Source organism: Enterobacter sp. GD03975 (assembly GCF_029838645.1).
GTDB classification, from domain to species: Bacteria; Pseudomonadota; Gammaproteobacteria; order Enterobacterales; family Enterobacteriaceae; genus Enterobacter; species Enterobacter quasihormaechei.
The window spans coordinates 57,672-113,832 of the sequence record NZ_JAOBZC010000013.1; the positions used below are offsets into that span (position 1 = coordinate 57,672).

Here is a 56,161-nt window from a genome sequence, read left to right on the forward strand (position 1 = left end):
CGGTGTAGTGAATAACCAGCACCTTTATACGCGGGTAGGCCGCCTGCGCCTGATGGCGCGTATCCAGCTCATAAGCACCCTTATCAACGATGCCTTTTTCCGCGGCGCATCCTGCCAGCAGCAGCGCCAGCAGGACGGCTGAGAGTGAACGCGTCATCAACGGATCTTCACCGCCGTGCCGCTTACGCTCACCATCAGCATGCTGGCATCTTTACCAACCGTTTCGTAGTCGATATCAATGCCCACCACCGCATCCGCGCCCAGCGCCTTGGCCTGCTCGCCCAGCTCCTTAAACGCAATCTCGCGCGCTTTACGCAGCTCTTTTTCATACGCGCCGGAGCGCCCGCCGACGATGTCGCGAATGCCGGCAAAAAAGTCGCGGAAGACGTTAGCGCCAAGGATCGCCTCGCCGGTGACCACGCCGCAGTACTCGGTGATCGGTTGCCCTTCCAGGGTTGGGGTCGTTGAAAACTGCATACTTTCTCTCCTTCTTTAGCGTTCAATGCGTTAGCAACTGCATTATCGGTTCGTTACGCTATGATTGAAAGGATAGTTAATAAATAAGGAAATCAACATGCGCTACTCTGCTTTAACGCTTTTAGTGCCCTGCGCGCTGGTGCTCAGCGCCTGCACTACGCCGGTCACGCCAGCCTTTAAGGATATCGGTTCCCGCAGCGGCCCCTGCATCGAGGGCGGCCCGGACGCCGTGGCGCAACAGTTCTATGATTATCGCATTCAGCATCGCGGTAATGACCTCACCGCCCTGCGCCCGTACCTGAGCGATAACCTGGCGAAACTGCTTAACGACGCCTCGCGCGATCCGCAGCATAACGCGCTGCTGTCTGCCGATCCGTTCTCCAGCCGCGCGACGCTGCCCGACAGCGCCGAGGTTGCCAGCGCGTCAACCATCCCGAACACCGACGCGCGCAATATTCCGCTGCGCGTGAAGCTGACGCAGGGCACCCAGACCTGGCAGGATGAAGTGCTGATGATCCGTGAAGGGCAGTGCTGGGCCATCGATGATGTTCGCTACATTGGCGGCAGCGTTCATGCCCCGGCTGGCACCCTGCGCCAGTCCGTTGAAAACCGCTAACGCAGCGGTGAAATAAACGTTAACCCCGTAAAATGTCCGGCATTTCAGGCGGAATGCCGACATTTATTCTCGCCCCCCTCCCCCTTCGCTATTTTGTGCTATGTTTAAGAAGAAACACGGGTTATATTTAACTTTTAACGCAGAAATATTGCATAACTATTCTGTCAACGGTACTATCTGCGGCCTCAATTGCTATAGATTGCCTGGATGAGTAAAGACTGCCCCGATGAGTATTAAACTAAACGGCATTAACTGCTTCTACGGCGCACACCAGGCGCTGTTCGACATTACGCTGAGCTGCCCGGAGGGCGAAACGCTGGTTTTGCTCGGCCCAAGCGGCGCGGGAAAAAGCTCCCTTCTTCGCGTTCTGAATCTGCTTGAAATGCCCCGCTCGGGCACGCTGGCCATTGCCGGTAACCATTTTGATTTTGCGAAACCCCCTTCTGATAAAGCGATTCGTGAACTGCGTCAAAACGTGGGCATGGTTTTTCAGCAATACAATCTCTGGCCGCACCTGACCGTGGTACAAAACCTGATTGAAGCCCCGTGCCGCGTGCTCGGCTTAAGCAAGGATCAGGCGATGGCGCGTGCCGACAAGCTGCTGGAACGTCTGCGCCTAAAGCCCTACAGCGACCGCTATCCGCTTCACCTCTCCGGTGGTCAGCAGCAGCGCGTGGCAATTGCCCGTGCGCTGATGATGGAGCCGGCGGTGCTGCTGTTTGACGAGCCGACCGCGGCGCTGGATCCGGAAATTACTGCTCAGATCGTGAGTATTATTCGCGAGCTGGCGGAAACCAACATTACCCAGGTCATCGTGACCCACGAGGTGGAAGTGGCGCGCAAAACCGCCAGCCGCGTGGTCTACATGGAAAACGGGTATATCGTTGAGCAAGGTGACGCGAGCTGCTTCACCAACCCGCAAACCGATGCCTTCAAAAATTACTTATCTCACTGACGTGTTAGGGAAATTATAATGAAAAAAGTATTGATTGCCGCGCTGCTCGCTAGCGTCAGCCTTTCCGCTACCGCAGCCCAGACCATCCGTTTCGCCACCGAAGCGTCTTATCCTCCGTTTGAATCCATCGATGCGAACAATAAAATTGTTGGCTTCGACGTGGACCTGGCCAACGCCCTGTGTAAAGAGATCGACGCGACCTGCACCTTCAGCAACCAGTCGTTCGACAGCCTGATCCCGAGCCTGAAGTTCCGCCGCATCGACGCGGTGATGGCCGGCATGGACATCACCCCGGAGCGTGAAAAGCAGGTTCTGTTCACTGCGCCTTACTATGACAACTCTGCCCTGTTCATCGGTCAGAAAGGCAAATACGCTTCTGTCGATCTGCTGAAAGGCAAAAAGGTGGGCGTTCAAAACGGCACCACGCACCAGAAATTCATCATGGATAAGCATCCGGAAATCACCACCGTGCCGTATGACAGCTACCAGAACGCGAAGCTGGACCTGCAAAACGGTCGTATCGATGCGGTCTTCGGGGACACGGCTGTTGTGACTGAATGGCTGAAAGCGAACGACAAGCTGGCCGCCGTGGGTGACAAGGTGACCGATAAAGACTACTTCGGTACAGGTCTGGGTATTGCCGTACGTCAGGGCAACACCGAGTTGCAGCAGAAATTCAACGCTGCGCTGGAAAAAGTGAAGAAAGACGGCACCTACGAAACCATCTACAAAAAATGGTTCCAGAAGTAATTCCTGATGAATGAAATTTTTCCTTTAGCAAGCGCCGCCGGGATGACCGTCGGCCTTGCCGTTTGTGCACTGATTATCGGCCTAGTACTGGCGATGTTCTTTGCGGTGTGGGAGTCCGTTAAGTGGCGCCCTGTCGCATGGCTCGGTTCAGCGCTGGTAACCGTGCTGCGCGGGCTGCCGGAAATTCTGGTGGTCCTGTTTATCTATTTCGGTTCCTCACAGCTGCTGCTCACGCTGTCGGACGGCTTTACCCTTAACCTCGGCGTTGCGCAGATCCCGGTGCAGATGCAGATCGAGAACTTTGACGTCAGCCCGTTCCTGTGCGGCGTGATTGCGCTCTCCCTGCTCTATTCGGCCTATGCGTCACAAACGCTGCGCGGCGCGCTGAAGGCGGTGCCGCAGGGTCAGTGGGAATCCGGCCAGGCGCTGGGCCTGTCGAAAGCGGCGATCTTCTTCCGCCTGGTCATGCCGCAGATGTGGCGTCATGCCCTGCCGGGGCTGGGTAATCAGTGGCTGGTCCTGTTGAAAGATACCGCGCTGGTGAGCCTGATCAGCGTGAACGATTTGATGCTGCAAACCAAAAGCATCGCCACCCGTACGCAGGAGCCTTTTACCTGGTACATTGTGGCGGCAGCGATCTACCTGGCGATCACGTTGCTGAGCCAGTACGTTCTTAAGCGTATTGATCTGCGTGCAACGCGTTTTGAACGGAGACCAGGCTGATGCTGGACTATTTACCCGAACTGATGAAAGGGCTGCACACCAGCCTGACGCTGACCGTCGCGTCCATCATCGTGGCGCTGATTCTGGCGCTGATCTTCACCATCGTCCTGACGCTGAAAACGCCGGTGCTGGTGTGGATTGTACGCGGTTACATTACGCTGTTTACCGGTACGCCGCTGCTGGTGCAGATTTTCCTGATTTACTACGGCCCGGGGCAGTTCCCGTCGTTGCAGGAATACCCGGTGCTCTGGCACCTGCTCTCTGAGCCGTGGCTATGCGCCCTGATTGCCCTCTCGCTGAACAGCGCCGCCTACACCACGCAGCTGTTTTACGGTGCGATCCGCGCGATCCCGGAAGGCCAGTGGCAGTCCTGCGGCGCGCTGGGCATGAGCAAGAAGGACACGCTGGCGATCCTGCTGCCGTACGCCTTTAAGCGCGCGCTCTCTTCCTATTCCAACGAAGTCGTTCTGGTGTTCAAGAGCACCTCTCTGGCCTACACCATCACCCTGATGGAAGTGATGGGCCACGGGCAGCTGCTGTATGGACGCACCTACGACGTGATGGTGTTCGGTGCGGCCGGGCTGGTGTATCTGGTGGTCAACGGCCTGCTGACGCTGATGATGCGCCTGATCGAGCGTAAGGCGCTGGCATTCGAGCGGAGATCGTAGGCCGGGCCCGCCCGGCAGGAAATGCATAAACGTGAATACACGTGACGGATAACCTTTTGGTTATCCGTTTTTTTTTACCCACCATCTAATATTTAATCATTTATATTGCATATAAATTCATTAAATGGCATTGTACGTTCATAAGACCTACAGACGGGAGCAACACAATGAAAAAGTTAGTTCTGGCCGCATTACTGGCAACCTTCGCCGCTGGCGCGTCAGCCGCAGATAAAATCAATTTCGGCGTTTCTGCCACCTATCCGCCGTTTGAATCGCTGGATGCCAGCAACCAGATCGTCGGCTTCGACATCGACCTGGCGAAAGCGCTGTGCAAGCAGATGCAGGCCGACTGCACCTTTACTAACCACGCGTTTGACAGCCTGATCCCGTCCCTCAAGTTCAAAAAATACGATGCGGTGATCTCCGGTATGGATATCACCCCAGAGCGCAGCAAGCAGGTCGCGTTCACCGACCCGTACTACGCCAACTCTGCGGTGGTGATTGCGAAGAAAGGCGCGTACACCTCCTTTGACCAGCTGAAAGGCAAGCGCATCGGCATGGAAAACGGCACCACGCATCAGAAATACCTCCAGGACAAGCATCCTGAAGTCAAAACCGTAGCCTATGACAGCTATCAGAACGCGATTATCGACCTGAAAAATGGCCGTATTGACGGCGTATTCGGCGATACCGCCGTGGTGAACGAATGGCTGAAAACCAACCCGCAGCTGGGGACGGCGACCGAGAAAGTGACCGATCCGCAATACTTCGGTACAGGCCTCGGCATCGCGGTACGCCCGGATAACAAAGCCCTGCTGGAGAAACTGAACGGCGCGCTGAAAGCGATCAAGGCTGACGGTACGTACCAGAAAATCAGCGAGCAGTGGTTCCCGCAGTAATCGCTTTTTGCCGGGTGGTCTGGCCTACGGGGGTGGTCTGTAGGCCGGGTAAGCGCAGCGCCACCCGGCAATTTCTCACAGCGGCACAAAGAACCTGAACCGCGCCCCGCTTACGGACTCCATCAACCGGATCCCCCCGCCGTGCAGCTCCAGCATTCTTTTCACGATCAATAGCCCTAATCCGCCCCGGTTGTCCCGCGACGCCTGAGGATTTAACGCTGAAGGCCGCTGGAACAGATCGTCCCGCAAGGCCGCATCGACGCCCGCGCCGTTATCTTCCACTTCAACCTGCAACCGGTCGTTCTCCTGCCACACCGCCAGACGAATGTCTCCGCCCGGTGGCGTATGGCGTATCGCGTTATCCAGCAGATTCGTCACCACCCGTTCAATCATGGAGACGTCGGCGTTCACCAGCGGCAGCGGACCCGGCACATCAATATGCAGATTTAACTCCCGCGTGCGGGCGGCCAGCTCAAACTTCTGCGCCACGTCGGAAATCAGCTCGGCCATGGCAAAACGCTCGCGCTGGGGCTTGATGCCGCCGTGCTCAAGACGCGCCAGCTCAAACAGCTGCTGCGACAGATGGCGCACCTTTTGCCCCTGACGCAGCGCGGTGGCGAGGTACTGCTGGTGCTCCTGCGGCGTCAGCGTCGCGGATTTCAGCGACAGCGTTTCCAGATACCCCAGCAGCGAGGTCAGCGGCGTACGCAAATCGTGTGAAATATTGGCGATAAATTCGCGGCGCTGACGGTCGCTGTCGGCCAGCCGATCCCACTGAGAGGTGATTTTGCGCGCCAGCTCAATAAAGGTATTGCGCAGGATCGCCACTTCATCCTGGCCGGCAGGCGCCAGCGGCTGGCCCGCCAGCTGCTTGATCGCGCTGATGCTGTCCTGCTCCAGCCCGGCCACGTCCATCGTGAGTTGTTTGACCGGACGCGTCACCCAGTACCAGATGAGCACCCCCGCCAGCAGGCCAAACAGCGCCACCAGCAGCATGGACCACAGCGCCGTACTCCAGAGCGCTTTGTGCCAGGCCGTCTCCGCCAGCGCGTTGAACTCCTCCCCCTGCAAAATAATGTACAGATAGCCTTTCAGCTCGCCGTCCTGACGCAGCGGCGTGGCGCTGAAGATCTTTTTATTCTGGCTGCGGGGGTCGTCGCCCAGCACCGGCATCACCGTCCCGCTCAGGAAATTTTGAATCGGCGCGAGGTCAATTTTTTGCCGCTGGATGTGGCCCGGCGGGGCGGCATCGGCCAGGATTTCGCCATCCGGGGAGACAACATACAGCTCGACGCTCGGATTAAAGGTCATCAGCCGGTCGAACAGGGGCTTTAAGGCACTGCGATCCACCCTGCCCTGCGCGTCCAGAATCGGTTCCCGCTGGACGATCTGCTGCGCCAGGCCGCCGGAGAGCCGCTGCACCATGGCGTTGCCGTACTGCATGCTGCTGTAGAGCTGCACCGCACAGGCAACGGTAGCGCAGAGCAGCAATAACGCCGTAAACAGCAGCGTCAGGCGCTGGCTCAGGCTAAAGCGACGCATCATGGTTACGCTCCGCAAACTTATAGCCTTTGCCCCAGACGGTGCGAATGATTTCCGGCTCGGCGGCATCTTTCTCAATTTTGATGCGCAGGCGGTTGATGTGGGTATTGACGGTGTGCTCGTAGCCTTCGTGCTGATAGCCCCACACCTGTTCCAGCAGCGCCAGCCGCGAGAAGACCTCGCCGGGATGGCGGGCAAAGAAATAGAGCAGCTCAAATTCGCGCGGGGTGAGATCGACGTGTTGGCCGTTGAGACGCACGCTGCGCGCCAGCGGATCGATAGTCAGGCCGTGCGCCTGGATAATGCCGTCCGTCTGCGCCTGCCCCATCGCCTGCTGACGGCGGAACAGCGCCTTAATGCGGGCAATCAGCTCCTGCACCGAGAACGGTTTTGCCAGATAATCATCCGCCCCGGTTTCCAGGCCGGTAATACGATCGGTTTCACTGCTGCGGGCGCTAATGATGATAATGGGCAGGTAGCGGGTCATCTGGCGGATACGGCGGCAAATTTCCAGGCCGTCGACGTTCGGCAGCATCAGATCGAGGATCACCGCGTCCCACGGCTGTTTTTCCAGAAGCGGTAACGCCTTCCCCCCGTCCGGCTCGTGGGTAATGGTGTAGCCTTCGTCTTCTAAGTTGAGGCGCAGGAGCGCCGCAATATCGTGGTCATCTTCCACCAGCAGGATCTGCTTCATCGCTAAGCCTTTATACAATTTTTATGACGTAAGCTTACCTGATTTCGCAGGGATGAAGAGTTCACATTTTGTTTAAGATTTCACGAGCAACGTCAGCACTTCGTAATGCGCGGTGTGCGGGAACATATCAAAGAGCTGAACGCGCTCAATGCGGTAACCCGGCAGATTAGCGATATCTTTCGCCATAGTCTGTGCGTTACAGCTGGAATAAACGATGTACTTAGGCGCCATCTGGCTCAGGTAGTCGCACAGTGCCTGGCCGATGCCCCGGCGCGGCGGGTTCACCAGCACCAGCTCCGGCACGTTGCCCTGCCCGGTCGCGAACTGCGTGGAGTCCAGCGCCTGGAAGTGCAGATTGGTTAACCCCAGTTCAGCGGCGGACTGCTTTGCGCAGGCAATCGCTTCGGCGGAGATTTCAATGCCGGTGAGCTGCATGTCCGGCGTGGCGCAGTGCAGGCCAAAGCCGCCGACGCCGCAGAACAGATCCCACATGTGATGAACCTGTAACGCGCGCACCCAGTCGCGCGCGGTGGCGTACAGCGCGCTGGCGACGGTGGGGTTAGTCTGGAAGAAACTTTGCGGACGGATCCACAGCGGCACGCCGTTAAAGTTCTCCGCCAGCGCATGCTGTTCGGTGAAGAAAATCTCTTTCTCCCCTTCCATAATCGCCATGTGCACCGGCTGAATGTTGGCCGTGATCACCCGCAACCGCGGAAGCTGGGTCTGCAATGCCGGCAGCGCTGCACGCAGCTGCTCCAGCTTGCTCTCTGAGCGCAGCACGAAGCGCAGCATCATGCCGCCGTCGATCTGGCTTTCGGTCAGCAGGAGGTATTTCAGCTCGCCGCGCCTGCGGGCAACGTTATAGGGCGTTAACCCCGCGCGGGCGATAAACGGCTTCAGTGCGGCAAACACCGGTTCAAACGAAGCGGGATACAGCGGGCAGGCGGTAAGATCTTCCGGCGTGCCATCACGGTGCAGCATGCCCAGCAGCGGCTTTTCGACGCTGCCGCTGACCACCATTTTGGCTTTATTACGAAAGCCCTGCTCCGGCCCGCTGACGGGTGCGCACCACTCGCCCACCGCGTGACCGGCAAGCAGCTGCTGTAAATCGGCCATTTTGGCGGTGAGTTGTTGAGAGACCGGCTGTTCTATCCACTGACAGGAGCGGCAGCGACCGGCGTCATAGAGTGCGCACTGCATATGAAAACCTCAAGGAAAACGAGGGCTGCGATTATACACATTATTGCAGGCGGAAGAACCGCCGACTGGAGGCGGGAACATAGAGCAGGCAGAGCACCAGCATGTCCGGCAATTTCTGCATCACTAAGGAATGGAAAATCTCGCGGCGGGAACCGCCGGGAATGCTGAACAGCTCCGGATAGCCGTAGCCCAGCGAGGCGGCCCACAGATAGCTGGCGGCGGTGATCTGCGTAAGAAAATAGACCCAGCGCGCCCAGTTGCGCCCCTTTACCAGCGAGAACGCGCAGTAGATCTCAATAAACACCAGCATCAGGCTACTGAGAAACACCAGCGTCAGATTCCACGTCTGCGCGCTGCGATGAATGAACTCCCCCATGCCCCGCGGGCCCAGCGTGTTCATAATCATCAGCACATCCAGGCAGCGGATCATAATAATGGCGAGCGCCGCCACCTGAACCAGCGCAGGGACGTTCGGACGGGCGTGCGAATGACGTGTTTTTTGCAAGAATCCCAATGTTTTTACTTCCCTGAAAAACAGTGCCGCGTCATACGCGGCACATCACTGGAAATAATAATTCCTTCAGCCGCGTCTTGCACGCTGGATATCGCGAACGCGCTGCTTTTCCGCGCGCGCCATCAAATACCAGGCGATAAATCCGACAATTCCGACCACGCCAAGGATGATAGACGCCAGGGCGTTAATCTCCGGATTCACCCCCATGCGCACGCTGGAGAAGACCAGCATCGGCAGCGTCGTCGCGCCCGGCCCCGAGACAAAGCTGGCGATAACCAGATCGTCGAGCGAGAGCGTGAACGCCAGCAGCCAGCCGGAGATGACCGCCGGCATAATCATCGGCAGCGTGATGATGAAGAAAACCTTCAGCGGCGTGGCGCCGAGATCCATCGCCGCCTCTTCAATGGAGCGGTCCAGCTCGCGCAGACGCGAGGAGATCACCACCGCCACGTACGCCGTACAGAAGGTCACGTGCGCCAGCCAGATGGTAAGCATCCCGCGATCCGCCGGCCAGCCGATAGCGTGCGCCAGCGCCACAAACAGCAGCAGCAGCGACAGGCCGGTGATCACGTCCGGCATCACCAGCGGCGCGGTGATCATAAACGCAAAGCCGTTGGCCCCGCGGAAGCGGCCAAAGCGCACCATCACCAGCGCGGCAATCGTGCCCAGCACGCAGGCCATCGTCGCCGCCAGCGCTGCAATGGTCAGGCTTAATCCGACCGCGCTCATCATCGCCTCGTCGTGGAACAGCGCGCTATACCAGCGCGTTGACCAGCCCGCCCAGACGGTCACCAGCTTTGAGCTGTTGAACGAGTAGATCACCAGCATCAGCATCGGCGCGTACAGGAAGGTGAAGCCAATCACCAGGATCAGAATGCGCCACGGAGAGCGTACTACCGGCAAGTTGTTCATCCGCGATCTCCCATCTGTTTCTGCTGATGCTTGTGGAACCACATGATCGGCACGATCAGCAGCAGCAACATGACGATCGCCACCGCCGAGGCCACCGGCCAGTCGCGGTTATTGAAGAACTCCTGCCACAGCACGCGGCCAATCATGATGCTGTCCGGTCCGCCAAGCAGTTCCGGGATCACAAACTCCCCGACCGCCGGGATAAACACCAGCATCGACCCGGCAATGATCCCGCCTTTGGTCAGCGGCACGATCACGCTGAAGAAGGTCTTCAGCGGCCGCGCGCCGAGATCCAGCGAGGCTTCCACCAGCGAGTAGTCAATGCGCGTCAGGGCGGTGTAAATCGGCAGCACCATAAACGGCAGGTAGGCGTAAACAATCCCGATATACACCGCGAGGTTGGTGTGCAGGATGGTCAACGGCTGATCGATGACGCCAAGCCACAGCAGAAAGTTATTCAGGATGCCGTTATTTTTCAGGATCCCCATCCAGGCGTATACGCGGATCAGGAACGACGTCCACGACGGTAAAATCACCAGCAGCAGCAAAATGTTTCGCGTTGACGGCTTGCTGTGCGCCACCGCCCACGCCAGCGGGTAGCCCATCAGCAGACAGCATATCGTCGAGACGGCGGCTACCTGCAACGACTGTAAATAGGCTTCGAAATAGAGCGGATCCTCGGTGAGCTGAAGGAAGTTGCCCAGATTCAGCGTCAGCGTCAGCTGCCCGTCGGCCCACTCCCACAGATCGGTGTACGGCGGGATCGCCCGCGCCATCTCCGCCAGGCTGATCTTAAAGACGATCAGGAACGGCAGCAGAAACAGCAGGATCAGCCAGATATACGGCATGGCGATGACCAGCTTGCGGCCATGCGCCATCTGCACGCGCGCCAGCCAGCGCGCGAAACCGCCCGGTGTTTTGACGCGGGCTGGAGGTTCAAGTGTACTCATGGCCGCTCCTTATACCGTCAGTACGACGCAGCTGTCCGCATCCCAGCACAGACTCACTTCGTCGCCCCAGGTTGGCTGTCCCTTGCGATACCGGTGCTCGTTCTGTAGCTGGGCGCTGAGCATCTGCCCGCTTTTCAGGCGGACGTGATAAATCGACAGGTCGCCGAGATAAGCAATGTGTACCACTTCGCCCACGGCAAAGTTATAGCCATCGGCGGGCGGCTCATCGCAGAGCATGATTTTTTCCGGGCGCAGGGCCACGTAGACCGGCACGTTGTCCACCACGGAGTTGTCAGAGTCGACCTTCAGCGGGTGCACCAGCCCCGGCGATTCAATCACCAGGCCATCGTCCTGACGCTCCTTCAGCAGCCCTTCGAAGACGTTCACCGAGCCGATAAACTCCGCGCTGTAGCGGGTGGTCGGGTGCTCGTAGATCTCTTCCGGCTCGCCAATCTGCACGAATTTACCGCGATTCATGATCGCAATGCGCCCGGCCATGGTCATCGCCTCTTCCTGGTCGTGGGTCACCATCACACAGGTCACGCCCACGCGCTCGAGGATATCCACCACTTCCAGCTGCATCCGGTCGCGCAGCTTTTTATCCAGGGCGCCCATCGGCTCGTCGAGCAGCAGCAGCTTTGGACGCTTCGCCAGGCTTCTTGCCAGCGCCACGCGCTGACGCTGGCCGCCGGAAAGCTGGTGCGGCTTGCGCTTCGCGAACTCCTGCATGTGCACCAGGCTCAGCATCTCCGCCACGCGCGCGGTGATTTCGGCTTTCGGCAGCTTGTCCTGCTTCAGGCCGAAGGCGATATTCTGCTCGACGGTCATGTGCGGAAACAGCGCGTAGGACTGAAACATCATGTTTATGGGCCGCTGGTACGGCGGCACGCTGGAGAGATCAACGCCGTCCAGCACTATCTGCCCGGCGGTCGGCTGTTCAAACCCGGCGAGCATGCGCAGCAGCGTGGACTTACCGCAGCCCGATGCGCCGAGCAGAGCGAATATTTCGCCTTTGTAGATCGTCAGGCTGACGTCGTCCACGGCATGCTGGCCGTCGAAGGATTTGGTGAGGTTACGAATTTCAAGAAGCGGGGTCAGCGCTTTACGGACTTTCGCCTGCGGGCGGGGGATCGCGTCATTCACGGGGTGCTCTCCGGCATAGATCAACACTGGTGCAAACGCACCGTCAGGGTGCGCATCGCCGGGCGGCGCTAACGCATGCCCGGCCTACGGGTTGTGTCGGCCCGGTAAGCATTAGCGCCACCGGGCAACGATATCAAACGCCGTTACTTACCGCTTTTCACCTTCGTCCACGCGCGGGTGCGCACGCGGTCGATCTTAGGCTCCTGCACCTTCAGGGTGAACAGCTTGGCAAAGACGTCCGCTGGCGGATAGATCGCCGGGTTATTGCGGATCGCCTCGCTGACCATCGGCACGGAGGCCTTGTTACCGTTAGCGTAGTAAACGTGGTCGCTAATGTGGGCAATCACTTCCGGACGCATCAGGTAGTTGAGGAACTGATACGCTTCCTCTTTGTTTTTCGCATCAGCCGGCATGGCGAAGACGTCAAAGAACGCCAGCGCGCCCTCTTTCGGAATGAAGTAGGAAACATTCACGCCGTTTTTCGCCTCTTTCGCACGGTTCGCCGCCTGCCAGACGTCACCCGCCCAGCCGATCGCCACGCAGATATCGCCGTTCGCCAGGTCGTTGATGTACTGAGAGGAGTGGAAGTAGCGAATATTCGGACGCAGCTTCAGCAGCAGGTCGGTTGCCGGACCGGTGTAGTCGTCGGCCTTGCTGCTGTTGGGATCTTTGCCAAGGTAGTTAAGCACGGTGGCAAAAATTTCTTCCGGCGCATCGAGGAAAGAGACGCCGCAGCTTTTGAGCTTTTCAAGGTTTTCCGGCTTCAGCACCACGTCCCAGCTGTCCAGCTTGACGTCCGGGCCCAGCGCGGCTTTGACCTTATCCACGTTAAAGCCGATGCCGGTGGTCGCCCACAGGTATGGCATCGCGTATTTATTCTCCGGATCGTGCTTAGCCACCAGCTTCAGCACCTCCGGGTCGAGGTTTTTCCAGTTGGGTAATTTGCTCTTATCCAGCGGCTGGAAAACGCCGGCGGTCAGCTGACGCTCAAGGAAACTTGCCGACGGCACAACCAGGTCAAAGCCGGTGCTGCCCGCCATCAGTTTACCTTCCAGCACTTCGTTGGAATCGAATACGTCGTAGACCACTTTAATGCCGGTCTCTTTTTCAAAATTGGCGACGGTGTCCGGCGCAATATAGTCAGACCAGTTATAGACGTGCAGCGTTTTTTGTTCCGCAGCGAGCGTACCGGCAGAGACGGCCATCAGAGCACCCGCAACCAGACCCGATAACCATTTTTTATTCAAGGCGATCATATTGTTATTCCTTCTGAAAGCTCGTTAACAAACGAACCAAAACTGTGCAGCCTGAAGATATGCAATAATCATGCATAGTTTGTCGCTCTGCCCGAAATAAATATAACCCCCTTTTTCCGGCAGGATCCGCTCGCTTTTTTAAGCATCGCAAGAATAACTGTAGCCCGTGTCTCCGGCTATAGCCCAGACGAAAAAACGCCTTTTATCAATTTTTTATGCAGATTATGTCTACGTGATAAGCCGAAACGGCCTGAGAGGAGGTGAAAAATTCTTTAAAGAAAGGTTAAAAGCAGCAGAAAAAACGGTGTTATGCAGCCGCTCTGGCAGCGACTGCGCAAAAGTCAGACGGCCTTAGTGGAGAAAATTGGGAGATGCATCATTATTCTCAGCATCATCTTCCGCGCTGTACAGCAGGTGGTGTGCGTTGGCTTCCATCATTACCATGGAAATCTGCTCTTCGCTCAGGCGCATAAACCAGGCGAACTGCTTGAAGGAGAGCCCGGCGCCGGAGAATAAAGACTGGCAAACCACCAGCTTCGGCAGGTTATCATCCTGTATGTCGAGAAACGCTTTGACCGTCAGAGAACTGGCGTTAATTGCAGACAGATCGGACGCCAGCGCCAGCAGCGCAGAAGGCTTCACTTCGGCCAGCGCCGAGAAAAGAATGACGTCGTTAATCAGATCGATTTTGGCATCAAAAATGCCGTCGAAATTTTGCATGTGAGGCAGATGCAGCGCCTGGCAGGAGTCGCATTCGAAGAAAGTAATACCGGCATCATCGAGCCATTGACGTAACGTATCCAGTGTAGGTACGACCTGTAAATCCATCGCTGTGCAGCCTCTTAAATAAAAACGTTGTCCAGATTACGCAAAAAGTGCGCGCCGATCCATTTAACCGCCCGTTTTCAGGCAAAATCCCGGCGTTGCGTGGCGTTCAATCCACGCGATCATTTTACCTGCAATATCGACGCCCGTGGTTTTTTCCACCCCTTCCAGCCCCGGCGAGGCGTTGACCTCCATCACCAGCGGCCCGCGCTCGGCCCGCAGCAGATCGACCCCCGCAACGTCCAGGCCTAACGTCTGTGCGGCTTTCACCGCGATCGTACGCTCGCGCTCGCTGATAATGGCCACCCGCGCAATGCCGCCGCGGTGCAGGTTCGAGCGGAAGTCGCCCTCTTTCGCCTGCCGCTCAATGGCAGCCACCACTTCATCGCCCACCACAAAGCAGCGGATATCGCACCCTTTGGCCTCTTTAATATATTCCTGCACCAGAATATGGGCATTCAGACCGCGAAACGCGTCAATCACGCTTTCAGCCGCCTGACGCGTCTCCGCCAGTACCACCCCGATTCCCTGCGTGCCCTCCACCAGCTTTATGACCAGCGGCGCACCGCCCACCATATCGATCAAATCGCTGGTGTCGTCCGGGGAGTGGGCAATCCCGGTGACAGGCAGATCGATCCCCTGGCGCGCCAGCAGCTGTAGCGAGCGCAGTTTATCGCGGGCGCGGGAAATCGCCACGGACTCGTTGAGCGGATAGCTTCCCAGCATTTCAAACTGGCGCAGCGCAGCCGTGCCGTAATAGGTGATCTGGGAGCCAATGCGGGGGATCACCGCATCGAAGTGCGGCAGCTTGCGGCCCTTGTAGTGAATCGACGACGCCGCGGGGTCGATGTTCATATAGCAGGACATCGGATCGAGGATCTCAATCTGATGCCCGCGCTTCGCCGCCGCTTCTCGCAGACGTTTACATGAATAGAGCGTTCCATCCCGGGACAATATGGCAATCTTCACCCTGCACCTCTCTAAAGACATGGTAAAAGCCTGCCTATCATACACGAGGCGCGGGAGGAATGGACTACCGCGTTGCCCAGCCCTGCTTGTGCAGGTAATCAAGAATGAACGGGCGGCTCTCCTTGATAATGGTACGACGAATATGGTCGCTCCAGGTGTCGCGACGGTTGTTGCTGTCGCGCGTCAGGTAGTAGTTCGCCAGCTCTTCGTCGTATTGATTCAGAACGTCCTGGTCGACCGGCTGGTAGTGGTTTTCATGCACCAGCATCGCGGCAGGAATACGCGGCTTCAGATCCGGGTTGTCCGCCGGCCAGCCGAGGCACAGGCCAAACAGCGGCAGCACGTGTTTCGGCAGCTTCAGCAGCTCGGTCACGCTTTCGATGTTGTTGCGCAGCCCGCCGATATACACCCCGCCAAGCCCCAGCGATTCCGCCGCCGTGAAGGCATTTTGTGCCATCAGCGCCGTATCGACCACGCCCAGCAGCAGCTGTTCCGCCAGCCCCAGCTCCGCCTCAGGGCAGATTTGCAGGTGACGGTTAAAATCGGCGCAGAACACCCAGAACTCGGCTGCCTGGGCAACGTGCTTTTGTCCCCCCGTGAGCGTCACCAGCTGTTCACGCATCGCCGGATCGGTGATGCGGATAATCGAGCTGCACTGCAAAAAGCTGGAGCTGGAGGTGCCGCGCGCGCTATCGATGATCGCTTCCCGCTGTGCCTGAGTAATTGGCTCATCGGTAAAATGGCGAATGGAACGGTGGGAACGAAGCAGGTCAATGGTTGGCGTCATTTTGTCTCTCTTTGTATTGCGTAAAACGTATGGCAGCCAGTATAGGCAATGATCCCCATGATGTAATTGGCGAAACATAGCCTGACTGTATCAAAGTGACAGGTGAAACCTTCTTTCCATGACGACAGGTTATCGTGCACTATAGGCATTATTCGCCGTCAGGCTTGTTTTTTGAGGAGAGAGAAATGTTTGCAGTAATTTTTGGTCGTCCAGGATGCCCTTACTGTGTGCGCGCGAAAGAGCTGGCTGAGAAACTGACTGAAGAACGTGATGATTTTAACTTCCGCTACGTGGATATCCACGCGGAAGGCATCAGCAAAGCCGATCTGGAAAAAACCGTGGGTAAACCGGTTGAAACCGTGCCGCAGATCTTCCTCGACCAGAAACACATCGGCGGCTGCACCGATTTTGAAGCCTACGCCAAAGAGCACCTTGGCCTGTTTGCCGCTCAGTAAGGCAATCCGAAGACGCCCTCACCCTGAGGGCGTTTTTATTTACGGTGCTTCCGCTGTTGCAGCAGGCTGCGCGTAAATAAGAAACACAGCGCGCCCAGCGCACACCAGAAAACGCCGCTCAACAACCACGCCACTTCCTGCCAGACGCTTCTCGACGAGAGAAACAGCACGCGCATCAGAAGCAAGCAGATGGGCGCCGCAAGGATTGCCCCCAGAAGCGGCATCACCACCTCGCCTTTGCGCGAGAGAAAACTGGCCACAGCCCCCGGCAGAATGAAAAACAGCAGGCCCAGCTCCGGATGACCGGACGCTCTGAAGGCGCCCTTCACGTTAAATGCAAGCGACATGCAAACGACCGTAAACAGCAAAAAACAGCTGATTACGCCAGCCCAGTTTCGTTTAAAGTTCAAACTATCCTCCTGACTTATCTCTATCAAATACAAAAATCGTCCGGTGGACGCCCAGTCAGATAAAGCATTGCGGCAATCCTTGCCAAAACACGCACGGAAGTCGTGCGATAATAGGTGGCTGTCGGTAGCTATTACGATTAAACTAACCGCCTGCTAGTGTTTAGGGTATTTATCAGGAAGCAGGGAGAGTCTCAGTGATTCCCTGACTCTGAAAACAGTAGCCCAAATAGTCCTTTCATTCAACAACTTACTGGTAAACAAGAAGTTAGCCTCCGTGAATATAAACGTCGCAGACTTGTTAAATGGGAATTACATCCTGTTATTATTTGTGGTACTGGCACTGGGCCTTTGTCTGGGTAAATTGCGCCTGGGTTCAGTTCAACTTGGTAATTCCATTGGCGTTTTAGTCGTCTCGCTGTTATTAGGTCAGCAACATTTCAGTATTAACACGGACGCGCTTAACTTAGGTTTCATGCTGTTTATTTTTTGCGTAGGCGTGGAAGCCGGCCCGAACTTTTTTTCGATTTTCTTCCGTGATGGCAAAAATTATCTGATGCTGGCGCTGGTGATGGTCGGCAGCGCGCTGCTGATTGCGTTAGGGCTGGGCAAACTGTTTGGCTGGGACATCGGCTTAACGGCCGGTATGCTGGCCGGCTCGATGACCTCCACGCCGGTGCTTGTGGGTGCCGGGGACACGCTTCGTCATTCTGGCATGGCAGGCACGCCGCTTTCCGTCGCGCTGGACAACCTGAGCCTGGGCTATGCCCTGACCTATCTGATTGGTCTGGTAAGCCTGATTGTTGGCGCGCGCTATCTGCCGAAACTTCAGCATCAGGATCTCCAGACCAGCGCCCAGACCATTGCCCGCGAGCGCGGCCTGGACACGGACTCCAAACGTAAGGTTTACCTGCCCGTGATCCGCGCGTACCGGGTCGGCCCGGAGCTGGTTGCCTGGACCGACGGGAAAAACCTGCGCGAACTTGGGATCTACCGTCAGACCGGCTGCTACATCGAACGAATTCGTCGTAACGGTATTCTGGCTAACCCGGACGGTGACGCGGTGCTCCAGATGGGCGATGACATCGCCCTTGTCGGCTACCCGGACGCCCACGCGCGTCTCGATCCCAGCTTCCGCAACGGGAAAGAGGTGTTCGACCGCGATCTGCTGGACATGCGTATCGTCACCGAAGAGATTGTGGTAAAAAACCACAACGCCGTGGGCCGCCGTCTGGCACAGCTGAAGCTGACCGACCACGGCTGTTTCCTCAACCGCGTGATCCGCAGCCAGATTGAAATGCCTATCGACGATAACATTGTGCTCAATAAAGGCGATGTGTTGCAGGTCAGCGGCGATGCCCGACGTGTCAAAACCGTTGCCGATCGTATCGGCTTTATCTCCATTCACAGCCAGGTGACGGACCTGTTAGCGTTCTGCGCCTTCTTCATTGTCGGCCTGATGATTGGGATGATCACCTTCCAGTTCAGCAACTTTAGCTTCGGCATCGGTAACGCTGCCGGCCTGCTGTTCGCCGGGATCATGCTGGGCTTCCTGCGAGCGAACCATCCGACCTTCGGCTATATCCCTCAGGGGGCGCTGAACATGGTGAAAGAGTTCGGCCTGATGGTCTTTATGGCGGGTGTCGGCTTAAGCGCCGGGAGCGGCATTGGCAACGGACTGGGCGCTGTCGGCTGGCAAATGTTGCTTTCCGGACTTGTCGTCAGCCTGGTGCCGGTGGTGATCTGCTTCCTGTTCGGTGCCTACGTGCTGCGCATGAACCGCGCCCTGCTCTTCGGCGCGATGATGGGCGCGCGTACCTGCGCACCGGCGATGGAAATCATCAGCGACACCGCGCGCAGCAATATCCCGGCGCTGGGCTATGCAGGCACATACGCGATCGCAAACGTGCTGCTGACGCTGGCAGGTACGCTGATCGTCATTATCTGGCCTGGACTCGGATAAGTCTCAAGTTTGCGCGTGGCTGAAAAAATTTTCGTTACGTGCAGAACTTTTTACACAGGTCACAGTCATAACTATTGCCACTGCTTTTCTTTGATGTCCCCAATTTGTGGAGCCCATCAACCCCGCCGTTTTGGTTCAAGGTTGATGGGTTTTTTGTTGTCTGAAGTTCGTGACCTTTTTAATCAGGTAGTTAGAGCTCCATTTCGATAGGAATGGCGGCGGATTTTTGTGTAATCTATTGAATGTTTTTTCTAAATTCTCGCCAATCATCGGTGATTTTAACCATAAGTCTTTCGCAGCAATGCCCTTTCAGGCCGATATCTTTATGAGCCTGTTGGTTCAGAACCTCTAAAGCCGCATAGGCCATATCACCTATTTTTCCTTGTGTATCAGCATACTTGTAGTAAGCGCTCTCCTTAGGCTCCCCTTCCAATTTTTCAATTTCATTTATGTAAATGCTTTCCATAGCATGTCTGTGTTCTTTGATCAGATCTCTAAATTCACCATCAAAGTATACAAATGCAGTAATTTCTAACTGTGCAAGGTTACGCATAGACTCATTGAACGTTTGTGGATGCAAATCGTTATCTCCAACAGTTACGGCACAGTGAGCTTGTGCCTTATTAGAACGCCCCCAGAAAGCAATTTTTTCAAAATGACTCAAAGTAGTTTCGTATGCCTTAACTTTTGATTCCCAATACTTTTCCTTCTTGAACTTAGTGAGTCCCCATCGACTACCTGCCCAAGCACCTGCAAAACCGACCAATGCAGGAATAATCTTTTCGATAAAAGAGAACGAACTTGCAAAATCCATGTGTACTCCGGATTTAAATACTTTTTAAAAGTTCATCCAGCTTACTATAACAATAAAAAAAACCGCCAGCGGCGGGTCAGAATCAGTAAGCAAATTGCTTCTACATATTTTTGGGATGAGGCGCTGCTGCGCTGATTTTTTGCGGACGGCATACTGACCGTACAAAAGTTTCATGCGACACGATGGTATGCCCGTACTCGATATTAGTGCACAGGTTGTAGCGTTCTTTGGTTTGATTGGAAACTTGGAAACTGTTTCAGATATGTGCCGCCTGTACGCACATAGAACAATTCATCATAATAATCAGATCTAATTATTAACTAAATAGCAATAATGAGAGATGATTGTTCGCAATTTTGAACTAATTGTTCCATTGCGAACTCATCAATTTTCACCTCAAACTCAATACTGGTTGTGAAACCACTGTCAGCGCTGGCCGTATGCATGAACGTGGTGATTGTCCATTCCGCATCATCTATGAGCTGCTTAAAGCCGCTAATCTTCCCTTCACGGGCATTTACGTGTAGAGATCGGCACGGCCTTCTCAGTTAAAGGGAGAAAGACGCCACACCACGCTGTAGAGCTCCCATTGCATTTTGGCGGCCCTGTTGGCATAGGCCCGGTTCAGCACCAGCACATTTTCATCCGCACCCACCAGATAATCTCCCTGCTTCGCCTCCAGCTCCATTGCTGTCATGGTTTTCTTCCGGTGCTTAACGCTTTACGCCCAGCTTTCGTCCTAGCGGTCCACCGAAAATGCCCAAGCCCGATACGGCAAAAAACTGACCGGACACACCGCCGTACATCACAGCTCACCGATTGCGGTGAAACATAACATTCTCACCAGCACCTTTATCCCGCGTCCGCTGCTGAGCCAGTAGGCATTCAGCCGCTTTGTTCAGGACTATCAGGTGTCTGGTAACGCCTACCTGGAGAAACGGACGAACAGACTGGTGGACATTCTGTAACTGAAGCCATCGCTGGCGAAATACACACGCCGCTGGATCGACCTCGATACTTACTGGTTTGTGCAATACGGCATGACCACGCAGCCGTATAAGTTCACTCAAGGCAGCAACTTCATCTGATGGAGCCGGATATGAACCATGAAATTTACGGCCTGCTGGCATACCTGTCCGCTATACTTAAGTCCTGCTCAACGAGTTCGCCACCCTGTTCCGCCAGAAGTATTACATTAACGGCAGCCACGCGAGTTTCATCTTGTACATGACCGACACCGCGCAGAACCAGGAGGTAATAAACAATATCCGCCAGGCCATGAAAAACGCAAGGGGCCGGGCAAATTCCGCAACCTGTTTATGTACTCGCCTAACGGCAAAAAGACAGAATTCTGATCATCCCTCTGTCAGAGGTGGCGGCTAAGGATGAGTTTTCGAACAACAAGAATGTGAACCGGGACGACATGATGGCAGCACATCTTGTACCACCTCAGATGATGGAAATTATGCCGAGTAATGTTGGGGGTTTGGGGATGAGGAGAAAGCGACCAAGTTTTTTTTTCGAAATGAGTTACTGCCGTCACAGAAAAGAATGGATAAAGTAAAAAACTGGTAAGAGACGAAATTTTGCGATTTAAGTCATATTATCTGGGCTGATGATGCTTGTAAATCAACATGTTTTGCTGTTCGATAGAACAAACCAAAAATCTGATCAGTGGGAAAAGTTCGTGGTACAACAAGCATGGTCCTTTAAAGCAATTGAAAAAGGCAACGTAAGGTACTGGGCAAATGATGGCTATAACGACGATTACTCAGTTTTCTATCGCTACAATAATTCTGTCCCAAATTACAAAAATGTCAAAGAAGGAGATCTTGTAATAATTAGAAATAGAGATAATATTTTAGGAATCTCTATTATAGAAAAATTAGAAACATACGACACTGAAAAAAATGTGTATAAATGCCCCCATGACGAATGCAATGCAAAAAAGATCCGCCCACGCAAAACAATGATGCCAAAGTGGCGTTGCGATAACGGACATGAATTTAATGAGAGAAGGTTGGTTTTAGAGCCTGCTATAGGATTTATAGCTACTTATGGTTCCGTTTTTAAGAAACTAAAAGACATCCCTCTTGATAAACTTGAAGCTGAAAGCTTGCGCTATAACGTTCAGTTATCCATACAGGAAGTAAATATACAGTGGGCAAAAGAACTATTTGATGCTCAAATATCGTCGATTCTTCTTACTGCAGGAGAAGCAGATAACGACTCTCCAGATTTGCTTGAAGGTGATCAGAGGAAACTAGTAGATAGGCAGATCAGGCAAAGACGTGGACAGAAAACATTTCGAGATAAGCTGTTAAAGTCCAGCCCTATATGCGCAGTTACAGGATGTGAGCTTGTAGATATTCTTGAGGCGGCACATATTGATGCTTACAGAAATGAAAGTCATAACCATATAAGCAACGGATTGCTGCTCAGAAGCGACATTCATACTCTGTTTGATCTAAATTTATGTGCTATACATCCGGAGTTTTTGACAATTCATTTCTCTAAAAAAGTCATCAATGAAGGCTATGATATTTATCATAATAGCATAATAAACACGATACATCGTATATCTCTGACAGCACTCATTAAAAGATGGAGTGCGTTTAAAGAAAACTGAAACCACATCATCATATCAAATAAAAAACAGCCGAGGACTTCCCCGGCAGTTTTTTATTTTTTTATTGCACGAAGAGTTGTCATAAGATTCTCACCATAAGGAGTAAGCGTCCAATATGTCCCTTTGTCTTTTACGCTCCGATTCCTTTCACTTTTCGTTATTAAACCAAGCGCTCTCAATTGAACTTTCACCGTTTGAAATGATGATGACTTCATTATTATTGAAAGTATATTCAGCCCCAAAACATCTTCATTATCCGTAAGCTGATCACGCACAATTTTTGATATAGAAGAATTAACTGCAGAATGTAATCCCTCATCAGCAATTTCATCTATCATCATCGGTGAAACATAGGAAAAAATCTCATTCCAGCTAATTTTCGCACTAGCAGAGTAACGTTTTCCATCATGGGTCCATTGAGAGGGGGATGCATTAAATGTATACTCAAATTCAAATAAATCATCACCCTGAGATAAAGTTTCACTTCCAACTGGAGCAGTTGTTTTGCTGGCAACAAGTTGGCTCTCAAGCTCTTCAATTGTTCTTTTTAATTTCAGTATTTCTTGAGCTTCACTTTCACTGGCAACAAGATTACCTTTAACCCAGCCAACAGCAGGTGATTCTCGTGTAAGTTTGATTAAACTTCTACTGACCTGACTTCCGAGTTCTGCAGGGGACTCCCAGAAGCGACAAAGCCGATTTTTAACCAACTCTTCAAATCTCGCCAGTTTTTCTTTACCATCAGAGGTTGACTCGCAAAGTCTTGCAGCCAAATTTTCCTTGTTTTTGTGGATAAAACCAATAACCGGTTTTCCAGTTTCAACTGCGTAACGATACTCCATTTCCGTATAGCTTAGTCCATCGGGTCCAATAGATCCGTATCGTCCTGCTAGGATGACTATATAATAATCACTGTCATCAATTACTTTCTTTATCAAACTCCATTGATCGCTATTAGTTGCCGGGAATAACTCCATCCCTGCTGGCATACAATCAAGCTCCAATAGTGCTTGCATCACTTCTTGGCGTTCTTCTTCTAAATCTGAAAACGTTGAACTAACAAATACCTGATAGCGCTTATCCAAAATCAAGATCCTCTCAAAATTTGCATAACCTAATTTAAACAAACTACTGAAACCATTCTGTGAGCGCGCGCTCGTATCCCCGCCACGCCTGCCCGCTTTAAATAATAGTTTTATGGCTGGAAAGTGCGGCAGTTCTGGTGGGTCAGCACCGTTACGCTCCTTTTGATCATGCAAATCTACACGCAACTCGGCACTTATGGTGTACATAAACCCAGCAAAAGTCCGCCATGCCCCCACGCAAAACCTAAGCCACTCAAGTTCGCATTGAATAGCCTTCTTGTTACAGATTAAAACTGATCCTTATCAATCACTTAGTGATGTGGTTAAATCATAATCCTACGCTGAAATTTTACTCATGAAGGAAAAACATGGACGCAACTGATCCTGGGAAGCTGATATGGCATGTCGCCTGCGATGAGTCAGGCATTGATGGTCAGCGATTTTATGGATTTGGCAGCCTGTGGATGAAGTACCAAAGGCGTGGCGACTTCGTACGCATCATTCGTGAGCTTAGGGAAAAGCATAACTGTAGCGATGAAATAAAGTGGCAAAAAGCTCATTCAAAGAGAAATGCTGCTTTTTATCATGACCTCCTTGAAACGTTCTTCAAACACCAATGGCTGGCGTTCCACTGCATCATTGTAGAAAAATCAAAAGTAGAAAAATCCTTCCATGGCGGCGACTACGATCTGGCTATGCGTAAGCATTTTGGCAAGCTGATTGAAACTAAAATAGGCAACGTTATCAAGGCTCATCCAGATAGGGAATGCGAGTTCCGTGTGGAAGTGGACCCACTTCCATCGCGGTATAAAAAAGCTGATGAGGCATTTGAAGTCATTACTAACCACACGTTAGCAAAAAGGTTTGGCCGTAGAGACATTATCAAGAGCGTCGTCACAAAGGATTCAAAATCTTCTGAACATATTCAAATTGCAGATTTTCTTCTAGGCGCAGTGATGTGCGCCTATCAAGGCAAAGCAACTTCGGATGCGAAGTTAGCAGTTGCCAACAAAGTTGCGTCTTATTTAGGGTGGGATTCGCTTATGTATGACACTTGGCCAAAAGAGCGCAAATTTAATATTTGGCTTTTTTTCGACAGAACGAAAGGACCAAGGGATATCCTTACGCGAGATGTGAATTTGAAGTATGAATTGCCCAAGTCTAAAAAATAGAGCCGACCTCACAGCCGGCACGGTTGGAGTCCCAGTCGTTCGACGAAGTTACCAACTAGGCGGTATCAACTTTCGGGGGGCCGCCTCTAATTCCCCAAAACCATAAATTCAGTTCAATGATAGTAGCGTTTTAAAGTTTCAAACTCAACAAAATGCATAACAATCATGTTGTAAGGCCTATAACACTAATTATCGCTCTCAAGTGAGGAATCACTAATGTGTACTTCCTTGCTGTCTAACAGCGTAATCGCAATGTCCTTGCCCTCAACACTATAGTCAGAGCTAGCGACAATCTGTATGTAAAAGTTCTATCCGTCCGCTGGGCAAGTGACATCCTGAATATATCGTTCACATTTCCTCTCAACATCACAGTTATACATACAGCAAAAATATGCTTTTAACGCTAAAAAAGTTTCACTCACCTAACCCATTGATTAATAATGGAGTTCAAACCCATGCTGCTCTAGTATAACTTATGCCATTAGTTATACTCCTACGGACGTTGATTCATGTAAAAGATGCGCAACCCAACTACAGACTGCCATCTCGCAGCATCGGATCTACTTCTGCTTCTCTGCAGCAACCAAAACATATATGATTAAACGCATATAAAAATCACACATCCAGGAACACCCATGCTCCACCCGCTCCAGCTCTTCAAAATCCTCTCCGACGAAACGCGGCTCGCCATCGTCATGCTGCTGCGTGAAGCGGGGGAACTGTGCGTATGCGATCTCTGCGCCGCCACCAACGAGCCGCAGCCGAAAGTCTCCCGCCATATGGCACTGCTCCGCGAGACCGGGCTGGTCATCGACCGACGTGAAGGGAAATGGGTCCATTACCGTTTATCTCCGAACATGCCCGCGTGGGCAGCGTCCATTATCGATAACAGCTGGAACTGCCTGCGTGAAGACACCCGCCTGAAGCTGAAAGGTAAAGTTCCGGGTGCATGCTAAGCAAAACACATTCACGAAATCAGATATAATGGAGTAAACAATGTTTTTGGCAGGAGCGATTTTTTTATTCACGCTGGTGCTGGTCATCTGGCAACCCAGAGGGCTCAGCATCGGCTGGAGCGCGACCATTGGCGCCGCGCTGGCGCTGGCGAGCGGCGTTATTCATATTAACGATATTCCGGTGGTCTGGAATATTGTCTGGAACGCCACTGCCACGTTTATCGCGGTGATCGTTATCAGCCTGCTGCTGGATGAGTCCGGTTTTTTCGAGTGGGCGGCGCTGCACGTTGCCCGCTGGGGAAATGGTCGGGGGCGGTTGCTGTTTACCTGGATCGTGCTGCTGGGTGCGGCCGTTGCGGCGCTGTTCGCCAATGACGGTGCGGCACTGATCCTCACGCCTATCGTTATCGCCATGCTGCTGGCACTCGGGTTTAGTCAACAAGCCACGCTGGCGTTTGTGATGGCGGCAGGCTTTATCGCCGATACCGCCAGCCTGCCGCTGATTGTCTCCAACCTGGTCAACATTGTGTCGGCAGACTTCTTCTCGCTGGGGTTCAGCGAATACGCCTCGGTGATGATCCCGGTTGATATCGCCGCGATTGCCGCCACGCTCATCGTGCTGCACCTGTTCTTTCGCAAGGAAATTCCTCCTACGTACGATCTGGCGAAACTCCGGGAGCCGGCACGTGCCATAAACGATCTGCCAACCTTCAGGACGGGCTGGATCGTGCTGCTGTTACTTCTCGTCGGATTCTTTGTGCTTGAGCCTCTCGGCATTCCCGTCAGCGCCATCGCGAGCGTGGGCGCGCTGATTTTGTTTGCCGTCGCAAAACGCGGGCACGCTATTAATACCGGAAAAGTGCTTCGCGGCGCACCGTGGCAGATCGTTATCTTCTCGCTGGGGATGTATCTGGTGGTGTATGGCCTGCGCAACGCCGGGCTGACGGAGCATCTCTCAGACGTTCTGGATCGCTTAGCCGGTTATGGACTCTGGGCAACCACGCTGGGCACCGGATTTATCACCGCCTTCCTGTCATCCATAATGAACAATATGCCAACGGTACTGATTGGTGCGCTCTCAATTGATGGCAGTTCGGCAACAGGTTTGATTAAAGAGGCGATGATTTACGCGAACGTGATTGGTTGCGATCTGGGGCCGAAAATCACCCCCATCGGTAGCCTGGCCACCCTGCTCTGGCTGCATGTACTGGCGCAGAAAAACATGATCGTTTCCTGGGGCTACTATTTCCGGACGGGCTTGATAATGACGCTGCCGGTCCTGTTTGTAACGCTTGCCGCGCTGGCGTTACGTCTCTCCGTTACACTGTAGTGAGTACCTGAAATGAGCAACATTACCATTTACCACAACCCCGCCTGCGGCACGTCGCGCAATACGCTGGAGATGATCCGCAACAGCGGCACCGAACCCGAGATTATTTTGTATCTGGAGACGCCGCCGTCTCGCGACGAACTGGTGAAGCTGCTGGCTGAGATGGGCATTTCACCCCGCGATCTGCTGCGAAAAAACGTGGAGCCTTACGAAAACCTTGGCCTGGCGGAAGACAGGTTTAGCGACAGCCAGCTCGTTGACTACATGCTGCACTATCCGATTCTGATCAATCGCCCGATTGTCGTTACTCCGCTGGGGACGAGGCTGTGTCGTCCGTCGGAGCGCGTACTGGATATTCTGCCCGATGCACAAAAAGGGGCGTTCACCAAAGAGGATGGCGAAGCGGTTGTAGACGCTTCCGGCAAAAAAATTCAGGGACGATAACGTCGCGGTTGCCCTGCGGTTAATCGCAGGGCACCTGCTCCTGCGCGATGCGTCCCACCATCGCCCGGATCTCCTCCCGGGTTAGCGGCGCGCGGTCGGTCACGAAGTGCAGCGTCATCCCTTCGATAAACGCATCCAGCGCGCGGGCGGTCGCCGGATCGAACCACTGTTCAAGTGTGGTCTGGCTCATCTTCATCCAGTCCTGCATGACCGTTTTCAGCGCGGCGCTGCGGTGCATAAAGGCGTACAGCTGATACATCAGCGCCATATTGTGTGGCGTGGTCACGGCTGAGCTGTGGATCAGCGTGGTAATGGCCTCGCATGCCTTCTCCCGCCCGGTAACGCCCGCGAAGAAATCCCGGTACTGCCGGGACATCTGCTGCGTAAACCACGTGAATGCCTCTTCCAGCAGCGACTCCATGCCGTCGAAATAGTAGGTCATCGACCCCAGCGGTACGCCTGCGCAGGTGGCAATCTTGCGGTGCGTGACGGCATGAATACCATGCTCTGCAATAGTGTCCAGCGTCGCCTGAAGTATCTTCTCCCGACGGTTAGGGTCGTTCGGTGGTCTGCTCATAAATTCCTCATCCGGTTTGTGTACAAATGTACACAAAGTTGCTAGTGTTGTCGCTATTGTTGTTCTTCTGGTGCTGATCCCAATGACGTTATCTTCTCCCCGCAAAGCCCTGCATCTGCGCATGTGGGCGCTGTTTATGTTCTTCTTCATACCCGGGCTGCTGATGGCCTCCTGGGCGACGCGCACCCCGGCCATCCGCGATACGCTATCCGTCTCGACGGCAGAGATGGGGATTGTGCTGTTTGGCCTGTCGATTGGCTCGATGAGCGGCATCCTGTGCTCGGCCTGGCTGGTGAAGCGCTTTGGCACCCGTACGGTGATCCGCACGACCATGTGCTTCGCCGTGGTCGGAATGGTCGCGCTGAGCGTGGCGCTGTGGTTTGCCTCGCCCCTGATGTTCGCCCTCGGGCTGATGGTGTTCGGCGGGAGCTTTGGTGCGGCAGAAGTCGCCATTAACGTTGAAGGCGCCGCCGTCGAGAAGGAGATGAACAAAACGGTGCTGCCGATGATGCATGGCTTTTACAGCCTCGGCACGCTGGCGGGCGCGGGCGTGGGGATGGCGCTGACGGCGCTGGGCATTGCGGCTAACGTGCATATTTTGCTGGCGGCGCTGGTCTGCATTATCCCTATCCTCACCGGCATCAGGGCTATCCCCGCCGGTACGGGACAAAACGCCTCGGATGAACAGAAGTCTGCGGCAAAAGGGTTGCCCTTCTACCGTGACTTCCAGCTGATGCTGATTGGCGTGGTCGTGCTGGCGATGGCGTTTGCTGAAGGCTCCGCCAACGACTGGCTGCCGCTGCTGATGGTGGACGGACACGGCTTTAGCCCCACCTCCGGCTCGCTGATCTACGCCGGATTTACGCTCGGCATGACCGTCGGGCGCTTCACCGGCGGCTGGTTTATCGACCGCTACAGCCGCGTGGCGGTGGTGCGTGCCAGCGCTCTGCTGGGCGGGCTGGGCATCGCGATGATCATCTTTGTGGATGTTGACTGGATTGCCGGCGTGTCGGTGATCCTGTGGGGACTTGGCGCCTCCCTTGGCTTCCCGCTGACCATTTCTGCTGCCAGCGATACCGGCCCGGATGCGCCGACGCGCGTGAGCGTGGTGGCAACCACCGGCTACCTCGCCTTCCTGGTGGGGCCGCCGCTGCTTGGGTTCCTCGGTGAGCACTACGGATTACGCAGCGCGATGCTGGTGGTATTAGGATTAGTTATTATTGCCGCACTGGTGGCGCGTGCGGTGGCAAAACCGGAAGCAGAAACAACGTCAATGGAGAAGGGATATGAGCGTTAAACTGATTGCAGTCGACATGGATGGCTCCTTCCTGAGCGATGCGAAAACCTATAATCGTGCGCGTTTTCTGGCGCAGTACGCGCGCATGAAAGAGCGAGGCATCCGTTTTGTGGTTGCCAGCGGAAACCAGTACTACCAGCTGATCTCGTTTTTCCCGGAGATCGCCCATGAAATCGCGTTCGTGGCCGAAAACGGCGGCTGGGTGGTGGATGCCGGCGAAGACGTGTTCAACGGCGAACTGTCGAAAGCGCACTTCCTGACCGTCGCCACCCTGCTGAATGAGGTGCCCGGCATTGAAATTATCGCCTGCGGTAAAAACAGCGCCTACACGCTGCAAACCTATGACGACCTCTTCAAAGCGGTCGCCGCAAAGTACTATCACCGCCTTGAAAGCGTCAGCAGCTTTGACCATCTCAACGATATTTTCTTCAAGTTCGGGCTTAACGTTTCCGACGAAGAGATCCCGCGTATTCAGGCGCTGCTGCACGAAAAGCTCGGCGACATCATGGTGCCGGTGACCACCGGACACGGCAGTATCGACCTGATCATCCCCGGCGTGCATAAAGCTAACGGCCTGCGGATCCTTCAGGCGCGCTGGGGCATTGAAGACAGCGAAGTCGTGGCCTTTGGCGACAGCGGTAACGACGTGGAGATGTTGCGCCAGGCAGGGTATGGCTTCGCGATGGCCAATGCCAAACCGCACATTAAGGCGGTGGCCCGCTATGAAGCGCCGAACAATAATGACGAAGGCGTACTGGACGTGATTGATAAGGTGCTGGATGGGAAGGCGCCGTTTAATTGATTCCTTGCGCTCCACAGGGAGAGGGAGAACACCCAGCCCGCAGGCCCGGTCAGCGCAGCGCCAACGGGCAAAATTTACTGCGGCCTGATGCCCTCCCCACGCACAGAGAGGGAATAAGGATTACGGTTGCAGTGCGCTTCCGACGCGTTTGTCCTTCAGGAACACCACCATCAGCCCTACCCACAGCACGCCGTTGGCGAGGTTAAACAGGCTGAACAGTCCGTTGCCGCCAAACGCGTAAGCATGCTTGCTCACCTCTATACCGACGGTAAAAATCAGCATTTGCAGCATCCCCATCGCGGCGGATACCGTGCCTTTACTCATTTCGCTGGCAAACAGCGTGAGGCGCACCAGACCGGCATTCGCCACGCCAATACCAAACGCGTAAACGCTCAGCCCCGCGGTCATCCACAGGTACGCATGCGACGAGGCAACGGTCGCTACCGCAGCAACGATCAGCCCTGCCGCAATCGGCCAGCCGCCCATAATTATCAGTGAACGCACGGTACGGCGCGCCGTCAGACGCGCCAGCACCAGGTTTCCGATAATCAGCGCGCCAAAAATCGGCACCTGTAACAGGCCATACTCATAGCTGCTAAGCTGCTCGCCGCTAATGATAATGACCGGCGACTGGGCGATCCACGCCAGCAGCGGCAGGCTGACAAACCCCGTCGCCAGCGCGCCCGCGACAAAACGACCGTTTTTCAGCACCGCGTTATAATCACGGCCCAGCTCTTTAAGCGAGAGCTTTTCTCCCAGACGCGTCGCGGTCTCCGGCATCGCGCGGTGCAGGCCAAAGAAAGAGATAGCCGCAAGCAGGGCAAAGAGGACGAACATCCCTTCCCACGGCGCAACGTGCACCCATGCGGCCCCCACCAGCGGCCCCAGCAGCGGTGCAATCAGCGCCACGTTCGCCATCAGCGCGGTGATCTTGATACACACCGCCTCCTCAAACGACTCCTGAATGGCGGCATAGCCCACGGCGCCGATAAAGCACAGGCTCACGCCCTGAAGGAAGCGCAGCAGCGTAAACTGCTCAATGTTCTGCGCCAGCAGCGTGGCGAGACAGGTGACGATAAACCACACCACGCCCGTCAGCATCACCGGACGGCGGCCAATACGATCCGACAGCGGCCCTAACAGCCACTGTAAAAACATGCCGCCCGCGAGATAGGCGGTCATGGATGTTGGCACCCACTCAATACCTGCGTTGTACTGCTCAACCACGGCCAGCATGCCCGGCTGGATCATATCGTTGCCGATGTAGGTAGAGAATTCGTAAAGCACCAGACACAGAGGAAAAAGTAACGCCTGACGGCCCAGACGATTACCGGAAGAAGAACGGTTTATCATGCAATCTCTTTAGTATGAAAAAATCGCGATGAGTGTAATGAATTGCCGCTGTCTGAGATAGCACAATAACGTGAGAAAACAGAAATAACGCACTTATCGTTGTTGTTTAAGGTTTCCTTAAGTTGCCCTCGTTAAGATAGCGCTATTTCACGTTATTGACCGAAATTATGACACACGCCGTCAGCCCTTCAGAATTATCTACCTTACCGATAAATAAGACAAAACGCCTTTACCGGTTGCCCACCCGCTTTTATGGTTATCAACTTTTCGTGCTGATCGCCCTCGCGGTGCTTTTTACCTGGCTTTCTCGCGATGAATCGCTCGACCGATGGCTAACCGGCTTCTGGTATGACGCCGCGACGCACCATTTTCCGCTACAGCAAAATCCGCTGCTGGATCTGCTGAACCATCGACTGGCGAAATATGTGGCCATTGCCATGGGCGTCATCGCGCTGGTTTATGGGGCTTACAGACGCAATGCCCGGCTGGTGACGGCCGCGCTTCTGATGGGTCTGGGCGCGCTCGTTGTAGGAGCCCTGAAAAGCATGAGTCACCACAGCTGTCCGTGGGATCTGGTGGAGTATGGCGGCAAAGCCGTCTCGTATCCCCTGTTCAGCGCCATTCCGGCAGACAGCGGACCGGGACGCTGCTTTCCCGGCGGCCACGCCTCGAGCGGGTTTATGGTCATGGGGCTGTTTTTTGCCTTCTGGCGTGAACGTCCGCGCCTGGCCTGGATCTTTGTGGCGTTGGGGGCCGCTCTGGGGCTGCTGATGGGCTTCGGGCAGGTCATGCGCGGCGCGCATTTTTTCTCTCACAACCTGTGGGCCGGGTGGTGGGTCTGGTTTTCCCAGGTGCTGGTTTACGGGCTGGTTTCTACCTGGTTTGCTAAAGAGTAACGATACGATGCTAGAGAATCTGAACTACGGACTGTTTTACCTGCTCAACGCCACGCCAGCGTCACCGGAATGGATGATTGATCTCGCCACCTTCATTGCTAAGGATTTGATCAGCATCGTGCCGGCGCTGGCCGCGATCCTCTGGCTTTGGGGCCCGCGCAAACAGGTCACCGCACAGCGCCACCTGGTGATTAAAATGGCGATGGCCATCGGCGTCAGCGTGCTGGCAAGCTATGTGCTGGGGCTCGCCTTCCCGCACGATCGTCCATTTGTCGAGCACGTCGGCTATAACTTCCTGCACCACGCGCCGGATGACTCGTTCCCGAGCGATCACGGCACGGTGATCTTCACCTTCGCGCTGGCCTTCCTGTTCTGGCATCGCCTGTGGTCCGGCGTGGTGCTGATGGGGATCGCCGTCGCCATCGCCTGGTCCCGCGTCTATCTGGGCGTGCACTGGCCGCTGGACATGGTAGGCGGTTTCCTGGTGGGGCTGATGGGCTGCGTCAGCGCAGCCATTATGTGGAGCCTCTTTGGTCCGGCCCTTTACCGGGGATTATCGCAGGCCTATCGCGTTCTGTTTGCCCTCCCGATCCGTAAAGGATGGATACGTGACTAACCCCGGTCCGTCAGGTTACACTTGAGCCCCCGCCCTGCGGGGGCTCACTTTTTTAGCCCGAGGATCTATGGAAACACGTCGCGATGACCGCATTGCTCAGCTGCTTCAGGCGCTGAAGCGCAGCGACAAGCTGCATCTCAAGGAAGCCGCTACCCTGCTTGGCGTGTCTGAAATGACCATTCGTCGCGATCTGAACAGCGACAGCGCCCCCGTTGTGCTGCTTGGCGGGTACATTGTCCTGGAGCCGCGCAGCGCCAGCCATTACCTGTTAAGCGATCAAAAAACGCGTCTGGTGGAAGAGAAGCGCAAAGCCGCGCGGCTCGCCGCCTCGCTGGTGCAGCCGCATCAAACGCTGTTTTTTGACTGCGGGACGACAACGCCGTGGATCATCGAGGCCATCGACAGCAACGTTCCTTTTACCGCCGTCTGTTATTCCCTGAATACCTTTCTGGCCTTGCAGGAAAAACCGGCGTGCCGGGTGATTTTGTGTGGCGGGGAGTTTCATGCCAGCAATGCCATCTTTAAGCCGCTGAATATTCAGGACACGCTGAGCAATGTATGCCCGGACATCGCCTTCTATTCTGCGGCGGGCGTGAACGTGCAGCAGGGCGCAACCTGCTTTAATCTGGAAGAGTTACCGGTGAAACACTGGGCGCTCAACGCCGCGCAGCAGCATGTGCTGGTGGTTGATCACAGTAAGTTTGGCAAGGTCCGTCCGGCAAGGATGGGAGAACTGTCGCGCTTTGACGCCATCGTCAGCGATTGCCGCCCGGATGAAGAGCTGGTGTCGTATGCAAAGGCGCAGCAGGTGAAGTTGATGTATTGAGGTTGTGCCGGGTGGCGCCGCGCCACCCGGCAAAAACTTAGCTAAACCAGCTGCCAAACCAGCCGTGGAATTTCATCAGCACAAAGTCCCACATCCGGCTAAAGAAGCCGCCCTCTTCTACCGCTTCCATTACCACCAGCGGACGCTGCTCAATGGATTTACCGTTAAGCTGGAAATCAATCGTCCCGACCACCTGGCCTTTTTTCAGCGGCGCGGTGAGCTGTGGCTCGGTCAGGGTATAGCTGGCTTTCAGGTTTTTCAGCTGGCCGCGTGGAATGGTCACGGAACCGGCTTCACCCGCGCCCAGGTTCACTTCACTTTTATCCCCGAACCAGACGCGCTGGCTCACGAAGGTGGCATCCGGCTTAATCGGCGTGACGGTTTCAAAGAAGCGGAAACCCCAGGTCAGCAGTTTTTCTGATTCGTTAAACCGAATGCGGTCGGTTTTCGTCCCCAGCACCACCGAAATCAGGCGCATGTCGCCCTGGGTTGCGGAAGCCACCAGGTTATAGCCCGCGCCTGCGGTTGTCCCGGTTTTCATGCCGTCCACGTTAACGTTGCTGCTCCACAGCAGACGGTTACGGTTAGGCTGGCGGATATTGTTGAAGGTGAATTCTTTCTCTTTATGGATGGCGTACTCATCCGGCACGTCGTGGATCAACGCTTTGCCCAGCAGCGCCATATCACGCGCGGTGCTGAACTGACCCGGCGCATCCAGGCCGTGAACGGTTTTAAAGGTGGTGTTGGTCAGGCCCAGCTTTTGCGCGTAGCCATTCATCAAACCAATGAAAGAGTCCTGACTGCCCGCCACGTAATCGGCCAGCGCGATGCAGGCGTCATTTCCTGACTGAATGATTATCCCTTTATTCAGATCGGAAACGGAAACCTGATCGCCAGGCTTCAGGAACATAACGGACGAGCCGCGCAGCGCCGGGTTACCGGTCGCCCAGGCATCTTTCCCGACGGTGACCATGTCGTCCAGCTTGATTTTGCCCGCTTTAATCGCCTGACCTACCACATAGCTGGTCATAATTTTCGTCAGGCTCGCCGGGTCAAGTTTTTCGTCGGCGTTACCTTCCGCCAGCACTTTCCCGCTGGCGTAATCCATCAGGATCCAGGCGCGCGCATCGACAGGCGGCGCTTCGGGCGCCGTCTGTTCCGCCGCGTGGAGCGTTGGGGCAAAAAGGAAAAGCAGCGCCGAGCCTGCCGCCAGGCTGCGCAGAGAGGAAGTTTTTTGCGTCATAAATGCCACCCGAGTGTCCATTCTAAAAATCACGTCACAATCACCGTGTCGCAAGAAGCGATGAGTAATAGCGCACTACAGCGTTCAAAGAAACCTGTTCCAGGTAAAGTTTTTAAAGTTTATGCAATAACATTCAGATACGCTTTGATTGCGGCGATTTTTTTAGCATCTGTTGCGTAATTGTTAGGTTTATCTCACCATGGCGAAAAGCTGACTCGGATTCACATCTCATCGGGAGTAAATATGATTACGCTGTGGGGCAGGAACAATTCGACCAACGTGAAAAAAGTGCTGTGGACGCTGGAAGAGCTGGATTTACCGTTTAAGCAGGTGATGGCGGGCCTGGAGTTTGGCGTGAATAAAGACGCGGACTACCTGGCGATGAACCCAAACGGGCTGGTGCCGCTGCTGCGCGATGATGAGACAGACGCCACGTTGTGGGAGTCCAACACCATCGTGCGTTACCTCGCCGCGCAGTACGGCCAGGGTCGGCTGTGGGTAGAAAATCCGGCCCAGCGCGCGCAGGGCGAAAAATGGATGGACTGGGCAAACCAGACGCTTTCCCCAACGCACCGCGTGATCCTGATGGGGCTTATCCGCACGCCGGAAGCCGATCGTGATTATCCCGCCATTCATGCCGCCCAGGACGCCTGCGAATCGCTGTTTGCCATGATGGACGACGAGCTGGCGAAGCAGACCTGGTTCTCCGGCGACGCGTTTGGCGTGGGCGATATCGCCGTCGCCCCCTTCGTCTGGAACCTGACCAATATGGGGCTTAGCTGGACCCTGCGCCCGCACCTTGAGCGCTGGATCCAGCAGCTGAGCGAGCGCCCGGCATATCGCAACGTGGTGATGATCCCAGTGACCTGATTACGTACCGGACGGGCTGACCTTCAACAGCTGCCCGTCCGACTCGTCGGTCAGCACATACAGATAACCATCCGGCCCGACGCGCACGTCGCGGATACGCTGATTTTTATCGCCAAGAATGCGCCCGTCCTCCGTCACGGTGTTGCCCTCCACGCTCAGCACGATGACGTCTTTCTCCTTCAGCGCACCAATAAACAGCTTGTTTTTCCATTGCGGGAAGACGTCGCTATTGTAGAACGCCATACCGCTGACGGCGGGCGACACTTTCCAGACAAACAGTGGCTTTTCGGTGCCTTCAACATGCTCGCCTTTCGCTTCCGGGATTTTCAGACCGCTATAGTTGATCCCGTGCGTCGCCAAAGGCCAACCGTAGTTTTTGCCTTTTTCAGGAATGTTGATTTCATCCCCGCCGCGAGGACCGTGTTCGTTAAGCCACAGCGTGTCGCTCCACGGGTTCATCGCCATCCCCTGCGGGTTACGAATGCCATAGGACCAGATTTCAGGGCGCGCACCGGCGGTATTCACAAACGGATTATCCGACGGCACTTTCCCGTCTTCCGTTAGGCGCACCACCTTGCCCTGAAGCTTATCCAGATCCTGTGCCGTCGGGCGCTGGTTGTTTTCACCCAGGCCAATAAACAGATGGCCTTTGCCGTCAAACACCAGCCGTCCACCAAAGTGGTTGCCGGTAGAGAGTTTCGGCATCTGGCGGAACACCACCTGGAAGCCTTCGATGCGCGACAGGTCATCGCTCAGCCGCCCGTAACCCACCGCGGTGCCCGCTTTTCCATCATTACCTGCCTCGGCGAAGCTTAGCCAGATCCGCCGTGACTGTTCAAAATCCGGGGCCAGCACCACGTCCAGCAATCCGCCCTGGCCGCTCGCCCAGACCTTCGGCACGCCAACAATCGGATCGGAGAGCCCTTTCCCTGCCTGCCAGTGCTTAAGCTGCCCGTCTTTTAGCGTGACCAGCAGCCCCTTATTGTCGGGCAGAAACGCCAGCGACCAGGGGTGATCCAGTTTTGTCTGTAAAACCTCCACGTTTACCGGCTCGGTGGCGGCAAGCAGCGAAACGGGAAAGAACAATGCGGGCAGGAAAATCAGCGAAGATCGAGGCATAACACGCTCCTTTGTCGGCTTATGGCTTAAAGATTAGCCACTTCGTCCGGGCGCGTTAGCACTTTTACAAAAGCTTAATCAAAAAGGGGGAGTTGCCTCCCCCGGGTTCAGTGGCGGGCAAGCGTTTCAGGCTTGTTCAGACACATGATGCAAAGAGAGAGCGTGGTCAGGCAGTTTTCAAGCTTTTCCGCGTTAACGGCAATAAAATTCGGGCAGTCGTGACGTCCGTTCATCAAACAGACCCCGGCGATGGAGAGCACTTCGGCGGCGCGGCGCAGTGCCGCCAGCTCGCTTTCAACGTAATGCGCTTTCAGGACGGGTGCTTTTTCACGCATGAAATTGCAAAGTTCAAAGACGTTATCACGCAGATTTTCGCTTTCGCTGACTGACATATACCCTTTCGCCTTGCGGAGTTGCAGGTAGGCGGCCAGGTCGATTCGGGCGTTGATCAGCTTGTTAAGCAGATCGCGTTTCAGTCTGTCAACGGACATGCTATTTCCTCCTCTGTCAGCCTTGTTACCCTGTTAAGAATAAGGTTATTTTTTGTACAGTGTAATGCCTGAGATCAAGAAACGATAACTAGTTAACATTCTTTACAATGTTACAACGATTGCCCGACGCAACTGCGCCATCAAGAATGTATAAATCCCCCGCGATACGCTGTAAAATCCCGCCCTGATAACTCCATAATTGATGAATTTTTAACCTATGAGCAATGTTACGCACCCGCCGAAAATCGGCTTTGTCTCCCTGGGCTGCCCGAAGAACCTGGTGGATTCCGAACGCATCCTGACTGAACTGCGCACCGAAGGCTATGACGTGGTGCCAAGCTACGACAACGCCGACATGGTGATCGTGAACACCTGCGGGTTTATCGACAGCGCGGTCCAGGAGTCACTGGAAGCCATTGGTGAAGCCCTGACGGAAAACGGCAAAGTCATCGTAACCGGCTGCCTGGGCGCGAAAGTGGATCAGATCCGCGAAGTGCACCCGAAAGTGCTGGAGATCACCGGCCCGCACAGCTACGAGCAGGTGCTGGAACATGTTCATCACTACGTACCAAAGCCAAAGCATAACCCGTTCCTGAGCCTGGTGCCGGAACAGGGCGTGAAGCTGACGCCGCGCCACTACGCCTACCTGAAAATTTCCGAAGGCTGCAACCACCGCTGCACCTTCTGCATCATCCCGTCGATGCGTGGCGATCTGGTGAGCCGCCCGATTGGCGAGGTGCTGGCCGAAGCCAAACGCCTGGCCGACGCGGGCGTGAAGGAGCTGCTGGTCATCTCCCAGGATACCTCCGCCTACGGCGTGGACGTCAAACACCGCTCCGGTTTCCACAATGGCGAGCCGGTGAAAACCAGCATGGTTGGCCTGTGCGAGCAGCTGGCTAAGCTCGGCATCTGGACGCGTCTGCACTACGTCTACCCTTACCCACACGTTGACGATGTGATCCCGCTGATGGCGGAAGGCAAAATCCTGCCGTATCTGGATATCCCGCTACAGCACGCCAGCCCGCGCATTCTGAAGCTGATGAAGCGTCCTGGCTCCGTTGACCGCCAGCTGGCGCGCATCAAGCAGTGGCGTGAGATCTGCCCGGATCTGACCCTGCGTTCTACCTTTATTGTCGGCTTCCCGGGTGAAACCGAAGACGATTTCCAGATGCTGCTCGACTTCCTGAAAGAAGCGCGCCTGGACCGCGTGGGCTGCTTCAAGTACAGCCCGGTTGAAGGCGCAACGGCCAACGAGCTGGCGGACCAGGTACCGGAAGAGGTCAAAGAAGAGCGCTGGAACCGCTTTATGCAGCTGCAACAGCAGATCTCTGCTGAACGCTTGCAGGAGAAAGTGGGCCGCGAAATTCTGGTCATTATCGACGAAGTGGACGAAGAAGGCGCGATTGGCCGCAGCATGGCGGATGCGCCTGAAATCGACGGCGCGGTGTATCTGAACGGTGAAACCAACGTCAAGCCGGGCGATATTATTCGCGTGAAGGTTGAGAACGCGGACGAGTATGATTTGTGGGGTAGCCGGGTTTAATTTCCCCACACCTCTTTTGCAGGCCGGGTAAGGCGTAGCCGCCACCCGGCACATTCCACAGCACTACCCCTTAATCCTCGGATCCAGCGCGTCGCGCAGCCCATCTCCCAGCAGGTTAAACGCCAGCACGGTCAGGAAAATGGCCAGGCTCGGGAAGATCGCCACGTGCGGCGCAATCACCATATCGGCCCGCGCCTCGTTCAGCATCGCGCCCCATTCCGGCGTCGGCGGCTGCGCCCCTAACCCGAGAAACGACAGGCTGGCCGCCGAGATAATCGACACGCCGATGCGCATGGTGAAATAGACCACGATGGACGATACCGTGCCCGGCAGTATATGGCTGAAGAGGATGGTAGCATCGCTGGCCCCCATGCTGCGCGCCGACTCGATAAAAGTCTGCTGCTTAAGCACCAGCGTGTTGCCGCGCACCAGGCGAGCGAAAGCGGGAATCGAGAATACCGCCACGGCAATGATAACGTTCGCCATGCCGCTGCCCATGACCGCCACCACCGCAATCGCCAGCAGAATACCGGGAAAGGCAAACAGCACGTCGCAGATGCGCATGATGATGCGGTCCCACCAGCCTTCGTAGTACCCGGCCACCAGCCCCAGCACGGTGCCAATCGCGGCGCCTATCAGCACCGCGAAGACCCCGGCCGCCAGCGAGATCTGCGCCCCGACCAGCACGCGGCTGAAAATATCGCGCCCGAGCGAGTCCACGCCAAACCAGTGCATCATCGACGGACCATCGTTCAGACGGTCGTAGTCGAAGTAGTTTTCCGCATCAAACGGGGCTATCCAGGGGGCGACGATCGCCACCAGGATCAGCAGTAACACAAACAACCCGGCAACCATCGCAACGGGCTGACGACGGAATCGCCGCCAGAACTCCCCCCACGGCGTACGAATATGATCCGGTCTGATCCCCGGCATAGCGTTAAAAATGGCCTGGCGACGCCAGTTCAGTAATCGCATCTTACTTATACCTGATGGCCGGGTTAATGGCGGCGTAGAGCACATCCACCACTAAGTTGATAAGAATAAACTCCAGCGAGAAAAGCAGGACTTCAGCCTGAATCACCGGATAGTCGCGCATATCGACCGAGTCGACCAGCAGGCGCCCCAGCCCAGGCCAGTTGAAGACCTTCTCAACCACGATAGAGCCGCCCAGCAGAAAGCCGAACTGTAGCCCCATCATCGTCACCACCGGGATCATCGCGTTACGAAAACCGTGCTTCAGAATGACCCATTTCTCGCTGACCCCTTTTGCCCGCGCGGTGCGAATGTAATCTTCGCTCAGCACGTCCACAAACGAGGCGCGGGTAAACCGGGCCATGACCGCCGCAACGGCTGCGCCAAGCGTCATGGAGGGTAAAATGTAGTGCTTCCAGGTGTCAGCCCCAACGGTCGGCAGCCAGCCCAGCTCAACGGAGAAAATCTGCATCAGCAGCATGCCCAACGCAAACGCCGGGAAAGAAATGCCGGTGACCGCCAGTGCCATACCGAGCTTATCCGGCCAGCGGTTGCGCCAGACGGCGGCGATAATCCCGGCGCCCAGGCCAAATATCACCGCCCAACCCATGCTGGCGAGGGTGAGCCAGAACGTCGGCATAAAGCGGCTGGCTATCTCTTCCGACACCGGACGACGCGACACCATTGAGATGCCAAAGTCGCCTTGCAGGACGTTGCCCATGTAGCGCAGAAATTGCCTGTACAGCGGCTGGTCAAGACCCAGCTGTTTACGCACCAGTTCGATAACCGTGGCATCCGCTTCCGGTCCGGCAATCAAGCGCGCCGGATCGCCGGGCAGCATGTGGACAAACAAAAACACCAGCACGGCCACAATCAGCAGCGTCGGGATAAGCCCCAGCAGGCGTTTACAAACATAATTCAGCATGAGTTTTATTTTAGATCCGCGTCGTCAAAGCTAAAGCCCGTATCCGGCATGATATAAAAACCGGTCAGCGCTTTATTGTGGGCTGAGACCAGTTTTTCCACCACCAGCGGCACCCACGGCGACTCTTTCCAGATAATGTCCTGCGCCTCTTTGTACAGGCGCGCTTTCTCTTCCGGTTTGGTGGTTTTCAGGGCATCGGCCAGATCCTTATCCACCTGCGGATTACTGTAGAACGCGGTGTTGAACAGCGTTGGCGGCCAGTTCTGGGAAGCGAACAGCGGCGACAGGGACCAGTCCGCTTCGCCGGTTGAAGCCGTCCAGCCGGTGTAGAACATCCGCACGCCGCTCTCTTTCTGCCCTTTGCCTTCTACTTCCGCCGCTCGCTGTCCGGCATCCATCGCCGTGACCCTGGCTTTAATGCCCACCTGTGCCAGCTGCTGCTGGGTAAATTGCAGCACCTTCTGCGCGGTGCTGTGGTTATGCGACGACCACAGCGTGGTGCTAAAGCCGTTCGGATAGCCCGCCTCTTTCAGCAGCTCCCGCGCTTTCGCCGGATCGTACGGCCACGGCTGGTAGCTCTGCGCATACTCGATGGCTGGCGGCATCACGCCCGTCGCGGGAGTGGCGTAACCGGCAAAGGCCACCTTCACCAGCGCCTGACGGTTAATGGCGTAGTTGATGGCTTCGCGCACTTTCGGGTTATCGAACGGTTTCTGCGTGACGTTCATGCTGATGTAGCGCTGCATAATCGACGGGCTGGCCACCAGCTCCAGCTTGCTGTTTTTCGCCAGCAGCGCCGCCTGTTCGTAAGGGATCGGGAAGGCAAACTGCGCTTCGCCGGTTTGCAGCATCGCGGCACGGGTATTGTTGTCCACGACCGGACGCCAGGTGATGGTATCCAGCTTCGGCAGCCCCTGCTGCCAGTATCCGGCGAATTTTTTCACCTTCACAAAATCGGTCTGGTTCCAGGTGAGCAGTTCGTACGGCCCGGTTCCCACCGGGTGGAAGCCAATCTCTTTGCCGTATTTTTTCAGGGCGGCGGGCGAAATCATCGCCGTCGCGGGATGCGCCAGAATATTGATAAACGCCGAGAACGGCTCTTTCAGGGTGATCTTCACCGTCGCCGGGTCAACCGCCTCGGTGCTGGCGATATTTTTATACAGGTTGTAGCGCTTAAGGCCGTTCTCCGGATTGCTGGCACGGTCCAGGTTGATCTTAACCGCCTCGGCGTTGAAGTCGGTGCCGTCCTGGAACTTCACGCCGGTACGGAGCTTAACGGTATAGACCAGCCCATCGTCCGACACGGTATACCCTTCCGCCAGCACGTTTTTCAGCTTCATCTCCCGGTCCAGGCCGAACAGCCCCTGGTAGAAGGATTTTGCCACCGCCTGGGAAAGGGTGTCGTTAGCGTCATACGGATCCAGCGTCGTGAAGTTAGACCCCACCGCCACCACCACGTCTTTCGCCGCGAACGCGGGAGCGGCGGCCAGCGCAGCCGTCACGCTCGCGGCCAGCAGCCATTTACGAGCAACAAAAGGAACCATTGTGTTCTCCTGCCTGTTGTAAGTTATAACCGCGAGAATGCATTGCCCTGACGCGGTGGTGCGACAAAATGACCGGGACCCACCTCACGCAGCGCCACGCGCTCCAGGGTTTCGCCCCGTTTACGAATATTGCTCGGCATGTCGTCCTGCAACAGCACGCGCTGGGCGTGACGATGCTCAGGATCGGCAACCGGTACGGCGGCCATCAGCTTGCGGGTGTACGGGTGCTGCGGGTTTTCAAACACCGCCCGACGGGGGCCGATTTCAACAATTTGTCCCATGTACATCACCGCCACGCGATGGCTGATCCGCTCAACCACCGCCATATCGTGGGAGATAAACAGAAACGCAATGCCTAAATCCCGCTGTAAATCGAGCAGGAGATTGATGATTTGCGCGCGGATTGAGACATCCAGCGCCGAAACGGACTCATCCGCAATCACCACTTTTGGATTCAGCGCCAGCGCCCGCGCGATGCAGATACGCTGTCGCTGACCGCCGGAAAATTCATGGGGATAACGCCAGGCATGCTCCGGCTTCAGGCCCACGCGCTCCAGCAGCCACGCGACGCGGCGCTGCGCGGCTTCACCGTCGAGCAGGTTGTGCACCCGCAGCGGCTCCATAATCGAGTACCCCACCGTATGGCGCGGATCGAGCGACGCATACGGATCCTGGAAAATAAACTGAATATCCCGCCGCACCGCCTGCAATTTACCGTTGGGGAGGGTGTCGATGCGCTCACCGTTGAAGGTGATGCTCCCCTCCTGCGACTCAACCAGCCTGAGCAGCGCCCGCCCGGTGGTGGATTTACCACAGCCGGACTCCCCCACCAGCGCCAGCGTTTCGCCCGGCCAGAGGTCAAAACTGACGTTTTCAACCGCATGCACTTCGCGCTTCACGCGATTAAGGATGCCGCTGCGCAGCGGGAAACGGGTCACCAGGTCACGCACTTCAAGGATCGGCCTGCCGGGAACCACCGTATTCTGCTCGGTCTCGTCTTCCTGATGGCCCGGTTCGGTCTGGGACATCAGCGGAAAACGGCGCGGATAATCACTGCCATTCATCGCGCCCAGACGCGGGACCGCCGCCAGCAGCGCGTTGGTATAGGGATGCACCGGCGCATGAAAGACCTGCTCCACCGTGCCGGTTTCCACGGCGTTGCCCTGATGCATCACCAGCACCCGATCGGCAATATCCGCCACTACCCCCATATCGTGGGTGATAAATATCACCCCCATCTCCATCTCCTGCTGCAACACCTTGATCAGTTGCAGGATCTGGGCCTGAATGGTGACATCCAGCGCCGTGGTCGGTTCGTCCGCAATAAGCACCGCCGGACGACACGACAGCGCCATCGCAATCATTACCCGCTGGCGCATGCCGCCCGAGAGCTGATGCGGATAGCGGGACAACATGGTGTGCGCCTCGGGGATCCGTACCCGCTCCAGCATCCGTTTCGCTTCGCTGAGCGCCTCATCGCCGCTCAGCCCCTGATGCAGGCGAATCGACTCGGCAATCTGCTCTCCCACCGGGAAGACCGGGTTCAGCGAGGTCATCGGCTCCTGGAAGATCATCGCGATATCTGCCCCGCGCACGCCCTGCATCTGGGATGCGCTCAGCTCGTTAAGATCGATAACCTGACGGTTGCGGCGGCGCAACAGCATCTGCTTGCTGGTGATTTGCCCGCCCGTCTGCTCAAGCAGACGCATCAGCGCCAGTGCGGTGACGGATTTACCAGAACCGGACTCGCCGACAATCGCCAGCGTTTCGCCGCGATTGAGCGAAAACGATAAATTCTGGACTGCCGGGATAAACTGCCGCTCTTCCTGAAAGGCAATATTCAGCTGATGAACAGCCAACACTTCCCGGCTGTCCAGCTCTTCACTGTGCGGCACGCAATGCCCCCTTATTCACGATAGATGCCTGTGCTGGGCGCATCGCCGGCATATCCCCACGCACGGTACATCCCTTCACTGTTGAACGGCAGCGCCACGTTACCCTCCCGATCCACGGCAATTAAGCCACCTTCCCCGCCCAGCGCCGGCAGCTTTTCCATCACCACCCGCTCGCAGGCCTCGCTCAGGCTTAAACCGCCGTAATCCATCAGCGCGGTAATGTCGTAGGCCGCCAGCGCGCGGATAAACACTTCGCCGGTACCGGTGCACGACACCGCCGCGGTGGCATTATTGGCGTAGCACCCTGCCCCCGGCAGCGGGCTGTCGCCCACGCGTCCGGGAAGTTTGTTGGTCATGCCGCCCGTTGACGTCGCGGCAGCGAGGTTGCCGGCTTTATCCAGGGCCACCGCGCCAACCGTGCCCATTTTGCTGCGCTCATCGAGCGGCGCGGCATGGTCCAGCTGCGTCATCCCCGCAGTGCGGGCCTCCAGCAGCTGCCGGTAACGCTCCTCGGTGGAAAAAAGATCGGGCGAGACCGTGTCCATCCCGTGCTCAGCGGCAAATTTCTCCGCCCCCGCGCCCGCCAGCAGCACATGCGGGCTGTGATCCATCACCAGCCTCGCGGCCAGTACGGGATTGCGCAGGCGACTCACGCCCGCCACCGCCCCCGCTTTCAGGGTGACGCCGTCCATCACGCAGGCATCCAGCTCGTGCGTTTCATCTCGCGTGAAGACCGCGCCAATGCCGGCATTAAACAGCGGACACTCCTCCAGCAGGCGCACCGCTTCGGTCACCACATCCAGCGCGCTATCGCCCGCTTCCAGCATGCGCTGGCCTGTTTCCACGATGGCGTTCAGCGCATCAATGTAACGCTTCTCCTGCTCGGGACTGAGCTGTGCACGGGTGATTGCCCCGGCACCGCCATGAATTGCGATAACCGCTTTACTCATTTCGCATCACCCATCAGCCTGGCTGGCTGCTTTTTCTATAAATATCATTATCGTCGACGAATCTTCAGATGATTTTTGAATATAGAAAGACGCAACTGTGATGTAAAGCGTACACCCATCGGGTCATACAGTTAGCCGCACTTTTCTGCCATAATGAGCGCTTTCGTTGTTACTCCGCAGGAGCCCACCATGGATTTTACCGCCGGACTGATGCCGCTTGAGACGGCACTCTCGCAGATGCTTGACCGCATTATCCCACTGCACGACGTTGAGACGCTGCCGCTTGTGCGCTGTTTTGGCCGTATTGCCGCGCGCGATATCGTCTCGCCGATGAACGTGCCGGGGTTCGATAACGCGGCGATGGACGGCTATGCCGTACGTCTGGCGGATCTGCAAACGGGTCAGCCGCTGCCGGTGGCGGGTAAAGCGTTTGCCGGGCAGCCGTTCAACGGAGAATGGCCAGCGGGCACCTGCGTACGCATCATGACCGGCGCGCCGGTGCCAAAGGGCTGTGAAGCCGTGGTGATGCAGGAAGAGACCGAACAAACGGACGACGGCGTGCGTTTTACCGCCAGCGTCAAAGCCGGACAGAACATTCGCCTCACCGGGGAAGACATTACCCTCGGCGCGACGGTCTTTGCCGCCGGGCAAAAACTGACCGTCGCGGAGCTGCCGGTGCTGGCATCGCTTGGCATCGCGGAAATTGACGTTGTCCGCAAAGTGCGCGTGGCGGTGTTCTCTACGGGAGACGAGCTTCAGCTTCCGGGCCAGCCGCTGCACGAGGGGCAGATTTACGACACTAACCGTCTGGCGGTACACCTGATGCTGGAGCAGCTGGGCTGCGAGGTGATTAACCTCGGCATCATTCCAGACGACCCGGAAAAACTGCGCGCGGCGTTTATCGAGGCGGACAAATCCGCCGACGTGGTCATCAGCTCCGGCGGCGTATCGGTTGGCGAAGCGGATTACACCAAAACCCTGCTTGAAGAGCTGGGCGAAATCGCCTTCTGGAAGCTGGCGATTAAGCCGGGCAAACCGTTCGCGTTTGGCAAGCTTCCGCACAGCTGGTTCTGCGGCCTGCCGGGTAACCCGGTCTCCGCCGCGCTGACCTTCTACCAGTTGGTGATCCCTTTGCTGGCGAAGCTCTCGGGCAACAATGCCAGCCCGCTGCCGGAACGTCTGCGCGTGCGGGCGGCAACGCGCCTGAAAAAATCACCGGGTCGTCTCGATTTCCAGCGCGGCATTCTGTCGCGCAACGCCGACGGTGATCTGGAAGTGAGCACCACCGGGCATCAGGGTTCGCATATTTTTAGCTCCTTCAGCCAGGGCAACTGCTTTATCGTGCTGGAGCGCGAGCGCGGCCACGTCGAGGCGGGCGAATGGGTTGAAGTGGAACGCTTTAACCACCTGTTCGGAGGCTGACATGACGGTGGAACTGAGCGACCCGGAGATGATGCGCTACAACCGCCAGATTGTGCTGCGCGGGTTCGATTTCGAGGGGCAGGAGGCGCTCAAGGCGGCCAGCGTGCTGGTTGTGGGCCTTGGGGGGCTTGGCTGCGCGGCGGCGCAATACCTGGCTGCGGCGGGTGTCGGCCGCATGACGCTGCTGGACTTCGATACCGTGTCGGTGTCCAACCTGCAACGCCAGACGCTGCACAGCGACGCGACGGTTGGTCAGCCAAAAGTGGAATCTGCACACACGGCGCTGGCGCGCATCAATCCCAACGTTCAGTTCACCCTGATTGACGCCCTGCTGGATGAAGACGCGCTGTTTGCGCAGATTGCACAGCATGACCTGGTGCTGGACTGCACCGATAACGTCGCCATTCGCAACCAGCTCAATGCAGGCTGCTTTGCGCATAAAACGCCGCTGATTTCCGGCGCGGCCATCCGCATGGAGGGGCAGATTAGCGTTTTCACTTACGCTGAGGGAGCGCCCTGCTACCGCTGCCTGAGCCGTCTGTTTGGCGAGAATGCGCTGACCTGCGTCGAGGCGGGCGTGATGGCGCCGCTCGTCGGCGTGATTGGTTCGTTGCAGGCGATGGAGGCGATTAAGGTGCTGACGCACTACGGCACCCCGGCAGCGGGTAAAATCGTGATGTACGACGCGATGACCTGCCAGTTCCGCGAGATGAAGCTGATGCGCAATCCGGGGTGTGAGGTGTGTAGTCAGTAAAAAGTCGGGTGGCGGCTTCGCCTTACCCGACCTACAACGGCTCGAACGGCGCCACCCGGCAAAAGCGATGCGAACGTAGGCCGGGTAAGCGTCAGCGCCACCCGGCAACAGCATCAAATAGACGTCCGTCCAAACGCCCCCTGCCAGTCCTGCTCAAACTTCACAACCGCCGCGTCCACCGCCGGAGAGGTAATAAACTGCTGCGCCACGTCCAGCGGCAGCGTGATGGACTCACACCCCGCCAGCAGGCAGTCCAGCGCCTGACGCGGCGTTTTGAAGCTCGCGGCGAGCACTTTTGACTGCGGCGCGTGCAGGGTCAGCAGCTGTTGCAGTTCGACCACCGTCTGGATCCCATCTCCGCCCTGCGCGTCCACGCGGTTCACGTAAGGAGCCACATACTCAGCACCCGCCAGCGCGGAGAACATCCCCTGCGCTGCGCCGTATACCGCGGTACCCAGCGTCGGGATCCCTTCTGCTTTCAGCATTTTGATTGCCGCCAGCCCTTCAGCGGTCACGGGCACTTTTACCACCAGGTCGTTAACGATCGCGCGCAGCTTACGTGCATCTTCCACCATCCCTTCGGCGGTCGTCGCCATTACCTGAGCGAACAGACGGCCCTTACCGCCCAGCGCGTCGTGCAGCGCGGGCAGCAGCTCGTCGAGCGGCGTTTTACCAGCCGCCACAATGCTTGGATTGGTGGTCACGCCTGCCAGCGGAAAGATGCGCGCCAGCTTTTTGACTGCCGCAACGTCAGATGTGTCGAGATAAAGTTCCATGATGTCACCCTCAAAATTAGCCTGCACTTACCCTATCACGAGAAAACCTGCTCATGAATTGACCCATATCAAGATAACTTTCATTCGAAAGTAATTTAATCTTCATATGTAATTCGAGGGCAAAAAAATGATCTTCAATGTACAGCGTTACTCCACCCACGACGGCCCCGGTATTCGAACCGTGGTATTCCTGAAAGGCTGCTCGCTGGGCTGTCGCTGGTGCCAGAACCCGGAAAGCCGCTCCCGCACGCGGGACGTACTGTTTGATGCACGCCTGTGCCTGGACGGCTGTGACCTGTGTCAGCAGGCCGCGCCGGAGTGTATTGAACGTGCGCTGAACGGGCTGGTCATCCATCGTGAAAAATTAAGCGAAGAGACGCTCACTGCCCTCACCGACTGCTGTCCGACCCAGGCGCTCACCGTCTGCGGGGAAGATAAGCAGGTGGAAGAGATCATGACCACCGTGCTGCGCGACAAGCCCTTCTACGACCGCAGCGGCGGCGGGATAACCCTTTCCGGCGGCGAGCCGTTTATGAATCCTGACCTGGCGCACGCCCTGCTTAAGGCCAGCCATGAGCAGGGGATCCACACCGCCGTTGAAACCTGCCTTCACGTACCGTGGCATTACCTCGAACCGTCATTGCCCTTCGTCGATCTTTTTCTCGCCGACCTCAAGCATGTTGATAGCGAGGTGTTTAAACAGTGGACCGACGGTTCGGCCAAACGGATCCTGGACAACCTGAAGCGCCTGGCCGCCGCCGGGAAAAACATCACCATTCGCGTGCCGCTGATCCAGGGCTTCAACGCCGATGAAGCGTCTGTTACCGCCATCACCAATTTCGCCGCCGACGAACTCGGCGTCGAGGATATCCATTTTCTGCCGTATCACACGCTGGGCATGAACAAATACACCCTGCTCGGCCAACCCTACTCTGCCCCTGACAAACCGCTGGATGACCCTGCGTTACTGGACTTCGCACAGCAGTATGCCTGCCAGAAAGGGTTAACCGCGACCTTACGAGGATAAACTTATGACCACCCTGAATCTCAACACCCTCAGCGAGCGCATCAAGGCGCACAAAACGGCGCTGGTGCATATCGTTAAGCCGCCGGTCTGTACCGAGCGCGCACAGCATTACACCGAAATGTATCAGCAGCACATGGACAAGCCGATCCCGGTACGTCGTGCGCTGGCCCTGGCTCACCATCTGGCAAAACGCACCATCTGGATCAAGCACGACGAGCTGATTATTGGGAACCAGGCCAGCGAAGTCCGCGCCGCGCCGATCTTCCCGGAATACACCGTCTCCTGGATCGAGAAAGAGATTGACGATCTGGCAGACCGTCCGGGTGCTGGCTTTGCGGTGAGCGAAGAGAATAAACGTGTTCTGCATGAGATCTGCCCGTGGTGGCGCGGCCAGACGGTGCAGGATCGCTGCTATGGCATGTTCACCGACGAGCAGAAAGGCCTGCTGGAAACCGGCATCATCAAGGCTGAAGGCAACATGACCTCCGGTGACGCGCACCTGGCGGTGAATTTCCCGCTGGTGCTGGAAAAAGGCCTCGACGGCCTGCGTGCGAAAGTGGCCGAGCGTCGCTCGCGCATCAACCTGACGGTGCTGGACGATCTGCACGGCGACCAGTTCCTGAAGGCGATTGATATCGTGCTGGAAGCCGTAAGCCTGCACATCTCGCGCTTCGCCGATCTGGCGCGTGAAATGGCCGCCACGGAAACACGCGACAGCCGCCGCGACGAGCTGCTGGCGATAGCGGAAAACTGCGACGTCATCGCCCACGAACCGCCAAAAACCTTCTGGCAGGCGCTTCAGCTGTGCTACTTCATTCAGCTGATCCTGCAAATTGAGTCCAACGGTCACTCCGTTTCCTTCGCCCGTATGGACCAGTACCTTTACCCGTACTATCGCCGCGACGTGGAGCTGGACCAGAGTCTTGATCGCGAGCACGCCATCGAGCTGTTGCACAGCTGCTGGCTGAAGCTGCTAGAAGTGAACAAGATCCGCTCCGGCTCGCACTCCAAAGCCTCGGCGGGCAGCCCGCTGTATCAGAACGTCACTATTGGCGGCCAGAAGTTGGTTAACGACGAGCCGATGGACGCGGTGAACCCGCTCTCTTACGCCATTCTGGAATCCTGCGGCCGTCTGCGCTCCACTCAGCCAAACCTGAGCGTGCGCTACCACGCCGGCATGAGCAACGACTTCCTCGACGCCTGCGTGCAGGTGATCCGCTGCGGCTTCGGGATGCCGGCGTTTAACAACGATGAAATCGTGATCCCGGAATTTATCAAGCTTGGCGTGGAGCGCGACGATGCGTATGACTACGCCGCAATTGGCTGCATCGAAACCGCGGTGGGCGGAAAATGGGGCTACCGCTGCACCGGCATGAGCTTTATCAACTTTGCCCGCGTGATGCTGGCGGCGCTGGAAGGCGGTCGCGACGCCACCAGCGGCAAGGTATTCCTGCCGCAGGAGAAAGCCCTCTCTGCCGGGAACTTTGACAATTTCGATGAGGTGATGGCGGCGTGGGATAAACAGATCCGCTATTACACCCGCAAATCCATTGAGATTGAGTACGTGGTGGACACCATGCTGGAAGAGAACGTCCACGATATTCTCTGCTCGGCGCTGGTGGATGACTGCATCGAACGCGCGAAAAGCATCAAGCAGGGCGGCGCGAAGTATGACTGGGTTTCCGGCCTACAGGTGGGGATCGCCAACCTTGGCAACAGCCTGGCGGCGGTGAAGAAGCTGGTGTTTGACCAGGGCGTAATCGGTCAGCAGCAGCTGGCGGCGGCGCTGGCGGATGATTTCGACGGGCTGACCCATGAGCAGCTGCGCCAGCGCCTGATCAACGGCGCGCCGAAGTACGGCAACGACGACGACAGCGTGGACATGCTGCTGACCCGTGCTTACGAAACCTACATTGAAGAGCTGAAGCAGTACCACAACCCGCGCTACGGCCGCGGCCCGATTGGCGGCAACTACTATGCGGGCACGTCGTCTATCTCCGCGAACGTGCCGTTTGGCGCGGCAACAATGGCCACGCCGGACGGCCGTAAAGCCCACACCCCGCTGGCGGAAGGGGCAAGCCCGGCCTCCGGTACGGACCACCTCGGCCCGACGGCGGTTATCGGCTCCGTGGGTAAACTGCCTACGGAAGCGATTCTCGGCGGCGTGCTGCTTAACCAGAAGCTGAACCCCTCGACGCTGGAAAACGACAGCGACCGTCAGAAGCTGATGGTACTGCTGCGCACCTTCTTCGAGGTACACAAAGGCTGGCATATTCAGTACAACATCGTCTCACGCGAAACGTTGCTGGAAGCGAAGAAACACCCTGACCAGTACCGCGACCTGGTGGTGCGCGTAGCGGGATATTCGGCGTTCTTCACCGCCCTGTCGCCGGATGCGCAGGACGATATTATTGCCCGTACTGAGCATACGCTGTAAATATTTGCTGGGTGGCGGCTACGCCTTACCCGGCCTACAAGTCTAAAAACGGCAACCTCGGTTGCCGTTTTGCTTTTACTTTCGAATGAAATTAAATTTGTGCTCCCCGTCACCTTGTTATTAGAATGTTTCAAAACGCAGTGACCCAGGAGCACAGTATGACCGTTAAAGTTATCGTCACCGATATGGACGGAACTTTCCTTGATGATGCCAAGCAGTACGATCGTGACCGCTTCCAGGCACAGTTTGAACAGCTTAACGCCCGCAATATTGAATTCGTTGTCGCCAGCGGCAACCAGTATTACCAGCTCATCTCCTTCTTCCCCGAGCTGAAAGAGCAGATCTCCTTCGTGGCGGAAAACGGCGCGCTGGTCTTCGATCACGGTGAGCAAATTTTCCACGGCGAACTGACGCGCCATGAGTCGCAGATCGTTATTGGCGAACTGCTGAAGGATAAAGGGCTGAACTTTGTGGCCTGCGGGCTGGAAAGCGCCTACGTTAGCGACAAAGCCCCGGACGCCTTCGTGGCGCTCATGTCAAAGCACTATCATCGCTTAAAGCGCATCAGCGATTACCGTGAAATCGACGACGTGCTGTTTAAGTTCTCCCTGAACCTGCCGGACAGCGATATCCCGAACCTGGTCGATAAACTGCATGTCTCCCTGGACGGCATCATGAAGCCCGTCACCAGCGGCTTCGGTTTTGTCGATTTGATTATCCCCGGCCTGCACAAAGCTAACGGCATCAGCCGCCTGCTGAAACGCTGGAAAATCTCCCCACAGGAGTGCGTGGCTATTGGCGACAGCGGCAACGATGCGGAAATGCTGAAGCTGGTGAAATACGCTTTTGCGATGGGCAACGCGGCACAGAGCATTAAAGACATTAGCCGCTACAGTACCGACGATAACAACCATCAGGGCGCGCTGAACGTGATTCAGGCCGTGCTCGACAACCACTCTCCTTTCGACGTCTGATCCTTTCCTCGCCGGAGCCTCGCTCCGGCTCCTCATTCTTTTCCCGTCCTGTGGCTTGCGTCAAGTTTTTAAACTTGCATTAACTTATTTTTAACTTAAAGTATCACTTGTAGACACTTTTACTTTCGAATGAAAGATGCGAGGCAGTTATGACCTTTACCAGTGAAACCTTGCCGGCGGACCACAAAGCGGCAATTCGTCAGATGAAACGCGAGCTACGGGCCCAGATTGGCGACGTTCAGGCGGTGTTCGACAGGCTCAGCGACAGCATTGCCACCCGCGTGGCGGAAATCAACGCGCTGAAGAATAAAGGCGAAACCGTCTGGCCGGTAATTCCCTTTGCAGATGTGAAAAACGGCACGATTACCGACGCCCAGCGCGAAGCCGTTAAACGTCGCGGTTGCGCGGTGATCAAAGGCCACTTCCCGCGGGAGCAGACGCTGGCATGGGATCAGTCGATGCTCGATTACCTCGATCTGAACAAGTTTGACGAGGTGTACAAAGGGCCGGGCGACAACTTTTTCGGCACCTTAACCGCCTCCCGTCCGGAGATTTACCCGATCTACTGGTCACAGGCGCAAATGCAGGCGCGCCAGAGTGAAGAGATGGCGCAGGTACAGTCGTTCCTGAACCGTTTATGGACATTCGAGAGCAACGGCAAGCAGTGGTTCGACCCTGACGTGAGCGTGATTTACCCGGACCGCATCCGCCGTCGTCCGCCGGGAACCACCTCCAAAGGGCTGGGGGCGCATACCGACTCCGGCGCGCTGGAGCGCTGGCTGCTGCCCGCTTATCAGCAGGTCTTTGCCCGCGTGTTTGACGGCAACGTCGAGAAATACGATCCGTGGAACGCCGCACACCGTACCGAAGTGGAAGAGTACACCGTGGATAACACCACCAAATGCTCGGTGTTCCGCACCTTCCAGGGCTGGACGGCGCTGTCGGATATGATCCCGGGACAGGGGCTGCTGCACGTGGTGCCGATCCCGGAAGCGATGGCGTACATTCTGCTGCGTCCGCTGCTGGACGATGTGCCAGAGGACGAACTGTGCGGCGTGGCGCCGGGGCGCGTACTGCCGATTTCCGAGAAGTGGCACCCGCTGCTGATCGAAGCATTAACCAGCATTCCGGCGCTGGAAGCCGGTGATTCTGTCTGGTGGCACTGCGACGTGATCCACTCCGTCGCACCGGTGGACAATCAGCAGGGCTGGGGCAACGTGATGTATATTCCTGCCGCGCCGATGTGCGAGAAAAACCTCGCCTACGCGAAAAAGGTCAAGGAAGCGCTGGAAACCGGGGCGTCACCGGGCGATTTCCCGCGCGAGGATTATGAGAAAAGCTGGCAGGACCGCTTCACCGTGAACGATCTGAACATTCACGGCAAGCGCGCGCTGGGCATGGCTTAACTGTCGTACAGCCCTTCCCGCTCAACGGCGGTGCGTCGTTTTCCCTGACGTATCCGCCGTACCGATTCCCGCACGGCCAGCGTGCCGTTCAGCAGCAATGTTCCGACCGGCGCGTCCGGGCGCATCAGCCGCTGCTGGAGCATATGCACCGCTTCGGTTCCCAGCTCATCGCGCGGGACATGCACCGCCGTTAAGGGCACATCCTGAATGGCCGCCAGATTAAATCCGTCGATGCTCATCACCGAGACGTCCTGCGGCACACGCAGACCGTGATTTTGCAGCGCGCTGATGGTCCCCGCCGCCATAAAATCGCCGCCCACCAGAAACGCCGTCGGCAGATCTTTCCCTGTCTGCTGGTGAAGCCACTCGCTCACCAGCTGTTCGGTCTCTCTGGCGCTGAAGCTCGGCACCATCAGCAGATCGCGGCGGTCGTTAAACCTGAGGTTATGGGCGTGCCACGCGTCGCGGATCCCCGACAGGCGCAGCTCCATGGTGTACCGGCGCAGGCAGAGCACGTTCATCACCTCGCGGTGCCCCATCTCGAACAGGTACTCCGCCGCCCGCTCGCCAATGGCGCGATGATCCGGCGCAACGGCAGGCAGGCGCATGTGGCGGTCCCGGCAGTTAATCAGCATGCAGGGCTTACCCACATCCACCGCCAGATCGTGGATATGCGGATCGTCGATACCAAGCAGAATGGCCGCCTGGGTATCCGGCTCGTTCATCCGGGCCAGAAACAGCTGCGCGTCGCTGTCGTTCTCCTCCAGCGCGCAGTAACGCAGGCGAACCTCGTGCGAAGCCAGGCCTTTACCGACGCTCTGGATGACGCGGTAGTAAAAGATGTCGGACCGCTCGTCAAAAGCACGCTGCGGGGCAAAAACCACCAGGCTATTTAACAGCAGACGCCCCGCCGCCATGCCGTCCATTACCCCCAGTTCCCGCGCGCACGCCAGCACCTTCGCCCGTGCCTTTTCGCTGGTGTTTGCCTTCCCCGCCAGCACGCGAGAAACGGTGCTGATGGAGAGCTGGGTACGGGCGGCGATTTCGGTGATTTTAAGCCTTTTATCCATTTTGTGATCTGGCTCCAGATGTGAAATGAAAAAATTTTCACAGCATCTTTGTCAGGTAATAACTTAGCTGAACGCCATAATGCCGATAAACGAACCTCAGTTATGAGAAAGTTTGCACAAAATCCACTATTCCCTGCTCATTTTCTTTCATAAGGTGAACCTGTCACACAACTTCCATACTAGTTGTATAGCAGCTTAACACTCTAAAACAGATAACTTTCAAACGCATAACGCTGTGTGACACCTGAACCCACGTCCCCTACCGTCCGTCTTGTGGAGAAGAAAATGAGTCAGGACATCAATAACACTGTTGCGACAAGCAAAACCCGTCGCGTCATTAAGAACCTGCGCTGGTATGTGCTGGTGCTGTTTCTTCTTGGCGTGACCGTTAACTACATCACCCGTAACTCGTTAGGTATTCTCGCCCCTGAGCTGAAGGAGAGCCTTGGTATCACCACCGAGCAATACTCCTGGATCGTCGGCGCGTTTCAGATTGCCTACACCATTTTCCAGCCCCTGTGCGGCTGGCTGATCGACGTTATTGGCCTCAAGATTGGCTTTATGGTCTGCGCCGGGATCTGGGCGCTGATGTGCATCTTCCACGCGGGCGCCGGAAGCTGGTTGCATCTCGCGATCCTGCGCTTCTTTATGGGCGCTTCTGAGGCTGCCGCCACCCCAGCGAACGCCAAAACCATCGGTGAATGGTTCCCGAAATCAGAGCGTCCCGTTGCCGCCGGCTGGGCGGGCGTGGGCTTCTCCATTGGCGCCATGCTGGCCCCGCCTATCATCTACTTTGCCCACGCCTCGTTTGGCTGGCAGGGTGCGTTTATGTTTACCGGCGTGCTGGCGCTGCTGTGGGTGATCCTCTGGTGGGCGTTCTACCACAACCCGGAGCAGCACCCGAACCTGAGCCGCGACGAGCTGGCGTTTATCAAGCAGGATAACGAACCCGCGCCAGTCAAACTGCCCTTTCTGACCGCGCTGAAAACCGTCTCGAAGAACAAACGCTTCTACGGTATCGCCATTCCGGCCTTTATGGCGGAACCGGCCTGGGCAGTGCTGAGCTTCTGGGTGCCGCTGTACCTCGCTAAAGAGCACGGCATGGATTTGAAGCAGATCGCGATGTTCGCCTGGCTGCCGTTCCTGGCCGCCGACCTCGGCAGCGTGGCGAGCGGCTACCTCACCCGGCTCTACACCCGCTGGTTCGGCTGCTCCCGCGTCAACTCGGTGGTGGCCAGCTC

The 56,161-nt window shown here is 56.3% G+C and carries 55 protein-coding genes and 3 pseudogenes (2 of these 58 only partly in view); 28 read left to right on the forward strand and 30 right to left on the reverse strand.

Annotated elements, in window-relative coordinates; translation table 11 throughout:
* Positions 1 to 157, reverse strand: partial view of an N-acetylmuramoyl-L-alanine amidase gene (locus N5C09_RS17905; RefSeq protein WP_193032576.1) — the start only. The gene continues 674 nt to the left of window position 1, outside the view; 157 of the gene's 831 nt are visible here — the first part of the coding sequence; the start codon lies at positions 155 to 157; the stop codon falls past the left edge of the window.
* A complete protein-coding gene (locus N5C09_RS17910) occupies positions 157 to 477 on the reverse strand; it encodes a heavy metal-binding domain-containing protein (RefSeq protein ID WP_063449218.1) in 321 nt (106 codons plus the stop codon). Before N5C09_RS17910 ends, N5C09_RS17905 begins: the two co-directional genes overlap by 1 nt.
* A gap of 97 nt (positions 478 to 574) precedes the next feature.
* On the opposite strand from N5C09_RS17910, the gene N5C09_RS17915 reads away from it, so the two are divergent.
* The 6 genes from N5C09_RS17915 to artJ all read left to right on the forward strand — a co-directional run bounded on the left by N5C09_RS17915 (position 575) and on the right by artJ (position 5,088).
* Positions 575 to 1,093 carry a lipoprotein gene (locus N5C09_RS17915; protein WP_063449219.1) on the forward strand — a complete coding sequence of 173 codons (519 nt, stop codon included), beginning with the start codon at positions 575 to 577 and terminating at the stop codon, positions 1,091 to 1,093.
* A 226-nt stretch (positions 1,094 to 1,319) separates the two neighbouring features.
* Positions 1,320 to 2,048: an arginine ABC transporter ATP-binding protein ArtP gene (gene artP, locus N5C09_RS17920; RefSeq protein WP_279749582.1), complete on the forward strand. Its 729-nt coding sequence runs from the start codon at positions 1,320 to 1,322 to the stop codon at positions 2,046 to 2,048.
* Positions 2,049 to 2,066: 18 nt separating this feature from the next.
* Positions 2,067 to 2,798, forward strand: a complete 732-nt coding sequence (artI, locus tag N5C09_RS17925; protein WP_063449221.1) for an arginine ABC transporter substrate-binding protein ArtI — start codon at positions 2,067 to 2,069, stop codon at positions 2,796 to 2,798.
* Between the two features lie 6 nt (positions 2,799 to 2,804).
* Positions 2,805 to 3,521, forward strand: a complete 717-nt coding sequence (gene artQ / locus N5C09_RS17930; RefSeq protein ID WP_063449222.1) for an arginine ABC transporter permease ArtQ — start codon at positions 2,805 to 2,807, stop codon at positions 3,519 to 3,521.
* Positions 3,521 to 4,189, forward strand: coding sequence for an arginine ABC transporter permease ArtM (artM, locus tag N5C09_RS17935; protein ID WP_131637835.1), 669 nt, complete (start codon positions 3,521 to 3,523; stop codon positions 4,187 to 4,189). The genes artQ and artM overlap by 1 nt, the downstream gene beginning before the upstream one ends.
* A gap of 167 nt (positions 4,190 to 4,356) precedes the next feature.
* On the forward strand, positions 4,357 to 5,088 hold the full coding sequence (gene artJ / locus N5C09_RS17940) for an arginine ABC transporter substrate-binding protein ArtJ (protein WP_021240923.1): 732 nt from the start codon (positions 4,357 to 4,359) through the stop codon (positions 5,086 to 5,088).
* A 75-nt stretch (positions 5,089 to 5,163) separates the two neighbouring features.
* Here the strand turns inward: artJ and N5C09_RS17945 are convergent, their stop codons facing one another.
* From N5C09_RS17945 to nfsA, 11 genes are all read right to left on the reverse strand, one after another.
* Positions 5,164 to 6,633: an ATP-binding protein gene (locus N5C09_RS17945; RefSeq protein WP_279749583.1), complete on the reverse strand. Its 1,470-nt coding sequence runs from the start codon at positions 6,631 to 6,633 to the stop codon at positions 5,164 to 5,166.
* Positions 6,617 to 7,324: a response regulator transcription factor gene (locus tag N5C09_RS17950; protein WP_063866230.1), complete on the reverse strand. Its 708-nt coding sequence runs from the start codon at positions 7,322 to 7,324 to the stop codon at positions 6,617 to 6,619. The genes N5C09_RS17945 and N5C09_RS17950 overlap by 17 nt, the downstream gene beginning before the upstream one ends.
* Positions 7,325 to 7,396: 72 nt before the next feature.
* Positions 7,397 to 8,524 (reverse strand): 23S rRNA (uracil(747)-C(5))-methyltransferase RlmC, encoded by a 1,128-nt coding sequence (gene rlmC / locus N5C09_RS17955; RefSeq protein WP_279749584.1) that lies wholly within the window; start codon positions 8,522 to 8,524, stop codon positions 7,397 to 7,399.
* A gap of 40 nt (positions 8,525 to 8,564) precedes the next feature.
* On the reverse strand, positions 8,565 to 9,062 hold the full coding sequence (locus N5C09_RS17960; RefSeq protein ID WP_087878582.1) for a YbjO family protein: 498 nt from the start codon (positions 9,060 to 9,062) through the stop codon (positions 8,565 to 8,567).
* 42 nt (positions 9,063 to 9,104) lie between these two features.
* Complete coding sequence (potI, locus tag N5C09_RS17965) at positions 9,105 to 9,950, reverse strand: putrescine ABC transporter permease PotI (RefSeq protein WP_063449228.1); 846 nt, start codon at positions 9,948 to 9,950, stop codon at positions 9,105 to 9,107.
* On the reverse strand, positions 9,947 to 10,900 hold the full coding sequence (gene potH, locus N5C09_RS17970) for a putrescine ABC transporter permease PotH (RefSeq protein ID WP_063866228.1): 954 nt from the start codon (positions 10,898 to 10,900) through the stop codon (positions 9,947 to 9,949). Before potH ends, potI begins: the two co-directional genes overlap by 4 nt.
* Positions 10,901 to 10,909: 9 nt before the next feature.
* Complete coding sequence (potG, locus tag N5C09_RS17975; RefSeq protein WP_017693732.1) at positions 10,910 to 12,043, reverse strand: putrescine ABC transporter ATP-binding subunit PotG; 1,134 nt, start codon at positions 12,041 to 12,043, stop codon at positions 10,910 to 10,912.
* Between the two features lie 143 nt (positions 12,044 to 12,186).
* Positions 12,187 to 13,299, reverse strand: a complete 1,113-nt coding sequence (gene potF / locus N5C09_RS17980) for a spermidine/putrescine ABC transporter substrate-binding protein PotF (RefSeq protein WP_203465875.1) — start codon at positions 13,297 to 13,299, stop codon at positions 12,187 to 12,189.
* 351 nt (positions 13,300 to 13,650) lie between these two features.
* Positions 13,651 to 14,127, reverse strand: coding sequence for a YbjN domain-containing protein (locus N5C09_RS17985; RefSeq protein ID WP_003858385.1), 477 nt, complete (start codon positions 14,125 to 14,127; stop codon positions 13,651 to 13,653).
* 63 nt (positions 14,128 to 14,190) lie between these two features.
* Positions 14,191 to 15,093 (reverse strand): 30S ribosomal protein S6--L-glutamate ligase, encoded by a 903-nt coding sequence (gene rimK / locus N5C09_RS17990; RefSeq protein ID WP_279749601.1) that lies wholly within the window; start codon positions 15,091 to 15,093, stop codon positions 14,191 to 14,193.
* A 64-nt stretch (positions 15,094 to 15,157) separates the two neighbouring features.
* Positions 15,158 to 15,880 carry a nitroreductase NfsA gene (gene nfsA, locus N5C09_RS17995; protein WP_063449232.1) on the reverse strand — a complete coding sequence of 241 codons (723 nt, stop codon included), beginning with the start codon at positions 15,878 to 15,880 and terminating at the stop codon, positions 15,158 to 15,160.
* A 185-nt stretch (positions 15,881 to 16,065) separates the two neighbouring features.
* Between nfsA and N5C09_RS18000 the strand changes: the two genes are divergently transcribed.
* Entirely contained in the window at positions 16,066 to 16,335 is a 270-nt protein-coding gene (locus N5C09_RS18000) for a GrxA family glutaredoxin (RefSeq protein WP_014169305.1), read from the forward strand.
* Between the two features lie 35 nt (positions 16,336 to 16,370).
* Here the strand turns inward: N5C09_RS18000 and N5C09_RS18005 are convergent, their stop codons facing one another.
* Positions 16,371 to 16,745, reverse strand: a complete 375-nt coding sequence (locus N5C09_RS18005; protein WP_063449233.1) for an inner membrane protein YbjM — start codon at positions 16,743 to 16,745, stop codon at positions 16,371 to 16,373.
* Positions 16,746 to 17,019: 274 nt separating this feature from the next.
* On the opposite strand from N5C09_RS18005, the gene N5C09_RS18010 reads away from it, so the two are divergent.
* On the forward strand, positions 17,020 to 18,705 hold the full coding sequence (locus tag N5C09_RS18010) for an aspartate:alanine antiporter (protein WP_063866223.1): 1,686 nt from the start codon (positions 17,020 to 17,022) through the stop codon (positions 18,703 to 18,705).
* Between the two features lie 235 nt (positions 18,706 to 18,940).
* On the opposite strand, the gene N5C09_RS18015 is transcribed toward N5C09_RS18010, so the two are convergent.
* From N5C09_RS18015 to N5C09_RS18025, 3 genes and pseudogenes are all read right to left on the reverse strand, one after another.
* A complete protein-coding gene (locus N5C09_RS18015; RefSeq protein ID WP_193035881.1) occupies positions 18,941 to 19,519 on the reverse strand; it encodes a hypothetical protein in 579 nt (192 codons plus the stop codon).
* Positions 19,520 to 19,619: 100 nt separating this feature from the next.
* Positions 19,620 to 19,817 (reverse strand): annotated as a pseudogene (locus tag N5C09_RS18020) (ogr/Delta-like zinc finger family protein).
* A 22-nt stretch (positions 19,818 to 19,839) separates the two neighbouring features.
* Positions 19,840 to 20,237, reverse strand: a pseudogene (locus N5C09_RS18025) (hypothetical protein); the annotation flags it as partial.
* 64 nt (positions 20,238 to 20,301) lie between these two features.
* Between N5C09_RS18025 and N5C09_RS18030 the strand changes: the two are divergent.
* Together N5C09_RS18030 and N5C09_RS18035 are read left to right on the forward strand one after the other, a co-directional pair.
* Positions 20,302 to 21,135 (forward strand): annotated as a pseudogene (locus N5C09_RS18030) (phage portal protein).
* Positions 21,135 to 22,148, forward strand: coding sequence for an HNH endonuclease signature motif containing protein (locus N5C09_RS18035; RefSeq protein ID WP_226842120.1), 1,014 nt, complete (start codon positions 21,135 to 21,137; stop codon positions 22,146 to 22,148). Before N5C09_RS18030 ends, N5C09_RS18035 begins: the two are co-directional and overlap by 1 nt.
* A gap of 53 nt (positions 22,149 to 22,201) precedes the next feature.
* Here N5C09_RS18035 and N5C09_RS18040 read toward each other — a convergent pair whose 3' ends face one another.
* Complete coding sequence (locus N5C09_RS18040) at positions 22,202 to 23,440, reverse strand: DUF4062 domain-containing protein (RefSeq protein ID WP_225303551.1); 1,239 nt, start codon at positions 23,438 to 23,440, stop codon at positions 22,202 to 22,204.
* Between the two features lie 161 nt (positions 23,441 to 23,601).
* Between N5C09_RS18040 and N5C09_RS18045 the strand changes: the two genes are divergently transcribed.
* From N5C09_RS18045 to arsC, 4 genes are all read left to right on the forward strand, one after another.
* The gene (locus N5C09_RS18045; protein WP_048965813.1) at positions 23,602 to 24,405 is read left to right on the forward strand and encodes a DUF3800 domain-containing protein; all 804 of its coding nucleotides are present in this window, start codon (positions 23,602 to 23,604) and stop codon (positions 24,403 to 24,405) included.
* Positions 24,406 to 25,040: 635 nt separating this feature from the next.
* Entirely contained in the window at positions 25,041 to 25,361 is a 321-nt protein-coding gene (locus N5C09_RS18050) for a metalloregulator ArsR/SmtB family transcription factor (RefSeq protein WP_048965812.1), read from the forward strand.
* A 40-nt stretch (positions 25,362 to 25,401) separates the two neighbouring features.
* Positions 25,402 to 26,691: an arsenic transporter gene (locus tag N5C09_RS18055; protein WP_063866219.1), complete on the forward strand. Its 1,290-nt coding sequence runs from the start codon at positions 25,402 to 25,404 to the stop codon at positions 26,689 to 26,691.
* Between the two features lie 12 nt (positions 26,692 to 26,703).
* Positions 26,704 to 27,135 carry a glutaredoxin-dependent arsenate reductase gene (arsC, locus tag N5C09_RS18060; RefSeq protein WP_063866218.1) on the forward strand — a complete coding sequence of 144 codons (432 nt, stop codon included), beginning with the start codon at positions 26,704 to 26,706 and terminating at the stop codon, positions 27,133 to 27,135.
* Positions 27,136 to 27,154: 19 nt separating this feature from the next.
* Here arsC and N5C09_RS18065 read toward each other — a convergent pair whose 3' ends face one another.
* A complete protein-coding gene (locus tag N5C09_RS18065) occupies positions 27,155 to 27,712 on the reverse strand; it encodes a TetR family transcriptional regulator (RefSeq protein ID WP_236330226.1) in 558 nt (185 codons plus the stop codon).
* An 82-nt stretch (positions 27,713 to 27,794) separates the two neighbouring features.
* Between N5C09_RS18065 and N5C09_RS18070 the strand changes: the two genes are divergently transcribed.
* Positions 27,795 to 29,009 (forward strand): MFS transporter, encoded by a 1,215-nt coding sequence (locus N5C09_RS18070; RefSeq protein ID WP_063866215.1) that lies wholly within the window; start codon positions 27,795 to 27,797, stop codon positions 29,007 to 29,009.
* On the forward strand, positions 28,999 to 29,811 hold the full coding sequence (locus tag N5C09_RS18075) for a Cof-type HAD-IIB family hydrolase (RefSeq protein ID WP_063866214.1): 813 nt from the start codon (positions 28,999 to 29,001) through the stop codon (positions 29,809 to 29,811). The genes N5C09_RS18070 and N5C09_RS18075 overlap by 11 nt, the downstream gene beginning before the upstream one ends.
* 120 nt (positions 29,812 to 29,931) lie before the next feature.
* Here the strand turns inward: N5C09_RS18075 and N5C09_RS18080 are convergent, their stop codons facing one another.
* On the reverse strand, positions 29,932 to 31,164 hold the full coding sequence (locus N5C09_RS18080) for an MFS transporter (protein WP_107535004.1): 1,233 nt from the start codon (positions 31,162 to 31,164) through the stop codon (positions 29,932 to 29,934).
* 167 nt (positions 31,165 to 31,331) lie between these two features.
* Here N5C09_RS18080 and N5C09_RS18085 point away from each other — a divergent pair, with 167 nt between their 5' ends.
* The 3 genes from N5C09_RS18085 to deoR all read left to right on the forward strand — a co-directional run bounded on the left by N5C09_RS18085 (position 31,332) and on the right by deoR (position 33,502).
* Positions 31,332 to 32,060 carry a phosphatase PAP2 family protein gene (locus N5C09_RS18085; protein ID WP_279749585.1) on the forward strand — a complete coding sequence of 243 codons (729 nt, stop codon included), beginning with the start codon at positions 31,332 to 31,334 and terminating at the stop codon, positions 32,058 to 32,060.
* Positions 32,061 to 32,067: 7 nt separating this feature from the next.
* Complete coding sequence (gene ybjG / locus N5C09_RS18090) at positions 32,068 to 32,676, forward strand: undecaprenyl-diphosphate phosphatase (protein WP_279749586.1); 609 nt, start codon at positions 32,068 to 32,070, stop codon at positions 32,674 to 32,676.
* Positions 32,677 to 32,743: 67 nt separating this feature from the next.
* Positions 32,744 to 33,502: a DNA-binding transcriptional repressor DeoR gene (deoR, locus tag N5C09_RS18095; protein ID WP_112792541.1), complete on the forward strand. Its 759-nt coding sequence runs from the start codon at positions 32,744 to 32,746 to the stop codon at positions 33,500 to 33,502.
* 37 nt (positions 33,503 to 33,539) lie between these two features.
* Here the strand turns inward: deoR and dacC are convergent, their stop codons facing one another.
* Positions 33,540 to 34,745 carry a serine-type D-Ala-D-Ala carboxypeptidase gene (dacC, locus tag N5C09_RS18100; protein WP_063866509.1) on the reverse strand — a complete coding sequence of 402 codons (1,206 nt, stop codon included), beginning with the start codon at positions 34,743 to 34,745 and terminating at the stop codon, positions 33,540 to 33,542.
* A 243-nt stretch (positions 34,746 to 34,988) separates the two neighbouring features.
* Here dacC and N5C09_RS18105 point away from each other — a divergent pair, with 243 nt between their 5' ends.
* Positions 34,989 to 35,615 (forward strand): glutathione S-transferase family protein, encoded by a 627-nt coding sequence (locus N5C09_RS18105; protein WP_279749587.1) that lies wholly within the window; start codon positions 34,989 to 34,991, stop codon positions 35,613 to 35,615.
* On the opposite strand, the gene N5C09_RS18110 is transcribed toward N5C09_RS18105, so the two are convergent.
* Entirely contained in the window at positions 35,616 to 36,734 is a 1,119-nt protein-coding gene (locus N5C09_RS18110) for a PQQ-dependent sugar dehydrogenase (protein WP_279749588.1), read from the reverse strand.
* Between the two features lie 107 nt (positions 36,735 to 36,841).
* Positions 36,842 to 37,225 carry a biofilm formation regulator BssR gene (gene bssR / locus N5C09_RS18115; protein WP_063866207.1) on the reverse strand — a complete coding sequence of 128 codons (384 nt, stop codon included), beginning with the start codon at positions 37,223 to 37,225 and terminating at the stop codon, positions 36,842 to 36,844.
* A gap of 217 nt (positions 37,226 to 37,442) precedes the next feature.
* On the opposite strand from bssR, the gene rimO reads away from it, so the two are divergent.
* A complete protein-coding gene (gene rimO, locus N5C09_RS18120; RefSeq protein ID WP_063449250.1) occupies positions 37,443 to 38,768 on the forward strand; it encodes a 30S ribosomal protein S12 methylthiotransferase RimO in 1,326 nt (441 codons plus the stop codon).
* 63 nt (positions 38,769 to 38,831) lie between these two features.
* Here the strand turns inward: rimO and gsiD are convergent, their stop codons facing one another.
* Genes gsiD through iaaA form a run of 5 tightly spaced genes read right to left on the reverse strand, consistent with a single transcriptional unit; the run spans position 38,832 to position 45,054 of the window.
* Positions 38,832 to 39,743, reverse strand: coding sequence for a glutathione ABC transporter permease GsiD (gene gsiD / locus N5C09_RS18125; RefSeq protein WP_063866206.1), 912 nt, complete (start codon positions 39,741 to 39,743; stop codon positions 38,832 to 38,834).
* Position 39,744: 1 nt separating this feature from the next.
* Complete coding sequence (gene gsiC / locus N5C09_RS18130) at positions 39,745 to 40,665, reverse strand: glutathione ABC transporter permease GsiC (RefSeq protein ID WP_063449252.1); 921 nt, start codon at positions 40,663 to 40,665, stop codon at positions 39,745 to 39,747.
* A 5-nt stretch (positions 40,666 to 40,670) separates the two neighbouring features.
* A complete protein-coding gene (gsiB, locus tag N5C09_RS18135) occupies positions 40,671 to 42,209 on the reverse strand; it encodes a glutathione ABC transporter substrate-binding protein GsiB (RefSeq protein WP_112792545.1) in 1,539 nt (512 codons plus the stop codon).
* Between the two features lie 23 nt (positions 42,210 to 42,232).
* On the reverse strand, positions 42,233 to 44,104 hold the full coding sequence (gene gsiA, locus N5C09_RS18140) for a glutathione ABC transporter ATP-binding protein GsiA (RefSeq protein ID WP_107534996.1): 1,872 nt from the start codon (positions 44,102 to 44,104) through the stop codon (positions 42,233 to 42,235).
* An 11-nt stretch (positions 44,105 to 44,115) separates the two neighbouring features.
* Positions 44,116 to 45,054, reverse strand: coding sequence for a beta-aspartyl-peptidase (gene iaaA / locus N5C09_RS18145; RefSeq protein WP_279749589.1), 939 nt, complete (start codon positions 45,052 to 45,054; stop codon positions 44,116 to 44,118).
* A gap of 189 nt (positions 45,055 to 45,243) precedes the next feature.
* Here iaaA and moeA point away from each other — a divergent pair, with 189 nt between their 5' ends.
* Positions 45,244 to 46,476 (forward strand): molybdopterin molybdotransferase MoeA, encoded by a 1,233-nt coding sequence (moeA, locus tag N5C09_RS18150; protein WP_279749590.1) that lies wholly within the window; start codon positions 45,244 to 45,246, stop codon positions 46,474 to 46,476.
* A 1-nt stretch (position 46,477) separates the two neighbouring features.
* Positions 46,478 to 47,230, forward strand: a complete 753-nt coding sequence (moeB, locus tag N5C09_RS18155; RefSeq protein ID WP_279749591.1) for a molybdopterin-synthase adenylyltransferase MoeB — start codon at positions 46,478 to 46,480, stop codon at positions 47,228 to 47,230.
* A 113-nt stretch (positions 47,231 to 47,343) separates the two neighbouring features.
* Here moeB and fsa read toward each other — a convergent pair whose 3' ends face one another.
* Positions 47,344 to 48,006, reverse strand: coding sequence for a fructose-6-phosphate aldolase (fsa, locus tag N5C09_RS18160; protein ID WP_279749592.1), 663 nt, complete (start codon positions 48,004 to 48,006; stop codon positions 47,344 to 47,346).
* Between the two features lie 127 nt (positions 48,007 to 48,133).
* Here fsa and N5C09_RS18165 point away from each other — a divergent pair, with 127 nt between their 5' ends.
* The 4 genes from N5C09_RS18165 to N5C09_RS18180 all read left to right on the forward strand — a co-directional run bounded on the left by N5C09_RS18165 (position 48,134) and on the right by N5C09_RS18180 (position 53,850).
* Complete coding sequence (locus N5C09_RS18165) at positions 48,134 to 49,033, forward strand: glycyl-radical enzyme activating protein (protein WP_279749593.1); 900 nt, start codon at positions 48,134 to 48,136, stop codon at positions 49,031 to 49,033.
* Between the two features lie 4 nt (positions 49,034 to 49,037).
* Positions 49,038 to 51,470: a formate C-acetyltransferase/glycerol dehydratase family glycyl radical enzyme gene (locus tag N5C09_RS18170; RefSeq protein WP_279749594.1), complete on the forward strand. Its 2,433-nt coding sequence runs from the start codon at positions 49,038 to 49,040 to the stop codon at positions 51,468 to 51,470.
* Positions 51,471 to 51,628: 158 nt separating this feature from the next.
* Complete coding sequence (locus tag N5C09_RS18175) at positions 51,629 to 52,444, forward strand: Cof-type HAD-IIB family hydrolase (RefSeq protein ID WP_063449261.1); 816 nt, start codon at positions 51,629 to 51,631, stop codon at positions 52,442 to 52,444.
* Positions 52,445 to 52,593: 149 nt separating this feature from the next.
* A complete protein-coding gene (locus N5C09_RS18180; RefSeq protein ID WP_279749595.1) occupies positions 52,594 to 53,850 on the forward strand; it encodes a DUF1479 domain-containing protein in 1,257 nt (418 codons plus the stop codon).
* Here the strand turns inward: N5C09_RS18180 and N5C09_RS18185 are convergent.
* Positions 53,847 to 54,920, reverse strand: a complete 1,074-nt coding sequence (locus N5C09_RS18185; protein WP_279749596.1) for a LacI family DNA-binding transcriptional regulator — start codon at positions 54,918 to 54,920, stop codon at positions 53,847 to 53,849. The genes N5C09_RS18180 and N5C09_RS18185 overlap by 4 nt on opposite strands.
* Positions 54,921 to 55,205: 285 nt before the next feature.
* Between N5C09_RS18185 and N5C09_RS18190 the strand changes: the two genes are divergently transcribed.
* Positions 55,206 to 56,161, forward strand: the 5' portion of a protein-coding gene (locus tag N5C09_RS18190) for an MFS transporter (RefSeq protein WP_028012467.1). Its footprint extends 346 nt past the window's final position; 956 of the gene's 1,302 nt are visible here — the first part of the coding sequence; its start codon is at positions 55,206 to 55,208; its stop codon lies off the right edge, out of view.

What these genes read in the sequence shown, in the direction of transcription:
- N5C09_RS17910 (WP_063449218.1), bottom strand. Translation starts at nt 477, where the DNA reads ATGCAGTTTTCAACGACCCCAACCCTGGAAGGGCAACCGATCACCGAG.
- N5C09_RS17915 (WP_063449219.1), top strand. Translation starts at nt 575, where the DNA reads ATGCGCTACTCTGCTTTAACGCTTTTAGTGCCCTGCGCGCTGGTGCTC.
- artP (WP_279749582.1), top strand. Translation starts at nt 1,320, where the DNA reads ATGAGTATTAAACTAAACGGCATTAACTGCTTCTACGGCGCACACCAG.
- artI (WP_063449221.1), top strand. Translation starts at nt 2,067, where the DNA reads ATGAAAAAAGTATTGATTGCCGCGCTGCTCGCTAGCGTCAGCCTTTCC.
- artQ (WP_063449222.1), top strand. Translation starts at nt 2,805, where the DNA reads ATGAATGAAATTTTTCCTTTAGCAAGCGCCGCCGGGATGACCGTCGGC.
- artM (WP_131637835.1), top strand. Translation starts at nt 3,521, where the DNA reads ATGCTGGACTATTTACCCGAACTGATGAAAGGGCTGCACACCAGCCTG.
- artJ (WP_021240923.1), top strand. Translation starts at nt 4,357, where the DNA reads ATGAAAAAGTTAGTTCTGGCCGCATTACTGGCAACCTTCGCCGCTGGC.
- N5C09_RS17945 (WP_279749583.1), bottom strand. Translation starts at nt 6,633, where the DNA reads ATGATGCGTCGCTTTAGCCTGAGCCAGCGCCTGACGCTGCTGTTTACG.
- N5C09_RS17950 (WP_063866230.1), bottom strand. Translation starts at nt 7,324, where the DNA reads ATGAAGCAGATCCTGCTGGTGGAAGATGACCACGATATTGCGGCGCTC.
- rlmC (WP_279749584.1), bottom strand. Translation starts at nt 8,524, where the DNA reads ATGCAGTGCGCACTCTATGACGCCGGTCGCTGCCGCTCCTGTCAGTGG.
- potI (WP_063449228.1), bottom strand. Translation starts at nt 9,950, where the DNA reads ATGAACAACTTGCCGGTAGTACGCTCTCCGTGGCGCATTCTGATCCTG.
- potH (WP_063866228.1), bottom strand. Translation starts at nt 10,900, where the DNA reads ATGAGTACACTTGAACCTCCAGCCCGCGTCAAAACACCGGGCGGTTTC.
- potF (WP_203465875.1), bottom strand. Translation starts at nt 13,299, where the DNA reads ATGATCGCCTTGAATAAAAAATGGTTATCGGGTCTGGTTGCGGGTGCT.
- N5C09_RS17985 (WP_003858385.1), bottom strand. Translation starts at nt 14,127, where the DNA reads ATGGATTTACAGGTCGTACCTACACTGGATACGTTACGTCAATGGCTC.
- nfsA (WP_063449232.1), bottom strand. Translation starts at nt 15,880, where the DNA reads ATGACGCCAACCATTGACCTGCTTCGTTCCCACCGTTCCATTCGCCAT.
- N5C09_RS18000 (WP_014169305.1), top strand. Translation starts at nt 16,066, where the DNA reads ATGTTTGCAGTAATTTTTGGTCGTCCAGGATGCCCTTACTGTGTGCGC.
- N5C09_RS18015 (WP_193035881.1), bottom strand. Translation starts at nt 19,519, where the DNA reads ATGGATTTTGCAAGTTCGTTCTCTTTTATCGAAAAGATTATTCCTGCA.
- N5C09_RS18035 (WP_226842120.1), top strand. Translation starts at nt 21,135, where the DNA reads ATGATGCTTGTAAATCAACATGTTTTGCTGTTCGATAGAACAAACCAA.
- N5C09_RS18040 (WP_225303551.1), bottom strand. Translation starts at nt 23,440, where the DNA reads ATGTACACCATAAGTGCCGAGTTGCGTGTAGATTTGCATGATCAAAAG.
- N5C09_RS18045 (WP_048965813.1), top strand. Translation starts at nt 23,602, where the DNA reads ATGGACGCAACTGATCCTGGGAAGCTGATATGGCATGTCGCCTGCGAT.
- N5C09_RS18050 (WP_048965812.1), top strand. Translation starts at nt 25,041, where the DNA reads ATGCTCCACCCGCTCCAGCTCTTCAAAATCCTCTCCGACGAAACGCGG.
- N5C09_RS18055 (WP_063866219.1), top strand. Translation starts at nt 25,402, where the DNA reads ATGTTTTTGGCAGGAGCGATTTTTTTATTCACGCTGGTGCTGGTCATC.
- arsC (WP_063866218.1), top strand. Translation starts at nt 26,704, where the DNA reads ATGAGCAACATTACCATTTACCACAACCCCGCCTGCGGCACGTCGCGC.
- N5C09_RS18065 (WP_236330226.1), bottom strand. Translation starts at nt 27,712, where the DNA reads ATGAGCAGACCACCGAACGACCCTAACCGTCGGGAGAAGATACTTCAG.
- N5C09_RS18070 (WP_063866215.1), top strand. Translation starts at nt 27,795, where the DNA reads ATGACGTTATCTTCTCCCCGCAAAGCCCTGCATCTGCGCATGTGGGCG.
- N5C09_RS18075 (WP_063866214.1), top strand. Translation starts at nt 28,999, where the DNA reads ATGAGCGTTAAACTGATTGCAGTCGACATGGATGGCTCCTTCCTGAGC.
- N5C09_RS18080 (WP_107535004.1), bottom strand. Translation starts at nt 31,164, where the DNA reads ATGATAAACCGTTCTTCTTCCGGTAATCGTCTGGGCCGTCAGGCGTTA.
- N5C09_RS18085 (WP_279749585.1), top strand. Translation starts at nt 31,332, where the DNA reads ATGACACACGCCGTCAGCCCTTCAGAATTATCTACCTTACCGATAAAT.
- ybjG (WP_279749586.1), top strand. Translation starts at nt 32,068, where the DNA reads ATGCTAGAGAATCTGAACTACGGACTGTTTTACCTGCTCAACGCCACG.
- deoR (WP_112792541.1), top strand. Translation starts at nt 32,744, where the DNA reads ATGGAAACACGTCGCGATGACCGCATTGCTCAGCTGCTTCAGGCGCTG.
- dacC (WP_063866509.1), bottom strand. Translation starts at nt 34,745, where the DNA reads ATGACGCAAAAAACTTCCTCTCTGCGCAGCCTGGCGGCAGGCTCGGCG.
- N5C09_RS18105 (WP_279749587.1), top strand. Translation starts at nt 34,989, where the DNA reads ATGATTACGCTGTGGGGCAGGAACAATTCGACCAACGTGAAAAAAGTG.
- N5C09_RS18110 (WP_279749588.1), bottom strand. Translation starts at nt 36,734, where the DNA reads ATGCCTCGATCTTCGCTGATTTTCCTGCCCGCATTGTTCTTTCCCGTT.
- bssR (WP_063866207.1), bottom strand. Translation starts at nt 37,225, where the DNA reads ATGTCCGTTGACAGACTGAAACGCGATCTGCTTAACAAGCTGATCAAC.
- rimO (WP_063449250.1), top strand. Translation starts at nt 37,443, where the DNA reads ATGAGCAATGTTACGCACCCGCCGAAAATCGGCTTTGTCTCCCTGGGC.
- gsiD (WP_063866206.1), bottom strand. Translation starts at nt 39,743, where the DNA reads ATGCGATTACTGAACTGGCGTCGCCAGGCCATTTTTAACGCTATGCCG.
- gsiC (WP_063449252.1), bottom strand. Translation starts at nt 40,665, where the DNA reads ATGCTGAATTATGTTTGTAAACGCCTGCTGGGGCTTATCCCGACGCTG.
- gsiB (WP_112792545.1), bottom strand. Translation starts at nt 42,209, where the DNA reads ATGGTTCCTTTTGTTGCTCGTAAATGGCTGCTGGCCGCGAGCGTGACG.
- iaaA (WP_279749589.1), bottom strand. Translation starts at nt 45,054, where the DNA reads ATGAGTAAAGCGGTTATCGCAATTCATGGCGGTGCCGGGGCAATCACC.
- moeA (WP_279749590.1), top strand. Translation starts at nt 45,244, where the DNA reads ATGGATTTTACCGCCGGACTGATGCCGCTTGAGACGGCACTCTCGCAG.
- moeB (WP_279749591.1), top strand. Translation starts at nt 46,478, where the DNA reads ATGACGGTGGAACTGAGCGACCCGGAGATGATGCGCTACAACCGCCAG.
- fsa (WP_279749592.1), bottom strand. Translation starts at nt 48,006, where the DNA reads ATGGAACTTTATCTCGACACATCTGACGTTGCGGCAGTCAAAAAGCTG.
- N5C09_RS18165 (WP_279749593.1), top strand. Translation starts at nt 48,134, where the DNA reads ATGATCTTCAATGTACAGCGTTACTCCACCCACGACGGCCCCGGTATT.
- N5C09_RS18170 (WP_279749594.1), top strand. Translation starts at nt 49,038, where the DNA reads ATGACCACCCTGAATCTCAACACCCTCAGCGAGCGCATCAAGGCGCAC.
- N5C09_RS18175 (WP_063449261.1), top strand. Translation starts at nt 51,629, where the DNA reads ATGACCGTTAAAGTTATCGTCACCGATATGGACGGAACTTTCCTTGAT.
- N5C09_RS18180 (WP_279749595.1), top strand. Translation starts at nt 52,594, where the DNA reads ATGACCTTTACCAGTGAAACCTTGCCGGCGGACCACAAAGCGGCAATT.
- N5C09_RS18185 (WP_279749596.1), bottom strand. Translation starts at nt 54,920, where the DNA reads ATGGATAAAAGGCTTAAAATCACCGAAATCGCCGCCCGTACCCAGCTC.